The organism is Kribbella sp. NPDC051137 (assembly GCF_040682535.1).
GTDB lineage: Bacteria > Actinomycetota > Actinomycetes > Propionibacteriales > Kribbellaceae > Kribbella > Kribbella karoonensis.
On sequence record NZ_JBFBBI010000007.1, the window covers coordinates 1 to 54157 of the forward strand.

62 protein-coding genes and 1 pseudogene (1 of these 63 cut by a window edge) are annotated in these 54157 nt (G+C 70.3%); 45 read left to right on the top strand and 18 right to left on the bottom strand.

What is annotated here, in order from left to right; all coding sequences use genetic code 11:
- Nucleotides 1-496 precede the first annotated feature (496 nt).
- Nucleotides 497-946 carry a hypothetical protein gene (locus AB0M51_RS35265; protein ID WP_363752427.1) on the bottom strand — a complete coding sequence of 150 codons (450 nt, stop codon included), beginning with the start codon at nucleotides 944-946 and terminating at the stop codon, nucleotides 497-499.
- Nucleotides 947-1259: 313 nt separating this feature from the next.
- Here AB0M51_RS35265 and AB0M51_RS35270 point away from each other — a divergent pair, with 313 nt between their 5' ends.
- From AB0M51_RS35270 to AB0M51_RS35325, 12 genes are all read left to right on the top strand, one after another.
- Nucleotides 1260-1466 carry a hypothetical protein gene (locus AB0M51_RS35270; protein ID WP_363752430.1) on the top strand — a complete coding sequence of 69 codons (207 nt, stop codon included), beginning with the start codon at nucleotides 1260-1262 and terminating at the stop codon, nucleotides 1464-1466.
- Nucleotides 1467-1868: 402 nt separating this feature from the next.
- Nucleotides 1869-2099: a pentapeptide repeat-containing protein gene (locus AB0M51_RS35275; RefSeq protein WP_363752433.1), complete on the top strand. Its 231-nt coding sequence runs from the start codon at nucleotides 1869-1871 to the stop codon at nucleotides 2097-2099.
- Nucleotides 2100-2128: 29 nt separating this feature from the next.
- Nucleotides 2129-2965: a deoxyribose-phosphate aldolase gene (locus AB0M51_RS35280; RefSeq protein WP_363752436.1), complete on the top strand. Its 837-nt coding sequence runs from the start codon at nucleotides 2129-2131 to the stop codon at nucleotides 2963-2965.
- Nucleotides 2966-3008: 43 nt separating this feature from the next.
- Nucleotides 3009-3902 carry a 5-deoxy-glucuronate isomerase gene (gene iolB, locus AB0M51_RS35285; protein ID WP_344198726.1) on the top strand — a complete coding sequence of 298 codons (894 nt, stop codon included), beginning with the start codon at nucleotides 3009-3011 and terminating at the stop codon, nucleotides 3900-3902.
- Nucleotides 3899-5806, top strand: coding sequence for a 3D-(3,5/4)-trihydroxycyclohexane-1,2-dione acylhydrolase (decyclizing) (iolD, locus tag AB0M51_RS35290; RefSeq protein ID WP_363752440.1), 1908 nt, complete (start codon nucleotides 3899-3901; stop codon nucleotides 5804-5806). Before iolB ends, iolD begins: the two co-directional genes overlap by 4 nt.
- A 264-nt stretch (nucleotides 5807-6070) precedes the next feature.
- Complete coding sequence (locus AB0M51_RS35295) at nucleotides 6071-6328, top strand: hypothetical protein (protein WP_363752443.1); 258 nt, start codon at nucleotides 6071-6073, stop codon at nucleotides 6326-6328.
- A gap of 70 nt (nucleotides 6329-6398) precedes the next feature.
- On the top strand, nucleotides 6399-7394 hold the full coding sequence (locus AB0M51_RS35300) for a sugar ABC transporter substrate-binding protein (RefSeq protein WP_363752446.1): 996 nt from the start codon (nucleotides 6399-6401) through the stop codon (nucleotides 7392-7394).
- A 9-nt stretch (nucleotides 7395-7403) separates the two neighbouring features.
- Nucleotides 7404-8450, top strand: coding sequence for an ABC transporter permease (locus tag AB0M51_RS35305; protein WP_344198718.1), 1047 nt, complete (start codon nucleotides 7404-7406; stop codon nucleotides 8448-8450).
- Nucleotides 8447-9304, top strand: a complete 858-nt coding sequence (locus AB0M51_RS35310; RefSeq protein ID WP_344198716.1) for an ATP-binding cassette domain-containing protein — start codon at nucleotides 8447-8449, stop codon at nucleotides 9302-9304. The genes AB0M51_RS35305 and AB0M51_RS35310 overlap by 4 nt, the downstream gene beginning before the upstream one ends.
- Nucleotides 9297-10370 carry a Gfo/Idh/MocA family oxidoreductase gene (locus AB0M51_RS35315; RefSeq protein WP_344198714.1) on the top strand — a complete coding sequence of 358 codons (1074 nt, stop codon included), beginning with the start codon at nucleotides 9297-9299 and terminating at the stop codon, nucleotides 10368-10370. Before AB0M51_RS35310 ends, AB0M51_RS35315 begins: the two co-directional genes overlap by 8 nt.
- Nucleotides 10371-10393: 23 nt before the next feature.
- A complete protein-coding gene (locus AB0M51_RS35320) occupies nucleotides 10394-11896 on the top strand; it encodes a CoA-acylating methylmalonate-semialdehyde dehydrogenase (protein WP_344198712.1) in 1503 nt (500 codons plus the stop codon).
- A 155-nt stretch (nucleotides 11897-12051) separates the two neighbouring features.
- Entirely contained in the window at nucleotides 12052-13197 is a 1146-nt protein-coding gene (locus AB0M51_RS35325; protein ID WP_344198709.1) for an aminoglycoside phosphotransferase, read from the top strand.
- Between the two features lie 161 nt (nucleotides 13198-13358).
- Here AB0M51_RS35325 and AB0M51_RS35330 read toward each other — a convergent pair whose 3' ends face one another.
- Together AB0M51_RS35330 and AB0M51_RS35335 are read right to left on the bottom strand one after the other, a co-directional pair.
- The gene (locus AB0M51_RS35330) at nucleotides 13359-13772 is read right to left on the bottom strand and encodes a LysR substrate-binding domain-containing protein (RefSeq protein ID WP_344198706.1); all 414 of its coding nucleotides are present in this window, start codon (nucleotides 13770-13772) and stop codon (nucleotides 13359-13361) included.
- Complete coding sequence (locus tag AB0M51_RS35335) at nucleotides 13700-14062, bottom strand: LysR family transcriptional regulator (RefSeq protein ID WP_344198703.1); 363 nt, start codon at nucleotides 14060-14062, stop codon at nucleotides 13700-13702. The genes AB0M51_RS35330 and AB0M51_RS35335 overlap by 73 nt, the downstream gene beginning before the upstream one ends.
- A 76-nt stretch (nucleotides 14063-14138) precedes the next feature.
- Here AB0M51_RS35335 and AB0M51_RS35340 point away from each other — a divergent pair, with 76 nt between their 5' ends.
- Nucleotides 14139-14873, top strand: a complete 735-nt coding sequence (locus AB0M51_RS35340; RefSeq protein ID WP_344198701.1) for a hypothetical protein — start codon at nucleotides 14139-14141, stop codon at nucleotides 14871-14873.
- Here the strand turns inward: AB0M51_RS35340 and AB0M51_RS35345 are convergent.
- Nucleotides 14828-15829 carry a Gfo/Idh/MocA family oxidoreductase gene (locus AB0M51_RS35345; RefSeq protein WP_344198699.1) on the bottom strand — a complete coding sequence of 334 codons (1002 nt, stop codon included), beginning with the start codon at nucleotides 15827-15829 and terminating at the stop codon, nucleotides 14828-14830. The two genes, AB0M51_RS35340 and AB0M51_RS35345, sit on opposite strands and share 46 nt — an antisense overlap.
- A gap of 249 nt (nucleotides 15830-16078) precedes the next feature.
- Between AB0M51_RS35345 and AB0M51_RS35350 the strand changes: the two genes are divergently transcribed.
- From AB0M51_RS35350 to AB0M51_RS35360, 3 genes are all read left to right on the top strand, one after another.
- Entirely contained in the window at nucleotides 16079-16822 is a 744-nt protein-coding gene (locus AB0M51_RS35350; RefSeq protein ID WP_344198696.1) for a GntR family transcriptional regulator, read from the top strand.
- 248 nt (nucleotides 16823-17070) lie between these two features.
- Nucleotides 17071-18330 (top strand): ATPase, T2SS/T4P/T4SS family, encoded by a 1260-nt coding sequence (locus AB0M51_RS35355; protein ID WP_363752455.1) that lies wholly within the window; start codon nucleotides 17071-17073, stop codon nucleotides 18328-18330.
- Nucleotides 18331-18515: 185 nt separating this feature from the next.
- A complete protein-coding gene (locus tag AB0M51_RS35360) occupies nucleotides 18516-18878 on the top strand; it encodes a hypothetical protein (protein ID WP_363753407.1) in 363 nt (120 codons plus the stop codon).
- Nucleotides 18879-18970: 92 nt separating this feature from the next.
- On the opposite strand, the pseudogene AB0M51_RS35365 reads toward AB0M51_RS35360, so the two are convergent.
- Nucleotides 18971-19870 (bottom strand): annotated as a pseudogene (locus tag AB0M51_RS35365) (recombinase family protein); the annotation flags it as partial.
- A 127-nt stretch (nucleotides 19871-19997) separates the two neighbouring features.
- Entirely contained in the window at nucleotides 19998-20165 is a 168-nt protein-coding gene (locus AB0M51_RS35370; protein WP_363752458.1) for a hypothetical protein, read from the bottom strand.
- An 89-nt stretch (nucleotides 20166-20254) separates the two neighbouring features.
- Between AB0M51_RS35370 and AB0M51_RS35375 the strand changes: the two genes are divergently transcribed.
- The 10 genes from AB0M51_RS35375 (at nucleotide 20255) to AB0M51_RS35420 (ending at nucleotide 26826) form a co-directional block, all read left to right on the top strand.
- Nucleotides 20255-20581 carry a hypothetical protein gene (locus tag AB0M51_RS35375; RefSeq protein ID WP_363752461.1) on the top strand — a complete coding sequence of 109 codons (327 nt, stop codon included), beginning with the start codon at nucleotides 20255-20257 and terminating at the stop codon, nucleotides 20579-20581.
- A gap of 212 nt (nucleotides 20582-20793) precedes the next feature.
- A complete protein-coding gene (locus AB0M51_RS35380) occupies nucleotides 20794-21222 on the top strand; it encodes a helix-turn-helix transcriptional regulator (protein WP_363752464.1) in 429 nt (142 codons plus the stop codon).
- Nucleotides 21215-21496 carry a hypothetical protein gene (locus AB0M51_RS35385; RefSeq protein WP_363752467.1) on the top strand — a complete coding sequence of 94 codons (282 nt, stop codon included), beginning with the start codon at nucleotides 21215-21217 and terminating at the stop codon, nucleotides 21494-21496. Before AB0M51_RS35380 ends, AB0M51_RS35385 begins: the two co-directional genes overlap by 8 nt.
- Nucleotides 21493-21822 carry a hypothetical protein gene (locus AB0M51_RS35390; RefSeq protein ID WP_363752470.1) on the top strand — a complete coding sequence of 110 codons (330 nt, stop codon included), beginning with the start codon at nucleotides 21493-21495 and terminating at the stop codon, nucleotides 21820-21822. Before AB0M51_RS35385 ends, AB0M51_RS35390 begins: the two co-directional genes overlap by 4 nt.
- Nucleotides 21819-23042, top strand: a complete 1224-nt coding sequence (locus tag AB0M51_RS35395) for an AAA family ATPase (protein ID WP_363752473.1) — start codon at nucleotides 21819-21821, stop codon at nucleotides 23040-23042. The genes AB0M51_RS35390 and AB0M51_RS35395 overlap by 4 nt, the downstream gene beginning before the upstream one ends.
- 294 nt (nucleotides 23043-23336) lie before the next feature.
- Nucleotides 23337-24188 carry a hypothetical protein gene (locus AB0M51_RS35400; RefSeq protein WP_363752476.1) on the top strand — a complete coding sequence of 284 codons (852 nt, stop codon included), beginning with the start codon at nucleotides 23337-23339 and terminating at the stop codon, nucleotides 24186-24188.
- Nucleotides 24185-25729, top strand: a complete 1545-nt coding sequence (locus AB0M51_RS35405; RefSeq protein ID WP_363752479.1) for a terminase large subunit — start codon at nucleotides 24185-24187, stop codon at nucleotides 25727-25729. Before AB0M51_RS35400 ends, AB0M51_RS35405 begins: the two co-directional genes overlap by 4 nt.
- Before the next feature lie 53 nt (nucleotides 25730-25782).
- The gene (locus AB0M51_RS35410; protein WP_363752482.1) at nucleotides 25783-25977 is read left to right on the top strand and encodes a hypothetical protein; all 195 of its coding nucleotides are present in this window, start codon (nucleotides 25783-25785) and stop codon (nucleotides 25975-25977) included.
- Complete coding sequence (locus AB0M51_RS35415) at nucleotides 25974-26570, top strand: hypothetical protein (RefSeq protein ID WP_363752485.1); 597 nt, start codon at nucleotides 25974-25976, stop codon at nucleotides 26568-26570. The genes AB0M51_RS35410 and AB0M51_RS35415 overlap by 4 nt, the downstream gene beginning before the upstream one ends.
- Before the next feature lie 46 nt (nucleotides 26571-26616).
- Nucleotides 26617-26826: a hypothetical protein gene (locus AB0M51_RS35420; protein WP_363752488.1), complete on the top strand. Its 210-nt coding sequence runs from the start codon at nucleotides 26617-26619 to the stop codon at nucleotides 26824-26826.
- A gap of 61 nt (nucleotides 26827-26887) precedes the next feature.
- Here AB0M51_RS35420 and AB0M51_RS35425 read toward each other — a convergent pair whose 3' ends face one another.
- The 6 genes from AB0M51_RS35425 to AB0M51_RS35450 all read right to left on the bottom strand — a co-directional run bounded on the left by AB0M51_RS35425 (nucleotide 26888) and on the right by AB0M51_RS35450 (nucleotide 30858).
- Nucleotides 26888-27079, bottom strand: a complete 192-nt coding sequence (locus AB0M51_RS35425) for a hypothetical protein (protein WP_363752491.1) — start codon at nucleotides 27077-27079, stop codon at nucleotides 26888-26890.
- Nucleotides 27076-27540 carry a hypothetical protein gene (locus tag AB0M51_RS35430; RefSeq protein WP_363752494.1) on the bottom strand — a complete coding sequence of 155 codons (465 nt, stop codon included), beginning with the start codon at nucleotides 27538-27540 and terminating at the stop codon, nucleotides 27076-27078. Before AB0M51_RS35430 ends, AB0M51_RS35425 begins: the two co-directional genes overlap by 4 nt.
- 123 nt (nucleotides 27541-27663) lie before the next feature.
- Nucleotides 27664-28077 carry a very short patch repair endonuclease gene (locus tag AB0M51_RS35435; RefSeq protein WP_363752497.1) on the bottom strand — a complete coding sequence of 138 codons (414 nt, stop codon included), beginning with the start codon at nucleotides 28075-28077 and terminating at the stop codon, nucleotides 27664-27666.
- Between the two features lie 11 nt (nucleotides 28078-28088).
- Complete coding sequence (locus AB0M51_RS35440) at nucleotides 28089-28727, bottom strand: Eco29kI family restriction endonuclease (protein WP_363752500.1); 639 nt, start codon at nucleotides 28725-28727, stop codon at nucleotides 28089-28091.
- 37 nt (nucleotides 28728-28764) lie between these two features.
- A complete protein-coding gene (dcm, locus tag AB0M51_RS35445) occupies nucleotides 28765-29955 on the bottom strand; it encodes a DNA (cytosine-5-)-methyltransferase (RefSeq protein WP_363752503.1) in 1191 nt (396 codons plus the stop codon).
- A gap of 141 nt (nucleotides 29956-30096) precedes the next feature.
- Nucleotides 30097-30858 (bottom strand): GntR family transcriptional regulator, encoded by a 762-nt coding sequence (locus AB0M51_RS35450; protein ID WP_363752506.1) that lies wholly within the window; start codon nucleotides 30856-30858, stop codon nucleotides 30097-30099.
- Nucleotides 30859-31021: 163 nt separating this feature from the next.
- On the opposite strand from AB0M51_RS35450, the gene AB0M51_RS35455 reads away from it, so the two are divergent.
- The 8 genes from AB0M51_RS35455 (at nucleotide 31022) to AB0M51_RS35490 (ending at nucleotide 34970) form a co-directional block, all read left to right on the top strand.
- On the top strand, nucleotides 31022-31177 hold the full coding sequence (locus AB0M51_RS35455) for a hypothetical protein (RefSeq protein WP_363752509.1): 156 nt from the start codon (nucleotides 31022-31024) through the stop codon (nucleotides 31175-31177).
- Entirely contained in the window at nucleotides 31170-31412 is a 243-nt protein-coding gene (locus tag AB0M51_RS35460) for a hypothetical protein (protein WP_363752512.1), read from the top strand. The genes AB0M51_RS35455 and AB0M51_RS35460 overlap by 8 nt, the downstream gene beginning before the upstream one ends.
- Nucleotides 31413-31689: 277 nt before the next feature.
- On the top strand, nucleotides 31690-32550 hold the full coding sequence (locus tag AB0M51_RS35465; protein WP_344198691.1) for a type II secretion system F family protein: 861 nt from the start codon (nucleotides 31690-31692) through the stop codon (nucleotides 32548-32550).
- Nucleotides 32547-33485 (top strand): type II secretion system F family protein, encoded by a 939-nt coding sequence (locus AB0M51_RS35470; RefSeq protein WP_344198689.1) that lies wholly within the window; start codon nucleotides 32547-32549, stop codon nucleotides 33483-33485. Before AB0M51_RS35465 ends, AB0M51_RS35470 begins: the two co-directional genes overlap by 4 nt.
- Before the next feature lie 14 nt (nucleotides 33486-33499).
- Nucleotides 33500-33700, top strand: a complete 201-nt coding sequence (locus AB0M51_RS35475; protein WP_363752517.1) for a hypothetical protein — start codon at nucleotides 33500-33502, stop codon at nucleotides 33698-33700.
- Nucleotides 33701-33706: 6 nt separating this feature from the next.
- On the top strand, nucleotides 33707-34093 hold the full coding sequence (locus AB0M51_RS35480) for a TadE/TadG family type IV pilus assembly protein (RefSeq protein WP_344198685.1): 387 nt from the start codon (nucleotides 33707-33709) through the stop codon (nucleotides 34091-34093).
- Nucleotides 34090-34542, top strand: a complete 453-nt coding sequence (locus tag AB0M51_RS35485; protein WP_363752521.1) for a hypothetical protein — start codon at nucleotides 34090-34092, stop codon at nucleotides 34540-34542. Before AB0M51_RS35480 ends, AB0M51_RS35485 begins: the two co-directional genes overlap by 4 nt.
- A gap of 29 nt (nucleotides 34543-34571) precedes the next feature.
- Nucleotides 34572-34970 carry a pilus assembly protein TadG-related protein gene (locus AB0M51_RS35490; RefSeq protein WP_363752524.1) on the top strand — a complete coding sequence of 133 codons (399 nt, stop codon included), beginning with the start codon at nucleotides 34572-34574 and terminating at the stop codon, nucleotides 34968-34970.
- Here the strand turns inward: AB0M51_RS35490 and AB0M51_RS35495 are convergent.
- Nucleotides 34960-35763, bottom strand: coding sequence for an NAD(P)H-binding protein (locus AB0M51_RS35495; protein WP_344198678.1), 804 nt, complete (start codon nucleotides 35761-35763; stop codon nucleotides 34960-34962). The genes AB0M51_RS35490 and AB0M51_RS35495 overlap by 11 nt on opposite strands.
- Before the next feature lie 70 nt (nucleotides 35764-35833).
- Here AB0M51_RS35495 and AB0M51_RS35500 point away from each other — a divergent pair, with 70 nt between their 5' ends.
- The 3 genes from AB0M51_RS35500 to AB0M51_RS35510 are packed head-to-tail and all read left to right on the top strand — an operon-like array spanning nucleotide 35834 to nucleotide 38319.
- A complete protein-coding gene (locus tag AB0M51_RS35500; protein WP_344198676.1) occupies nucleotides 35834-36445 on the top strand; it encodes a helix-turn-helix domain-containing protein in 612 nt (203 codons plus the stop codon).
- A gap of 16 nt (nucleotides 36446-36461) precedes the next feature.
- Nucleotides 36462-37583, top strand: a complete 1122-nt coding sequence (gene prfB, locus AB0M51_RS35505; protein ID WP_363752529.1) for a peptide chain release factor 2 — start codon at nucleotides 36462-36464, stop codon at nucleotides 37581-37583.
- Nucleotides 37567-38319 carry a pentapeptide repeat-containing protein gene (locus tag AB0M51_RS35510; RefSeq protein ID WP_344198672.1) on the top strand — a complete coding sequence of 251 codons (753 nt, stop codon included), beginning with the start codon at nucleotides 37567-37569 and terminating at the stop codon, nucleotides 38317-38319. The genes prfB and AB0M51_RS35510 overlap by 17 nt, the downstream gene beginning before the upstream one ends.
- On the opposite strand, the gene AB0M51_RS35515 is transcribed toward AB0M51_RS35510, so the two are convergent.
- On the bottom strand, nucleotides 38282-39730 hold the full coding sequence (locus AB0M51_RS35515) for an MFS transporter (RefSeq protein WP_344198670.1): 1449 nt from the start codon (nucleotides 39728-39730) through the stop codon (nucleotides 38282-38284). The genes AB0M51_RS35510 and AB0M51_RS35515 overlap by 38 nt on opposite strands.
- Before the next feature lie 101 nt (nucleotides 39731-39831).
- On the opposite strand from AB0M51_RS35515, the gene AB0M51_RS35520 reads away from it, so the two are divergent.
- Nucleotides 39832-40761, top strand: a complete 930-nt coding sequence (locus AB0M51_RS35520) for a helix-turn-helix transcriptional regulator (protein ID WP_363752534.1) — start codon at nucleotides 39832-39834, stop codon at nucleotides 40759-40761.
- On the opposite strand, the gene AB0M51_RS35525 is transcribed toward AB0M51_RS35520, so the two are convergent.
- Nucleotides 40754-41689, bottom strand: coding sequence for a right-handed parallel beta-helix repeat-containing protein (locus AB0M51_RS35525; RefSeq protein ID WP_363752537.1), 936 nt, complete (start codon nucleotides 41687-41689; stop codon nucleotides 40754-40756). The genes AB0M51_RS35520 and AB0M51_RS35525 overlap by 8 nt on opposite strands.
- A 95-nt stretch (nucleotides 41690-41784) precedes the next feature.
- Entirely contained in the window at nucleotides 41785-42693 is a 909-nt protein-coding gene (locus AB0M51_RS35530) for a LysR substrate-binding domain-containing protein (protein ID WP_344198664.1), read from the bottom strand.
- Nucleotides 42694-42766: 73 nt separating this feature from the next.
- On the opposite strand from AB0M51_RS35530, the gene AB0M51_RS35535 reads away from it, so the two are divergent.
- From AB0M51_RS35535 to AB0M51_RS35545, 3 genes are all read left to right on the top strand, one after another.
- Complete coding sequence (locus AB0M51_RS35535; RefSeq protein ID WP_363752540.1) at nucleotides 42767-43666, top strand: EamA family transporter; 900 nt, start codon at nucleotides 42767-42769, stop codon at nucleotides 43664-43666.
- 102 nt (nucleotides 43667-43768) lie between these two features.
- Nucleotides 43769-44818, top strand: a complete 1050-nt coding sequence (locus AB0M51_RS35540; protein WP_363752543.1) for a serpin family protein — start codon at nucleotides 43769-43771, stop codon at nucleotides 44816-44818.
- Between the two features lie 30 nt (nucleotides 44819-44848).
- Nucleotides 44849-46018, top strand: coding sequence for a serpin family protein (locus AB0M51_RS35545; RefSeq protein WP_363752546.1), 1170 nt, complete (start codon nucleotides 44849-44851; stop codon nucleotides 46016-46018).
- Here the strand turns inward: AB0M51_RS35545 and AB0M51_RS35550 are convergent.
- A complete protein-coding gene (locus AB0M51_RS35550; RefSeq protein ID WP_363752549.1) occupies nucleotides 45999-46541 on the bottom strand; it encodes a helix-turn-helix domain-containing protein in 543 nt (180 codons plus the stop codon). The two genes, AB0M51_RS35545 and AB0M51_RS35550, sit on opposite strands and share 20 nt — an antisense overlap.
- Nucleotides 46516-46947, bottom strand: coding sequence for an SRPBCC family protein (locus AB0M51_RS35555; RefSeq protein ID WP_344198653.1), 432 nt, complete (start codon nucleotides 46945-46947; stop codon nucleotides 46516-46518). The genes AB0M51_RS35550 and AB0M51_RS35555 overlap by 26 nt, the downstream gene beginning before the upstream one ends.
- Nucleotides 46948-47031: 84 nt before the next feature.
- On the opposite strand from AB0M51_RS35555, the gene AB0M51_RS35560 reads away from it, so the two are divergent.
- From AB0M51_RS35560 to AB0M51_RS35575, 4 genes are all read left to right on the top strand, one after another.
- Nucleotides 47032-47226, top strand: coding sequence for a hypothetical protein (locus tag AB0M51_RS35560; RefSeq protein ID WP_363752553.1), 195 nt, complete (start codon nucleotides 47032-47034; stop codon nucleotides 47224-47226).
- Nucleotides 47227-47898: a PhzF family phenazine biosynthesis protein gene (locus tag AB0M51_RS35565; RefSeq protein ID WP_363752556.1), complete on the top strand. Its 672-nt coding sequence runs from the start codon at nucleotides 47227-47229 to the stop codon at nucleotides 47896-47898. It abuts the gene before it with no gap.
- Nucleotides 47899-48070: 172 nt separating this feature from the next.
- A complete protein-coding gene (locus AB0M51_RS35570) occupies nucleotides 48071-51532 on the top strand; it encodes a LamG-like jellyroll fold domain-containing protein (protein WP_363752559.1) in 3462 nt (1153 codons plus the stop codon).
- A gap of 11 nt (nucleotides 51533-51543) precedes the next feature.
- On the top strand, nucleotides 51544-54157 hold the start of the coding sequence (locus AB0M51_RS35575) for an RHS repeat-associated core domain-containing protein (RefSeq protein WP_363752562.1). It continues 3731 nt past the right edge of the window; only the first 2614 of its 6345 coding nucleotides appear in the window; the start codon lies at nucleotides 51544-51546; the stop codon falls past the right edge of the window.

Consider the following 54157-nt stretch of genomic DNA (forward strand, 5'->3'; position numbering starts at 1 on the left):
GAGCGACCCGACTGACCCGAATCTCCGCGCGAGCGACCCGACTGACCCGAATCTCCGCGCGAGCGACCCGACTGACCCGAATCTCCGCGCGAGCGGCCCGGCTGACCCGAATCTCCGCGCGAGCGGCCCGGCTGACCCGAATCTCCGCGCGAGCGGCCCGGCTGACCCGAATCTCCGCGCGAGCGAGCCGGCTGACCCGAATCTCCGCGCGAACGACCCGACCTCCGCGAACGTCGGTGCAAGCGAGCCGACCGCCGGAGTACGCCGTACCGACGCCCCGGGACCGAACGACGCGACAGTCTTGATGAGCGCGACCCCCGACGGTCAGACAACCGTCATAGGAAACCTGAACCTGCCTGTCGACCCGCCCGCCCCGAGCCCGGCCAGTCCGGGGCAGCCGGGCCGCGACCGAGTGGATGAGGGTGAGCGCTCGTCGGATCAGAAGGCAGCGCGCGGCGAGCAGCCGGTGGGTGATGTTCCGTCGACAGCGGAGGAGTCATCGTCGGGTGGTGGCCGATCGGGTACGCCGGGCGCTCCGCTCGGGCATCAGCTGAGCGGGCAGACCGTACGCGGTCCCCAGCAAGCAACCCTGTCCACGCGCCGCCCGACCCAAGCCACGCAACCCCAGGCAGAACAGCCCCCGGTCGAACGTCAACCGCCAACCGCCAAACCCCTGCCCGAGCATCCCCAAGCCCAACAACCGCAGCTCGATCAGGCCCACGCTGAACAGGTCCACGGCGAGCAGGTCCACGCTGAGCAGGTCCGCGACGAGCGGGTTCACGCTGAGCAGGTCCATGCCGAGCAGGTCCGCGACGAGGGGGTCCACGCTGAGCAGGTCCGCGACGAGCGGGTTCACGCTGAGCAGGTCCATGCCGAGCAGGTCCGCGACGAGGGGGTCCACGCTGAGCAGGTTCAGGCTGAGCAGGTCAGCGACGAGCGGGTTCACGCCGGGCCGGCTCAGGGGGAGAGTGCTGGGGGTGAGCGGTCGGCGGTGGCCGGTGAGCGGGAGGATGCGGCGGGTTTCGAGAGCGCTGGGGTGGCAGGTGACCGTGCAGATGTGCGGGTAGCTGGCGAGCGTTCGGGTGATGGGGATGAGCGGGCGGGCGGGGTCCGTGGGGGTGTTGGAGACGGCGCAGGTGCTGCGGGTGTTGTGAATGCGCGTGGTGGCGTGCGCGAGTCCGGTGGGGGTGAGGGCGCAGCTGCTGTGGGTATGTCGGGGGTGGAGACGGGCGGTTCGTCTGCGGGCGCGGGTGTAGGCGGTGCCGGAGGAGCTGCTGCGGGTGCTGTTTCGGGGGTCGTGGGTGGAGCCGGCACAGCCGCTGCAGGTGTTGCGGGTGTTGCAGGTGCTGTGGTCGCGGGTGGCGCGGCTGCTGGTGCGGCGGTTGCGGGTGCTGGTGTGGTTGGCCGGGCTGGGATTCCCCCTGCTGGCTCGACGAACGCTGCGTCCGCGGAGGGCCAGGAACTAGGAGCTGCGGATGCTGAGTCCGCGGGCACGGAGCCTACGGTCGCGGAGGCTGCTGTCACGGAGCCTGCGGGCGTGGAGCCTGCGGTTGCGGGAGTGGTCGGGGCCGGGGCGGCGGGCGTTGAGCAGGTCGGCGTGGGGGCTCTGGAGGGTGAGTCGGAGGTTGCCGAGGCTGTTGGTGGTGAGTCGGCTGGGGTGGCCCGTGCGGGTGTCGAGGGGAGTGCGGAGCCTGCTGGAGCAGGGGTTTCGGGCGCAGAGCATGTAGGTGCGGAGGCTACGGGCGCGGCGGTAGAGCGTACGGGCGCTGCGGGGGTTGGGGGTGTGGAGACCGAAGCGGTGGGGGCCGTGGCAGCGGTGAGCACGCACCCGGCTACTGGCGACGGACCTTCGGGTGCGGAGAGCGCGGGTGCGGGGAGCTCGGGTGTCGCGAGCGCGGCTGTGGGGAGCTCGGGTGTCGCGAGCGCGGCTGTGGGGAGCTCGGATGTTGCGAGCGCGGTTGCGGGGAGTTCGGGTGTGGAGCGCGCGGCTGCTGAGGGCGCGGGTGTGGCGGGGGCGGGGGCTGGGCTTGTGGCTGCGCGTGTGGGCGGCGGGCGTGGGGACGGGTGGGTTGAGGTTGCTGGGCGGGTGGGGGAGCTGACGGAGGTTCGGGTTCGGGAGCCGGGGCGGGTGGCTGAGGGGTGGTTGCGGCGGCGGACGCGGGCGCTGGTGGGGGATGACGGCCGGCTGTTGATCGTGGCGGCGGATCATCCGGCTCGGGGGGCTCTGGGGGTCCGCGGCGAGCGGATGGCTATGGGGAGCCGGGTGGAACTGGTGGCCCGGTTGGTGGTGGCGTTGCAGCGGCCGGGGGTCGACGGCGTGCTGGCTACGCCTGATGTGCTCGAGGATTTGTTGTTGCTCGGGGCGTTGGAGGGCAAGGTCGTCATCGGGTCGATGAACCGGGGCGGACTGCAGGGGTCGGCGTTCGAGTTGGACGACCGGTTCACGGCGTACCGCAGTGCCGAGGAGATCGCGGCGCGGCGGCTCGACGGTGGGAAGATGCTGACCCGGATCGATCTCGCGGATGCGGGGACCGTGGCGACGTTGGAGAGCAGTGCCGCGGCGGTGACCGGGCTGGCCGAGCACAAGCTGATGGCGATGGTCGAACCGTTCTGGTCGACGCGTGGCGAGGACGGGCGGGTGACGAACCTGCTCGACCCGGACTCGGTGATCAGGTCGATCCAGATCGCGTCCGGTCTCGGGGCGACGAGTGCGTACACCTGGCTCAAGCTGCCGGTCGTCGACGAACTCGAGCGGGTGATGGAGGCAACGACCTTGCCGACGTTGCTGCTCGGCGGCGATCCGATCGCGGCGCCGGAGGCGACGTACGCCTCGTGGGGCAGGGCGCTCGAACTGCCGTCGGTCCGTGGACTCGTGGTGGGGCGTGCGTTGCTGTTCCCGCCGGACGGTGACGTGGCCGCGGCGGTCGACCACGCGGCGGCGCTGGTGCACGGCAACAACACATGACCGGCCCCCGGGCGCTCGGGGAATCTGGCGAAGGGCGATTGGGATGACTGAATGGGTTCGGCCGGCAGGTACTGCGGCGGATGACGGGTTCGAGGTCGCGGTGCGGCCCGGTGAGCCGGACTGGCACCACAGCGGCCTGCTGGTACGCACGCTGCGGCCCGGCCAGTCGGTGGAGATCGACACCGGCGACTGCGAGTACGTCGTCCTCCCGTTGAGCGGGTCGGCGGAGGTGATCGTGGACGGCGAGTCGGTCCCGCTCGGCGGTCGCGCGGACGTGTTCGCCGGTGCGACGGATCTCGCGTACGTACCGCGCAACTCGACCTTCGCGGTGGTCAGCGCCGGAGGTGCGCGGATCGCCTTCCCGCACGCGAAGGCGGCCGCGGACCACCCGTTCCGGCGGATCGCCGCCGATGAGGTGGAGACCGAACTGCGCGGTGCCGGTGTCGCCTCCCGGCAGGTCCGGAACTTCGGGACGCCGGGAGTGCTCGACGCGGACTCGATCATCGCCTGCGAGGTGATCACGCCCGCCGGTAACTGGTCGTCCTACCCGCCGCACAAGCACGACGAGCACCGGCCGGGGAAGGAGAGCGAGCTCGAGGAGATCTACTACTTCGAGTTGCAGCTGTCCGACGACGTACCGGAAGGTGTCAAGGGCAACGATCCGATCGGGTACCAGCGGGTGTACGGCACCGAGGAGCGCCCGATCGACGTACTCGCCGAGGTGCGCGGCGGGGACGTCGTACTGGTCCCGCACGGATGGCACGGCCCGGCGATGGCGCCGCCCGGTTACGACATGTACTACCTGAACGTGATGGCGGGCCCCGGCACCGAACGCCAGTGGCTGATCACCGACGACCCGCAGCATGCGTGGGTCCGTGAGTTGTGGAGTTCGCAACATATCGATCCTCGGCTGCCTTTTGGAGGGAAAGACTCATGACGGTGCGTCTCACGGTCGCGCAGGCGCTGGTGCGATTCCTGAGCGTTCAGTACTCGGAGCGGGACGGGATACGGCAGCGGCTGATCGCCGGGAGCCTGGGGATTTTCGGCCACGGCAACGTGGCCGGCGTCGGCCAGGCGTTGCTGCAGTCCGAGCTCGCGGACCCGAAGGCGTTGCCGTACATCCTGGCTCGCAATGAGCAGGCGATGGTGCATACGGCGGCGGCCTTCGCCCGGACCCGTGACCGGCTCCAAACCTACGCCTGCACGGCAAGCGTCGGTCCGGGGTCGACCAACATGGTGACCGGAGCGGCCCTGGCGACGATCAACCGGCTGCCCGTGCTGATCCTCCCTTCGGACGTGTTCGCGACACGGGTGGCGACACCCGTGCTGCAGGAGCTGGAGAGCTTCGGCGCCGGTGACGTCTCCGTCAACGACGCGTTCCGCCCGGTGTCGAAGTACTTCGACCGGGTCTGGCGGCCGGAGCAGTTGCCGTCGGCATTGATGAACGCGATGCGCGTGCTGACCGACCCGGTCGAGACCGGAGCGGTGACGCTGGCGCTGCCGCAGGACGTCCAGGCAGAGGCCTACAACTGGCCGGACGAGCTCTTCGCGGAGCGCACCTGGTACGTCGCACGGCCCTTGCCGGAGGCGTCAATTGTCGACAAGGCGGTAGATCTCCTTCGATCTGCGCAGCGTCCGCTGATCGTGGCCGGCGGCGGCGTGCACTACTCGGGCGCCGAGGACGCACTACGTGAGTTCGCCGAGCGGACCGGGATCCCGGTGTCGGAAACCCAAGCAGGTAAGGGATCGCTGAGCTACGATCACCCGCAGTCGGTGGGCGCGGTGGGGTCGACCGGGACCACGGCAGCCAACGCGCTGGCACGGGACGCCGACCTGGTGATCGGGATCGGCACCCGCTACAGCGACTTCACGTCGGCGTCGCGGACCGCGTTCCAGAACCCGCAGGTCAAGTTCCTGAACATCAACGTGGCGCGTTTCGACAGCACTAAGCATGCCGGCCTCCCGGTGGTGGCCGATGCGCGGGAAGCCCTTGTTTCGTTGGGATCCGCGCTCGGCGAGTGGTCTGTTGACGCCAAGTACACCTCGGAGTCCCAGGAACTCACCAGGAACTGGAACGGAACTGTTGACGCAGTTTTCCGGCCCTCCGCCGAGCGGCAGGCGGCCGAAGGGCTGCTCACCCAGGGCGAGGTGATCGGCACCGTCAACGAATTGTCGGCGGCGTCTGATGTGGTTGTCTGCGCGGCCGGGTCGATGCCCGGCGACCTCCACAAACTGTGGCGGACGCGCGATCCGAAGGGATACCACGTCGAATATGGCTACTCCTGCATGGGTTACGAGATCGCCGGCGGCCTCGGTGTCCGGCTCGGCGCGCCCGATCGCGACGTGTTCGTGCTGGTCGGCGACGGGTCGTACCTGATGATGTCCAGCGAGCTGGCCACCGCGGTCCAGGAGAACATCAAGATCATCGTGGTCCTGGTGCAGAACCACGGGTTCGCGTCGATCGGCGCGCTGTCGGAGTCGCTCGGCTCGCAGCGGTTCGGTACGGCGTACCGCAAGCGCACCGGTGACGGGCGGCTGGACGGCGACTACCTGCCGGTCGACCTGGCGGCGAACGTGCGCAGCTTCGGCGTCGACGTGATCGACGTGCACAGCCGATCCGGCCTGGAGCAGGCGATCCGGACCGCGAAGGCGGCCACCGGGCCGATCGCGATCCACGTCACCACCGATCCGTTGATCGGCGGGCCGGACAGCGACTCCTGGTGGGACGTCCCGGTCAGCGAGGTCTCGGAGCTGCAGAGCACCCAGGCCGCGGCGGCGTCGTACGAGGAGAGCAAGAAGGCGCAGCGTCCGTACCTGTCCCCGGCAGAGGGGGACAGCTGATGGTCGGCATCGGTGCGGCGCCGGACTCGTGCGGAGTCTGGTTCGCCGACGACCCGCGGCAGACGCCTTGGGAGCGGTTCCTCGACGAGGTCGTTGCCGCCGGCTACACGCGGATCGAGCTCGGCCCGTACGGATACCTCCCGACCGACCCGGTCCGGTTGATGGACGAACTGGACCGACGCGGCCTGACGATGACCGCGGGGCGACAACCTCGAGCTGATCCGGAAGTATCCGGACCGGATCGGCTACGTCCATCTCAAGCAAGTGGATCCGGCGGTCCTCGCCGAGGTGGAGGTCGAGGGCCTGAGCGTCGACGAGGCGGTACGTCGGGGCGTGTTCCGCGAGCCGCCGCACGGCGTACCGGAGCTGCCGCCGGTGCTGGAAGCGCTTGCCGGGCTGGACACCGAAGTGTTCGCGATCGTCGAGCAGGACATGTATCCGTGTGCGCCCGACGTGCCGCTGCCGATCGCGCAGCGCACGCTCGCGTATCTGAACTCACAGGTGGGTGGCGAATCGAACTGAAGGCCGCGGGAGTGTGACACTCTCGGGTCCCAAGCAACTCCGTGGAACACCCGAAAGGCGGGTAGCAGTCATGGTTCGGTGGCAGAAGAAGGCGGTGGCCGCGGTCGCGGCCGTCGCACTTGCCGCGGCGCTGGCCGCGTGCAGCTCCTCCGGCGGCAAGCAGAAGGAGCAGAGCTCCGGCAGCAGCGGCGGCAACGTCGCGGACACGCCGCGGATGAAGGTTGCCCTGATCACCCATTCGGGCCCCGGCGACACCTTCTGGGACATCGTCCGGCGCGGCGCCGAGGCGGCCGCGAAGAAGGACAACATCGAGCTGCAGTACTCCGCCGACCCGGACGGCGCGGCCCAGGCGAACCTGGTGCAGACCGCGATCGACTCCAAGGTCGACGGCATCGCGGTCACGCTGAACAAGCCCGACGCGGTGATCCCGAACGTCAAGAAGGCGATCGCGGCCGGCATCCCGGTGACGATCCTGAACGGCGGCCTCGACCAGTGGAAGACCACCGGCGCGCTCGGGTACTTCGGCCAGGACGAGCGGATCGCCGGCCAGGCGACCGGTGAGAAGCTCAAGGAGCTCGGCGCGAAGAAGGTGCTCTGTGTCATCCACGAGCAGGGCAACGTCAGCCTGGAGGCGCGCTGCCAGGGCATCAAGGACAAGTTCGGCAACGTCGAGAACGTGAACGTCAACGGCACCGACCAGCCCGGCACGCAGGCGACCCTGACCTCGAAGCTGCAGGCTGACAAGTCCGTCGACTACGTGGTCGCGCTGAACGCCGGCATCGCGCTGACCGCGGTCCAGGCGGTCAAGGACTCCGGCTCGTCGGCGAAGGTCGGCAGCTTCGACATGAGCAAGGAGATGGCCAAGGCGGTCCAGGACGGCACCGTGCAGTTCGCCGTCGACCAGCAGCCGTACCTGCAGGGCTACCTCGCGATCGACGCGATCTGGCTCTACAAGACCAACGGCAACACCATCGGCGGCGGGCAGGCGACGCTGACCGGCCCGGCGTTCATCGACAAGTCGAACATCGCGTCGGTGCTGAAGTTCGCCGAAGCCGGGACGCGCTGAGGTAGCGCCATGGCATCGACCATCACCTCACCCGCATCGGCGGACGACCGCGTCTCCGCCCGGTCTCTCGGCGCCCGGCTGCTCAGCCGGCCCGAGATCGGGTCGCTGGTCGGCGCGGCCGTGATCCTGGTGTTCTTCCTGATCGCGGCGCCGCCGTTCCGCAACATCGACAACACCGGCACGATCCTGTACCAGGCCGCGCTGATCGGGGTGATGGCGGTGCCGGTCTCGCTGCTGATGATCGGCGGCGAGTTCGACCTGTCGGCAGGGGTCGCGGTGACGACGTCCGGTCTGACCGCGGGCATCTTCTCGTACCAGTTCAGCCTGAACGTGTGGGTCGGCGTCGTCGTCGCGCTGGTGTTCTCGCTGGCGATCGGTGCGTTCAACGGCTGGCTGCTGATGCGGACCGGACTGCCCAGTTTCCTGGTGTCGCTGGGGACGTTCTTCATCCTGCAGGGCCTGAACATCGCGGTCACCCGGATCACGTCCGGCGCCGTCGCGTCGAACTCGATCAGCGACATGGACGGGTTCGGCGCGGCGAAGGCCATCTTCGCCTCGGAGTTCAAGCTCGGCGGCATCACGGTCAAGATCATCATCGTCTGGTGGATCGTGTTCGTGGCGATCGCCGCGTGGGTGCTGCTGAAGACGCAGATCGGCAACTGGATCTTCGCGGCCGGCGGTGACGCGGCGGCCGCGCGGGCGGTCGGCGTACCGGTGAAGAAGGTGAAGATCGGGCTGTTCATGGCGGTCGGGTTCTTCGCCTGGTTCACCGGGATGCAGTTGCTGTTCAACTCCAACGGCGTCGTGCAGTCCGGCGAGGGTGTCGGCAAGGAGTTCCTGTACATCATCGCCGCGGTCGTCGGCGGCTGTTTGCTGACCGGCGGCTACGGCTCGGTCGTCGGCGGCGCGGTCGGTGCGCTGATCTTCGGCATGGTCCAGCTCGGTGTGGTGTACGCCGGCTGGAACCCGGACTGGTTCAAGGCGTTCCTCGGCGTGATGTTGCTGCTGGCCACGATCGTGAACCTGGTCGTCAAGAACAGGGCGGAGGCGAGATGACCACCACGGAGTCGTTCGCGGACGAGGCGGCGGCCGGCCCGAACACACCGATCGTGCTGCTCGAGGACGTCGGCAAGAGCTACGGCAACATCAACGCGTTGCGCGGGGTGTCGCTGGCGGTCCGGCAGGGCGAGATCACCTGTGTGCTCGGTGACAACGGTGCGGGTAAGTCGACGCTGATCAAGATCATCGCCGGCCTGCACGACTACACGTCCGGCCGGATGTCGGTGAACGGCGAGGAGCGGCACTTCTCCTCGCCGCGCGAGTCGCTGGACAGCGGGATCGCGACCGTCTACCAGGACCTCGCGCTGGCGCCGCTGATGTCGGTCTGGCGGAACTTCTTCCTCGGCAACGAGATCACCAAGGGCCCGTTCCGGCAGCTCGACGCGGCGAGAATGAAACGGATCGCGCAGGACGAGCTGACCAAGATGGGGATCTCGATCCCGGATCTCGAGCAGCCGGTCGGGAAGCTGTCCGGCGGCCAGCGGCAGTGCGTCGCGATCGCGCGGGCGATCCACTTCGGTGCCAAGGTACTGATCCTCGACGAGCCGACCGCCGCGCTCGGCGTGAACCAGTCCGGCGTGGTGCTGAAGTACATCGTGAAGGCGCGCGACGCCGGGATCGGGGTCATCTTCATCACCCACAACCCTCACCACGCGTACCTGGTCGGCAACCACTTCGTCGTACTGAAGCTCGGCCGGGTGGCGCTGGACACGCACCGGTCGGAGATCACGCTGGAACAACTGACCACGGAGATGGCCGGCGGTTCCGAGCTGGAGGCCTTGAGCCACGAGCTCCGGGCGATCGATCCTGGAGTGGTCGTGGACGAGCCACAGGGGAGGGACGATGAGTGACCTGCGGGTCGGTGTCGTAGGCGTCGGTGTGATGGGCGCGGACCATGCCGAGCGCGTCGCGCGGAAGACGTCGGGCGCCCGGCTGGTCGCGGTGTCCGACGCCGACCAGGGCCGGGCCGAAACGCTCGCGGCCCGGTTGTCCGAGAGGCTTGGCGCCGAGCCCGGGAGTACGGCGCGGCACTCGGGCGGCATGGCGTACGGCGACGGAGTCCGGGTGGTGGAGGATCCGCTGGAGCTGATCGCGGCCGACGATGTCGATGCGGTGATCCTGGCATCGCCCGGATCCGCGCACGCCGAGCAGCTGTTCGCCTGCCTTGACCACGGGAAGCCGGTGCTCTGTGAGAAGCCGTTGACGATGGACGCGGCCTCGTCGCTGCAGGTGGTGGAGGCCGAACACAAGCTCGGCCGGCAGCTGATCCAGGTCGGGTTCATGCGCCGGTTCGATCCGGAGTACGCCGCCCTGAAGCAGCTGCTCGACTCGGGCGAGCTCGGGCGGACGCTGGTGCTGCACAACGTGCACCGGAACAAGACCGCCGCGCCGTCGTTCCGCAGCGAGATGATCGTCCGGGACTCGATGGTGCACGAGGTGGACGTCGCCCGCTGGCTGTTCGGCGCGGAGATCACCCGGATCACCGTGCACACCCCGAAGCCGACGAGCCTGGTCGCGGACGGCGTCCGCGATCCGCAGCTGGCCGTGTTCGAGCTGGCGAACGGCGCGATCGCCGACGTCGAGGTGTTCGTGAACTTCCAGGTCGGGTACGAGGTCCGGTGCGAGGCGGTCGCCGAGCGGGGCAGCGCGACGATCGGGCTCGGCTCCGGCGTGTTCACCCGCGCGGGCGAGCACTGGGGCGGCACGATGCCGGCCGACTTCCGGATCCGGTTCGAGCAGGCGTACGACATCGAGGTGCAGCGCTGGGTCGACGCCACCAGGCGCGGCGAGATCGACGGGCCGAGCGCCTGGGACGGGTACGCCGCGGCGGCCGTCTGCGAGGCCGGGCTCGAGTCGTTGAGCAGCGGCACACCGGTCGACGTCGCGCTCGCCGACCGCGGCAAGGTCCTCGGATGACACAGGAAAGATGAGGAAGCATCGTGAGTACTGAGAGCAAGCGCATCACCCACCTCGTCGGCGGCAGCCCGTGGACCGGGGTGTCCGAGCGGACGAGCAAGGTCTACAACCCGGCGACCGGTCAGGTCACCGGCGAGCTGGACCTCGCCTCGGCGGCAACCGTCGACGAGGTCGTCAAGGTCGCTCACGACGCCTCGAAGGGCTGGGCGCAGACCTCGCTCACGAAGCGTGCCCAGATCCTGTTCGGGTACCGCGAGCTCGTCAGCCGGAACAAGGAGCGCATCGCGGCGCTGATCACCGCCGAGCACGGCAAGGTGCTGTCCGACGCGGTCGGCGAGGTGACCCGCGGGCTCGAGGTGATCGAGTTCGCGTGCGGCATCCCGCACCTGCTCAAGGGCGGGTACAGCGAGGGCGTGTCGACCAAGGTCGACGTGTACTCGATCCGCCAGCCGCTCGGCGTCTGCGCGGTGATCTCGCCGTTCAACTTCCCGGCGATGGTGCCGATGTGGTTCGTCCCGATCGCGGTTGCCTGCGGCAACAGTGTGGTGATCAAGCCGTCCGAGAAGGACCCGTCGGCGGCGAACGCGATGGCCGAGCTGTGGAAGGAGGCCGGGCTGCCGGACGGCGTGGTGAACGTCGTGCACGGCGACAAGGAGTCCGTCGACCGGCTGCTCGAGCACCCGGACGTGAAGTCGGTGTCGTTCGTCGGGTCGACGCCGATCGCGAAGTACGTCTACGAGACCGCCACCCGGAACGGCAAGCGCGTGCAGGCGCTCGGCGGCGCGAAGAACCACATGATCGTGCTGCCGGACGCGGATCTGGACCTGGCCGCGGACGCGGCCGTGAACGCCGGCTTCGGATCGGCGGGCGAGCGCTGCATGGCGATCTCCGCGCTGGTCGCGGTCGAGCCGATCGCGGACGAGCTGATCGGCAAGATCAAGGAGCGGATGGGCGAGCTCAAGACCGGCGACGGGACCCGCGGGTGCGACATGGGCCCGCTGGTCACCGGCGAACACCGGGACAAGGTCGCCGGGTACGTCGCGGCCGGGGTCGAGTCCGGCGCGGAGCTGGTGGTCGACGGGCGCGAGGGCGACTTCGACGGCGGCGACGACGGCTTCTGGCTGGGGCCGACACTGTTCGACAAGGTCACGCCGGAGATGTCGATCTACACCGACGAGATCTTCGGGCCGGTGCTGTCGGTGCTGCGGACGCCGTCGTACGACGCGGCGCTGGAGCTGGTGAACTCGAACCCGTACGGGAACGGGACCGCGATCTTCACGAACGACGGCGGCGCGGCGCGGCGGTTCCAGAACGAGGTCGAAGTCGGGATGGTCGGGATCAACGTGCCGATCCCGGTGCCGATGGCCTACTACTCGTTCGGCGGCTGGAAGAACTCGCTGTTCGGCGACACCCATGCGCACGGGACCGAGGGCGTGCACTTCTTCACCCGCGGCAAGGTGGTGACGTCACGCTGGCTGGATCCCTCGCACGGCGGGATCAACCTGGGCTTCCCGACACACGACTGATTGACCTTCAGCGCGCTTGTTGGGTAGCGTCGAAAGGCGCGTGAGGGCGCGTCGAGACTCGCCGGAAGGCTGGAAGCCACCTCAATCCAACTATCGAGGCGGTTTGCCCACGCTCTCTTGAGGCCCGTGCGAGTCCGGGCGCGAGAGGACGCGTTGTGAGACTGCTGCCGGATCGGCCGAGTATCGAGTTCCTGCGCAAGGAAGCCAAGGATCTGCTGGCTGTGCTGCGGGAATCCAAGCCGGATACATCGCTCGCGGAGGCGCAGCGGGTGCTGGCCGGGGAGTACGGCGAACGGGACTGGCCGGCGTTGAAGGCCGAGGTCGAGCGGCGGGTTGCTGATGCGCCCGCCGCGCCGGCGGGGCTGGCTGAGGAACTGGCCGCCGCGTTCGGCCTCGGGAAGGTGACCGCACCGGCGCGACCGGTGACGTTCACCGCGATGGGACGCTGCTGGGACATCACGACGGACCACGGGCGGTGGCTTGCGGTCACCGTCTACCAGTGGATCACCAACGAGCAGGCCGAGCTAGGCGCTCGGCTGCGGGACGCGGCGGTTGCGGCGGGTCTGAGTGCACCGGTGCCTGCGCGGAGCCCGAACGGGCGGTTGATCGAGAGTGTGCGGGGCGAGAGCTGGCGGGTGCACGAGTGGCTGGAGGTCGGGCCGTCGCCGATGCTGGCCGTGTCGGCGGAGCTGGCCCGTCGTGCCGGGGCCCTGTTCGCGACGCTGCACGGACTCGCGATACCCAGCGAAGAACCGATCCATTGGTACTTGACGCGCCGCCGCTCGTACGACGAGTGGCAGGAGCTGCTCGGGCGGGCGCGTGCCGCAGACAAGCCCTGGGCTGAAAAGCTCGACGCGTTGCTGCCGACGATCTGGGAGCTGCAGGAGATCGAGCTGGAAGCTCCTGACCAGTTGGTGCTCTGCAATCGGAATCTGATTCCCACGCACGTTCGCCAGGGACGTGACGGTGAGCTCGTAGCGATGGAATGGGACTTCGCCGGGTCGTTGACGCCGGAGCTGGAGATCGGCTCGGCGTTGACGCAATGGGTGCTGCGTCCGGACCTGAACGTCAAGGCACTCCAGGCGTTCCGGGACGGTTACGGCGCTGTGCGGGCGTGGCCGCGGTTGGACATGCGGTCGTTCGCGGTGGGGATCTCGGGGTGGCTCAACTGGTCGTACAACGCCGTCTGCGAGGCGATCAACCCGGGCAGCGCCGAGCTTGCGGTCTTTGCCGAGCGGGAGGCGGTCGGCGTGCTGGACCGGCCGATGACGTGTAAAGGGCTTGAGCAGCTACTGGTTTGAGAGTGCTGCAGCCAGGGCTACGGCGGCTGTGTGGGGGAGATGGCCATGCAGGAGCTCGGTGCGGTGGACCAGGCGGGGGCTGGTGAGTGGCGCTGTGGCTACGGCTTGAGTGATTGCTGTGCGGGGGAGCACCGCCAGACCGTGGCCGGCCGCGATCAAGGTCAGGAGGGTCTGAAGGTCGGTGCCGTCGTAGGTGAAGGCGGGGCGGAGTGTGTCCGAGCCTCGGCGGCACGGAGAGCCGGGAGCGGCGCGGCGAGGTCGGGGGCGTCGATCCAGCGCGCGTCGACGAGGCCGTCGAGCGCCAAACCATCGGCCGAGCCTGCCAACGGGTGGTTGTGCGGAACGGCCACGACCAGCTCGGTGTGGCTGATCGGGGTGGTGTGAAGCTGTACGGCGTTCGAGAGGTGAAGCGGGTCCGTGGGAGCGGCCACGCCGTCGGTGAGGCCGAGGGTGAAAGTGCCGGCGGCTACGCCTTCCACGACCTGCGCACGGCCGCAGACGGTCAGGGTGATCGCGGTACCCGGATGAGTACGGCGCACCTCGCGGAGCGCGGCCGGGAGCGATGCCGCCGCCAACGGTGAGGCGGCCAGCGTGAGCGTGCCGGGCGGGACACCAACTGCCCGTCGTACGTCAGCCCGCGCGGCTTCCAGGCGGAGAGCAGCGGGCCGGCGTGTTCGAGCAGGCGCTCACCTGACGGCGTCGGTACGACGGGCCGCCGGTGGAGCAGCGGCGTACCGAGGTCGCTCTCCAACGCGGCGATGTGTTGCGAGACGGCGGACTGGGTGTACCCGAGCTGCTCGGCCGCCGCGGAGAACGAGCCGCACGAGGCGACCGCGACGAACGTCCGCAGCAGATGGGGATCCACGAGTATCAGTATCTCTGATCGACCGTGCAGAGATCATCGTTGGCGCTGATCCATGTCCAGCGCCCAGGATGAAGACATGAACGCCTACTCCGGACGCCTCGCCCTGGTCGGTGACCGCTCACCGCATGTCCGTTCGCACGCCCGGATCCCCGGCCTGCTCCGGCAACTCGAGGAGCGCGACCACCTGGACCTCGACGTCTACTGGGTCCCCACTGACCAGCCGGTCGACGGCTTCGACGGGGTCTGGCTGTTGCCGGGCAGCCCGTACAAGAGCGAGACGGGCGCGATCCGGGCAGTACGGACGGCCCGCGAGCAGGGCATCCCGTTCCTCGGGACGTGCGGCGGCTTCCAGCACGCCATGCTCGAGTACGCGCGCAACGTCTGCGGTGCGACCGGCGTACAGCACGCGGAGAGTACGCCGGACGCCGACGACCTGCTGATCGTGCCGCTCCAGTGTTCGCTCGACGGCCACGAGGGCGCCGTACAGGTGACCGCGGGCACGCGTGCGGCCGAGCTACTGGGAGTAGAGCGGTCGACGGAGCGGTACCACTGTTCTTATGGGCTCGACAGCGGCAGGCTGGACCTGCTCCGGGACAACGGCATGGTGTTCAGCGGGCACGACGACGCGGGCGAACCGCGGATCGCCGAGCTGCCCGGTCACCCGTTCTACCTGGCCACGCTCTTCCAGCCGGAGCTGGCCGGCGACGGCACGCGTCCGCACCCGTTCGTCCAGGCGTTCGCGCATGCCGTTGCCGGCCGCAACGATCAGATCGACGAGGACGGCCGCGGCGTCATCCCGGCCGCGACGTAGCACTCGTCGATGAGCTGCATCGTGGCCAGTGCGTCGTCCGCGTCCGTGAGCAGAGGAGCACCGTTGCGGATCGCCCCGGCGAAGGCCTCCAGTTGGTACGTGTACGACGTACGGGTGCCGAGGTGTTCGACCCAGGTGTCTTCGTTGGTCGTGACGATCACGCGGTCGTCGTTCTGCGGCAGGACGTAGAACGGGGCGAATGCCTCGCCACGGCTGCCGACGACCTTCAGGCTGAACTCGACGGCTTCGGCCGCCATGCTGGTCCGGACAGTTCCGGTCGCTCCGCTCGGGAACTCCAGGTCCGCGTTCAGCCATTCGTCCACGCCAGGGACCCGCTTACGCTCGCCCGCGCGTGCGTTGAGCAGCTTCGGCGCACCACCGGCGTACTGCGCGAACATCCGCTGCGCGTGCAGCGCATAGCAGCCGACGTCCATCACGGCACCGCCGGCCAGCGGCAGCGACCAGCGCGGGTCGTCGTCAGCCGGCGGGGGCATCACCATGGTCGCCTCGACCTGCTGGAGGTCGCCCAGCTCACCCTTGGCGACCAGCTCCTGCAGCCGCCGCATCACCGGGTGGTAGGCGTAGTGGAAGGCCTCCATGAACACCAGGCCGGACGAGTGCACCGCGTCCCGCACCTCCAGCGCTTCGGCGGCGTTGCTGGCCGACGGCTTCTCGGTCAGCACATGTTTGCCGGCCGCAAGTGCCCGCAGGTTCCACGGGCCGTGCAGGCCGTTGGCCAGCGGGTTGTAGATCGCTTCGATCTCGGGATCGTCGAGCAGTTCCTGGTACGACGCATGGACCCGTTCGACCCCGTGTTCGGTCGCGAACGCCGCGGCCCGGTCGGCGTCGCGTGCAGCGACCGCGACCAGCCGGGCTCCGGTCAGCTTGGCCGGCTCGACGATGGCCCGGCCGGCGATCCGGGCGGCACCGAGGATGCCGATCCGCAGCGGTTCCATGCCTTCTCCTTCGAGGGTCGGCCGGACCGGGGAGATCCGGTACGGCGGTTCGTCCAAGGGGCGCGTTCCGCCGGTAAGGGTAGTCCCCTGACCCGGCAGCGAACGCGCCATCCTGCCTGACGGGCGCGTTCGCGGGACACCGGCTGCCCGGGATCCGGACTCGGTTCACCGAACGTTCACCGCTGAGTATGTCTGATCAAATCCTCTTGGCGCCTCGACGGAATCCGGTCCAGCCCTCAGGATGAGCCCATGAGTACCGTCCAGGTCCAGGTCGATCGGAACAGCCGTACGCCGCTGCACGTGCAGCTGGCGCAGCAGCTGGAGGCGGCCATCCAGGACGGCGAGCTGCCCGTCGGCTCCCGGCTGAGCAACGAGGTCGACCTGGCGGAGGCGTACGGGCTGAGCCGCCCGACCGTGCGGCAGGCGATCGCCCGGCTGGTGGACCAGGGCCTGCTGGTCCGCAAGCGCGGCGTCGGCACCCAGGTGGTCGGCAGCTCCGGACAGGTACGCCGTTCGCTCGAGCTGACCAGTCTGTACGACGACCTGGCCGCGGCCCACCGCAAGCCGGAGACGGACGTACTGCGCTTCGGGATCTCGCCGGCAACGCCAGAGGTCGCGGCGGCGTTGCAGTGTGAACAGGACGACCGTGTACTCCGGCTGGAGCGGCTCCGGCGTGCTGACGGCGAACCACTCGCGCTGATGCGCAACTGGCTGCCGCCCGAGATCCTGGAGACAGACCCGGCCACGCTGGCCGAGCGCGGCCTCTATGAACTGTTGCGTGCCGAGGGCGTCCGGCTGAAGGTCGCGCACCAGACGATCTCGGCCATCCCCGCAACGGTCGAGCAGGCGCGCCTGCTGTCCGAGGAACCGGGCGCACCGCTCCTGGCGACGACAAGGATCACGTACGACGACCACGGGCAGCCGGTCGAGTACGGCTCCCACCTCTACCGCGCCAGCCGCTACTCGTTCGAGCACACGCTCGTACACCGCTGATCCACTCGCTGGTCGGCATCGCACCTTGCCGCGACGGATGCCGCGGGCAACAAGCTCCGCGGATTGCAACAAGCTGCAAAATTCTGGACCTGCCGTGAGCCCGTCGATACGGTGAGTGAGCCATCGGCGTGTCACGGTTATCCACAGGACGGCCGAACGCGAGTGGCGTCGGGTGCCCCGCGGTTGCAAGGATGGTCGCGAACGGTGACCGAGCGTGGTCGCCGGACGGGACTCACACGGGGAGATCGATGACAGCGGACAGGCTCGACGCGCACCGCTCCAGCTGGAACGGTGCCATTGAGCTGATCGACGCCCAGGTGCGCGACCTGGTCCGGCGCGAAGGCATCGACCCGCTCCGCGACCCGGGCGCGGTGAACACCATCGTCGCGACCGTGGTCCGGGAGTACGACGAGCGCAGCCTGACCGGCGTGGTGCCGCCGATCGGAGACCTGCAGGCGGTCAGCCGGGAGGTGCACGACCGGGTCGCGGGCTTCGGGCCGCTGCAGCGCTACCTGGACGACCCGGCGGTCGAGGAGATCTGGATCAACGAGCCGAGCCGGGTGTTCATCGCCCGCGAGGGCCGGCACGAGCTGACCACGACCGTGCTGACCGAGGAAGAGGTCGGCGATCTGGTCGAGCGGATGCTGAAGACCACCGGCCGCCGGATCGACGTCTCGCAGCCGTTCACCGACGCCCGACTCCCGGACGGCAGCCGGGTGCACATCGTGCTCGGCGGCATCACCCAGCGGTACGCCGCGATCAACATCCGCAAGTTCACCGTGCGCGCGACCCGGCTGACCGACCTGGTGCAGCTCGGCTCGCTGACGCCGCACGCGGCGGCGGTGCTGGAGGCATCGGTTGCCGCGGGCCTCAATGTGCTGGTCTCCGGCGGCACCCAGGCCGGCAAGACCACGATGCTGAACGCCCTGGCCGGTTCGATCCCGGGCAGCGAGCGGGTGATCAGCTGCGAGGAGGTCTTCGAGATCAAGCTGCCGATCCCCGACTGGGTGTCGATGCAGACCCGGCAGGCCGGGCTCGAGGGCACCGGCGAGGTGCGGCTGCGCGACCTGGTGAAGGAGTCGCTGCGGATGCGGCCGTCCCGGGTGATCGTCGGCGAGGTGCGCGGCGAGGAGTGCCTCGACCTGCTGCTCGCGCTGAACAGCGGCCTCCCCGGGATGTGCACGATCCACGCCAACTCGGCCCGTGAGGCCCTGACCAAGATGTGCACGCTGCCGTTGCTGGCCGGGGAGAACATCGGGTCCCGGTTCGTGCTGCCGACCGTGGCCGGCTGCGTCGACATCGTCGTCCACCTCGGTATCGCGGCGGACGGGCGCCGCCGGGTGCGGGAGATCGTCGCGGTGACCGGCCGGGTCGAGGAACAGGCGATCGAGACTGATCGGGCAGGAGTTGCCGGGCGATGTCGGCGTGCGGGGCGTGCCCGCGGACCGCGAGCTCGACGGGCGTCCCGCGCTTCCTCTTCTCGGCGGTGCCGAGCACCTGCGCCCTGATCCCCATCAGTCCGAAGAGGCTCGCCTGCTGCTCCAGGCCCATCCGCTCGAGCTGGCGCCGGCCCTTCTGGGCAAGCTGCTGGAGCCGCCCTACCGCTTCCCCGCGGGAGGCCGCCTCGGCCGTCTGGGCCGCGACCTGGGCCCTGTGGGCGCGCACCTGGTCGAGCTCGGCCTGCAGGTCCCGCATGACTGACTTCATTACCGACGGGTCGACGCCCGCCGCGATCGCGGACTTCATGCCGGCGGCGAGGTCGCGCTCCTTCTCGGCGACCAGGCGGTCCAGCGACTCGACCGTCTCGCCCGCGCCGGCGGGCTGCGAGCCCTGCCCCTTGAGCCACGCGGCGGCCAGCTCCTCCAGCCGCTCGGGCGAGGCGAGCACGTCGATCACCGCGTCCAGGACGACGGCCTCGGCGTCGAGCGCGCGGATGCGGGGGCAGTGGCACCTGGGGGTCAGCGTGGCCGGCGTCTTCCGCGAGTTGACGCACCAGTACTCTCGGACCCCCTCGTCCTGGCCGGCGCCCTCCCGGTCCCGCCGGAACGCGCCGTAGTACCAGGCGCCGCAGGGGCTGACCAGCACCCCGCGCGACAGCGGGTAGGTGTGGTTGGCCCTGCGCGGCCCGAGCCGCCGCGAGGCGAGGACGGCCTTCAGCTGCTCGATTTCGTCGTCGGAGAGAAGGGGCTCCAGCTGGATCTCGATCGCCCCGCCGCGCCTGCCGGTCGCGCGCCGGTGCCCGTGCCGGTTGACCGGCGCCGCCCAGACGAGCCGGCCGGCCTGGCCCTCGTGGTGCTCCAGCACGAGGCGGACACTGGCGTGCGACCAGGGGTTGCCCTTCCGCGTCGTGACGCCGAGGCCGTTCAGCCGCGCCGCGACCTCGGCCGTGGTGAGCCCCTCCTCGACGGTCCACGACCACATGCGCCTGAGGGTGTCGCACTCGCCGGTGCCGTCCTCCCGGAGGTCGGGCCGGGCGAGCCGGCCGGCCCGGGTGTTGCGCGGGTCGACCGGGAGGGTCGCGTACCCCCAGCACGGGCGGCCGGCGCCCCACTTCGGCAGGGTCAGGCCGTCGGGGAGCGTGACGGTCTCCGTGAAGCGGTCGCGCTGGCCGCGCGCCATCGCGGAGACGAGGCTCTCCTTCGCGGCCTGCGCGACGGACCCCTTGATGTTGGCCAGCAGCTCGTCGGACTTCGACGTGACCAGGTTCCCGTCCTCGACGGAGAAGGTCGCGACGCCGAGGTCCTGGAACCGGCGGCGGATCGCGAGCGAGGCCATCAGGTCGCGGGCGAGGCGGTCGTACCGGTCGACGACCAGCACGTCGAACTCGCCCCGCTCGGCCATCGCGAAGACCTTCTCCAGGTCGGGCCGCTCCGCGGTGTCCCCGCTGATCGCGTCGTGGAAGTGGCCGGCGTGGTTCCAGCCGTGCTGCGCGATCGCGCCGACGCTGGCGGCCTCCTGGGCGGCCGGGCTCGTGCCCGAGTCCTGGCGCTTGGTGCTCACCCGGCTCAGCGACACGGCGCGGAGCGGTCGGTCGGGCGTACTGTTCATGGGTTGGGTCCCTCCTCGGAAAGGGGCTCGACGTTTGCGGGGCCGCCCGGCAAGGCGGCCCCGCTCAGTTATGCCGCGCCCCGGCGCGGCCCGTACACCCGGGCCGATCGCTCCTGTTGCCGGAGCGTCAGCCGGCGCTGGGCTCGCCGGCGGCCGGGGGGTTGTCGCGCAGCCAGTCGGCCGCCTCCTCCCGGTACCGCCGCACGGCGTCCCGCCTGACGCCCTCGGGTGTGAACCGCCAGGACTCGCTCATCTCGTCGCCGGTGACCTCGTCGCCATCCACGTACTCCTCCATCGCCAGCTCCATTTCTTCGCATCGCTGTAGTTTCTGCAGTCAGTGTGCTGAAGCTGGCCGGGTTGTCAAGTCGCCTGTATCCTCCCTGCATGGAGTCAGCAGCGGAGCGGGAGATAGAGGGCCGGATAGCCGAGCTGGAGGCCGAGCGGGAGCGCATCGGCCGGCAGGTCGAGGCTCTGCGGGCCGGCCTCGCGGCGCTCCGCGGCGAGGACCCGCCGGCGCCGGCGCGGCCACGGATGAAGACGGCCGCGATCGTCGAGTCGCTCGCGGAGGGCCCGCTTACCAGGCACGAGCTGGCCGACCGGCTCGGCCTTGGCGACGGCCAGCTCGACGCGGTCTCCAGCTCGCTCGCCCACCTGCGCAGGACTGGGCGGGTCCGCCGCCTCGGGGACGGACGCTGGGCCCTGCCGGGCTAGTGTCGACCCTGGTTGCGGTGACCTTCTCCTCCTCGCAGTTGCATTGACCGACAAGCCCCGTCGGCACTCTCCCCGGTGCCGGCGGGGCTTCGTCGTTCCCGGCGGCGGCAGTACTTCCAAGCCACCGCGGATGCGGTCAAAACGGGCTACGGTCAACCTGTCAATGTCACGGGGAGTTGCCAGGACGCGCCCTCCCCGCCGAGGAGGGACCAATGGGCTCGAACCCACTACTGACGGCCGCCAAGGCGGCCGGACTCACCCTGACGGAAGTGGCCGAGAGGCTGGGCACGTCGGTCTCGTACGTGTCCCGGCTGGCGAGCGGCGAGCGGGTCATATCGGCCCGCCACGCCGAGACCGTGGCCGAGATGCTGGGCATAGCGCCCGCCGAGGTGCGGGCGATGTGCCGGCAGCGGCGCCCGATCTACGCAGGCGTCCTGAACGCCCGGCAGGGCCGGTCCGCGCGAGGGCTGGCCAAGGAGATGGGCGTCAGCTTCGGGATCCTCTACGACGTGCTGTCCGGCCGGCGGCCTGCGCACCAGAAACTCCGCGACGAGCTGCTCGCGTTCTTCCCGGGAGTCCCGGCCGAGATCCTCTTCGCGCCCGTCGCGCCGGACGACGAGGCGGGGTCCGACGATGCCTGAGACGACGACGCACAGCCGCTGGTTCTCCTGCTGGCTGACGGTGGCCGGGTTCGGGCCGTTCCCCTGCGGGCTGGGCCTGACCGAGATGAAGCGCCTCTGCGAGGGGGACCCGCGCCACGGCGACCTGCTCGACGACCTCGACTGCATCCACGCGGCCTTCTGCCACGACACCGGCCTGCCGCGCGTGAGCTCGGCCGAGTGGAGCCCGATCAGTCCGGCCGCACTGGGGCCGCTCGCCGGCCTGCTCTTCGGCGGCCAGGGGGCCGAGTCGTGAGCGCCGACGCCTACGCCCGCCCCGTGCCCTACTCCGAGCCGGAGTGGATGAGGGCCGAGCGGGAGAAGGGCCAGCGGTACCAGGCCGCGAAGAGGCAGGCCGTCGTGTGGCTCACGTCGCCCCACGGCCGGCGGGTCGCGGACCCGGGCCGGCAGGCGGACCACCTCCGCGAGGCCCTGCCCGAGCTGGGCCCGTCGGACGTGGCCGACCTGGTCGACCGGTACGGGTTCCGCGTCGGACGGGGCGGCGGCGCGGCCATCGGCGTGACCTGCCCGAACTGCGAGCACGCCTTCTCCGTCGAGCTCACCGGCGAGGTGCTCGGGTGAGCATCTTCGGGGCCGAGGACCGGCAGCGCCCCATGCCGAGCCCGTTCGACGACGAGGCACAGGCGCGGCTGTTCGGCCAGCCCGCGGCACGCAACGGCGCCGGGCCGAGGCCCGCCGGCAGGGGCCCCGCGCCCCTCGCGGCCGGGCCGAGGCAGACCTTCCGCGTGCTCACGCGCGACGAGGTCCGGACGCTGCCCGAGCCGGAGTGGCTGGTGCGCGGCCTCATCCCGCGGGTCGGGACCGGCCAGCTCTACGGCCCGTCCAACCTCGGCAAGACCTTCGTCGCGCTGGACCTCGTCCTGTCCATTTCCAGCGCGCGGGAGTACTGGCACGGATACGAGGTCCGGGTGCCCGAGCCGGTGCCGGTCGTGTACGTCGCCCTGGAGGACGAGGGCGACTGGAAGGCCCGCACCGAGGCGTGGGACCTGGCCAACCCCGGCTACGACAGCTCGCTCGCCCTGTCGGCCTTCCCCGAGGGGCTGGTCGACCTGTCCGACCCGGCCGCAGCCGCCGACTGGGTCGCCGCGTTCGCGCAGTACAGGCCGGCGGTGGTCGTGGTCGACACCCAGGCTCAGGCCTCCGGCGGGGCGGAGGAGAACTCCAACACCGAGATGGGCCGGGTGATGTCGAACCTGCGGCGGATCTCCAACAGGCTGCAGTGCTTCGTGATGACCGTCCACCACACCGGGACGACGGGCCGCAGGGCGCGCGGCGCCTCCGCGCAGATCGGCGCGCTCGACGTGGTCATCTCGGTCCTGCCCCCGTCCAACTCGGGGTCGGAGAACGCCAGCAGCGCCGCGCAGGCCGACTTCGTCGAGCAGCCGGTCACCGGCGTCATCGCGGTCGAGAAGAACCGGCGGGCGAGGAAGTCCGCGCCGACCGGCTTCAGGCTGGAGCCGCGCGGCGACTCGGTCTGGGCGAGGCCGGTCGCCCGCCGGGACTCCGTGGCCATCAGCGCGGCCGAGGCCGCCGGCCAGCGCAACCAGATCGCCCGGGCGCTGGTTCGGCTCCAGGGCGTCGCCGGCTCGGTGGCCGCCATCAAGAAGGAGATCGCCGACCACAACGAGGAGCTCGCCGCGTCGACCCGCGGCTTCAAGCGGGCGCTGGACGAGATGTGCGCGGACGGGACGGTCCGGAGGGACGAGGGCCAGGGCAACAACGGCGGGGCGCGGTTCACGCTGGCCGACGGCCGGGACCTCGGCGGGGAGGCCGCCCCGTGACCGGCCGGGCCCAGCCGGAGTGGAACGCGGGGGCGCCCCACTCGGGGGGAGTGGAGCGGGGGGCCGTTCCACTCCCGGGGCCGTTCCACTCGCGTTCCACTCACCAGGGCCGGAGGGGCGAAAAGTGCCCCTGACCTTAGGAAACGCGGCCGGCGGGACTGGAACGCACGGGCGTTCCACTCGCGTTCCACTCGCCCCACTGAGCAAGTGGAACGGGCGGAGGGGGGCACGTAGTGCCCCCGCCCGTACCGCTCCCAGAACCAACGACGAAGAACTGACGAAGGAGACGGCCGAATGACCGAGCACGAGGAGGGGCGGGAGGGCCTCGCCCGCGGCGGACAGGCGGGGCGGGGCGAGAGCGCCGCTCTCCCGTCCGGCGGGGATACGCCCGCACCTGCGCTAACGGTGCGGCTGGCCGACGGCACCATCGCCGAGCTCAGGCCCGGCCGCAACGACCAGCCCGACGGGTCGTGCCTGTACCTGCGCAAGGACGGGACGGTCAGCGTCACCACCGCGGCCAGGCCCGAGAACGCCAAGGAAAGCGGCAACAGCCCGATCGACCAAGACGGGCACCGGCAACAGGCCAGCCCGTACCACTGGGGCCACGCCCTCAGCACCCGGCACGGCGCCCACTCGCAGCGCAGGGTCGACCCGCTGGCGGACGAGCTGATCGCGGCCACGGTCGAGTCCGCGCCGTTCCTGGCCGAGCCGAGCTTCGGGCCGGCGCTGCGGGCGTGGGCGCGGGCCGAGGCCCGGTGCGCGCTGCTGGACGAGTACCTGACCGAGCACGGCCTGCTCGACGGTGACGGCGAGCCGAGGCCGGCGGCCGACCTGATGACGAAGATGGAGAACCTGGCGCTCAAGCACCGGACCCGGCTCGGCCTCGACGCGGCCAGCCGCGCCGGCATCGAGGCGTCCCTGACCTCGACGGCGGCCAGCCAGGCGGGCCTCGAGGCGGCCCTCGTGGCCGGCGCCGAGGCGCTCAGGCGCCGCCGGTCCGGGGCGGACGGGGGCACGGGCGCCGGCCAGGAGCCCAGGACGGCGCCCCCGGGCTCCGAACCGGCCGGGGCCTTGCCCTCGCCAGGGCCCGGCCTCCCGGCTGCCCAGGGGACGACCGGCCGATCCGGCGAGGGGGCGGCCCGGTGAGCGGCCAGGACCCGACGGGCGAGAGGGCGCTCGCGCTGTACTCGACCCTCGTCATGGAGGACGGCCGGACGGTCGGCGAGGCGGCCCTCGACGCCCAGATCGAGGACGCGGCGGCGGTGCTGGACCTGACCGGCCCGCGCCGGCACTGGCTCGGCCGCGGCCGGGGCGGGTCGAAGTCGACCGACGGCTCGGCGATGGCCCTCTGCGCGATGGTGACCCAGGCGCCCGTCGGGGCGAACCTGTACATCGGCGCGAACGACCGGGACCAGGCGGCCATCATCCACGACGCGGCGCGCGGCTGGATCCGGCGCAGCCCCCACCTCGCGGGCCTGTTCGACCCGAGGGCCGACAGGATCGAGCTCCCCGGCAAGGCGGCGACGCTGACGGTCCTGCCGGCCGACGGCGCCGGGTCGTGGGGCCTGCTGCCCTGGTGGGTGTTCCTCGACGAGCTGGCGCAGGCGAAGAGCACGGCGAACGCGCGGGAGTTCGTCGAGGCGCTCCTGACCGCCCTGCCGAAGGTCGCCCAGTCCCGCCTCGTGGTGATGACCACCGCCGGGAGCCCGCTGCACTGGAGCTACCCCGTCTACCAGGCGGCCCGCGGGTCGGCGCGCTGGCGGGTGTCGGACTGGACCGAGGCCAACGGCCTCGCGCCGACGCCGTGGCAGGACCCGGAGGAGCTGGAGGAGGCGCGGCGGTCCCTGCCGGCGGCCAGCTTCGAGCGGCTGTTCCACAACGTGTGGACCTCGGCCGACGAGGCGGTCTGGTCGGAGGAGGCGATCGCCGAGCTGGTCCGCCCGACGGCGGAGCCGCTGCCGTACTCCCGCCGGCACGCCTACGCGGTCGGCCTCGACGTCGGACTGACGGGGGACCGGACGGCGGTCAGCGTCTCCCACCTGGAGGACCACTCGCACCGCGACCACGCCACGGGGCGGGACGTGCACGACGGGCGCGCGGTGGTCGTGGACGCGCTCCGGTACTTCGAGGGGACGAGGGCCGACCCGGTCCGCCTCGCGACGGTCGAGGAGGAGGTCGTCTCACTGGCCCGCCGGTACGGCGGGGCGCCGGTGGTCTACGACCCGTACCAGGCCGTCGGCCTGTCCCAGCGGATCAGGGACCGGGGGTTCCGCGTCGAGCCGTTCAACTTCTCGGCGGCCAGCAAGCAGCGGCTCGCCTCGACGGCCATAGGGCTGGTCAGGGACGCGGCGTGGTCGCTCCCCGGCGACCCGGTCCTGGTCGAGGAGCTGCGCGGCCTCCGGGTCGCGGAGACGCCCTCGGGCCAGTTCCGCGTCGACCACCCCGCCGGCGGCCACGACGACGGGTTCACGGCGTGCGTCCTCGGCGCCCACCACCTGCTGGAGGCCGCGCCGGTGGTCCTTAGGTCGTCGGCGTATTCCGACGGGCGCCTGGCGGGCAGGGCCATCCAGCGCGACGACGCGGACGACGCCTACTGGGCCGAGGGCGGCGAGCGCGCCTTCATCAGGGGCAGGCTCGACCGGCTCGCGTCCGGCGGCGGGCAGGACTGGAGGGCCCGCGGGCGATGACTGCACGAGCGAACGAACGACACGGCAATCTACACACAACGAAGGAGAACGGCATGACCGACTACGCAGACAGGACGCCGGAGGAGGCGCGGGCCGCCTACGGCAGGGGCGCCGCCAGGGCGGCCGCCCGGTACCCGCAGGACCGGCCAGCCGGTCGCGCCGGCCTCGCCCCGCTCCCCGCCGAGGTCATCGCCGAGGCGATCGCGGAGGCGACCGGCCGCGCCGGCGCCGGGGAGGCCGGCAAGTGAGGCGGCTGCACGAGGCCGTCGCCGGCCACAGGCACTACAAGGCGTTCCGGGAGCAGTTCGACGAGATCGACGCCGCCGAGGCGAGGGCCAAGGCCCGCGAGGCGCGGGTGCTCGCCGAGCTGCGGGACCAGCAGGCGGCCCTCGACGAGTACAACCGGCACTGCGACGAGGCCGCGCTCGCCGGAGAGGAGCCGACGCTCAGCTACCCCGGCCCCGTCGAGACGCCGGAGAGCCGCGGGGTCCGCAACTCGACGGCGCTGTTCCACGAGCGCCGCATCGACATGGAGGAGCGGTTCCGGCAGTGGCTCGGGCGCAACGCCGACGAGTTCAGGCCGCGGGTCGCGGCCGAGCAGTCGAGGCTGGACGCCGAGGCCGCCGAGCTGGTCGCGCGGCTCCGGGCGGTGGCCTCGGAGATGGACCTCCTGCGGGACACCCTCGACCTCGTCAACGCCTGCACCGGCGCCGCGCGGGTGGTCGGCCCCCGGCCCTCCGCCGAGGCCATCGTCGCCGGCGGGCGGGGCCTGGCCACGGGCCTCCTCCCGCTCGGCGCCGCCGTCCTGCCGATGAACCTGGACGGCGTCGACATCGAGTGAGCCGGCGCCCCGGCCCGGCACGATGCGACTGAGAGGAGGTACCACGATGACGACACTCCCGCAGGGCTACCAGCTCCCGCCGGTCCAGGCCCCGGCCCCGTCGGCGGCCATGATCGCCTGGATGGCGACGATCCCGGCGCAGGCCGTGCTGACGAATGACGAGCGCGCCCGGATCACGAAGATCCAGCAGGGCTCGACGGACGCCCGGGTCACCAACCGCGCGACGCAGCTCCTCAACGGCACCGTCTTCAGCTGACGGCGCCGCAAAGGCGGAAGGGCCGGCCCAATCCTCCGGGGCCGGCCCTTCGTCGCGTTCACTAGTCCCGGGGGTCGTGGACCGACCCGTCAGGGTACTCGTCGGGCAGCTCGATCACGCCCTGGCGCCGGCGGTCGAAGTCCCGCAGCTCGAACAGGACGCGGACGCGGTTGCCCGTCATGCAGTCGTTGTTGCCGTCGGCAAGGATCTTCGCGACCATCCGGACCATGTACTCGTCGGAGTAGGTGGTCACTGCTCGGCACCGGCCTTGGCCAGCTGCTTGGCCTCGCGCACCTTCGCGGCGTAGCGGGCGCTCGCCTCGCGGGCGCGGTCCTGGGCGCCGGGGACGTTGGCGCGGTACCAGGCGGTGTGGTGCTTGGAGCACAGGCCGCGGGCGCGGGCGTCCGAGTCGCAGTCGGGCTTGCCGTCCTCGCCGACGTGCACGCAGGTCTCGCCCTTGTTCCTGGTCCGCGTCGACTCCTTGGCCGGCTTCTTCGCGGCGGCCCTCTTCCTCGCGGGCTTCTCGGCCGGCGTCTCGGCCTCGGCCTCGGCCGGCGGCTCGGTGGCCCTCGGCTCGTCGAGGACCCACTCGGGCCGGGGGCGCTTGACCTTCTTCTCCTTGGCGAAGGCGGCCAGCTCGGCGAAGGCCTCGGGGGCCAGCTTGGTGCCAGCCTCGCCGGCGGCCATCAGGGCGTTGTACTCGGCGCGGTTCATGTCGTCTCCCCATGTCTCGCATTCGAACTGGTGTTCGAAGCACTGATGAGAAACATGTCGCTGGGGAGCCGCCCCCGTAAGCGCCCTGGGGCAACAACATGGCAACTGTCCGACGTGGAGGGGCTAGCCGGCTGGGCCGCCGGCCGGGCCTCTGACGGCGGCCTCGACCACGTCCGCCGCCGCGCCGGGGTCACGCCGGACCTGGCTCTCCAGGACCCGCACGACCCGCCAGCCGAGGGATGAGAGCTCGGCGCCGACCTCGGCGTCCCGCTCGACGTTGCGGCGGATCTTTGCGACCCAGAAGGCCGGGTCGCGGTGGTTGGCGAACTGCTCCTCCATCGACGAGAACCCGCGCTCCCGCCAGCCGTGGCCGTGCCACATGTCGCCGTCGACGAACACGGCGACCCTGGCGCTCACGAAGGTCACGTCGGGCTTGCCGGGGAGCTGGTACCCGAGGCGGTACCTGAGCCCGCGCCGGTGGAGCTCCCGGCGGAGGAGGAGCTCGGGGACCGTGTCCCGGCTCCGCACCCGGGACATGATCCTCGACGTTACCCGAGGGTCGCGCGGTGCCATGGGAGGTAGTCGTACTCGGCGACCTGGCGCTGAATGGCGTACTGGGCCTCCGTGACCAGCGCCGCCAGGTCGTGCTTCTCGTCGCCGTAGGTCCTCGACCGGCCGGGGTGGACGGTGTCCCACTTCGTCCGCGCGCTGCTCCTCGTCGCCGAGCCCTGCTCGTGGCTGCCGAAGCCCGTCAGGATCGAGTTCCACACCGGCTGGTAGCCGACGCGGAGGCCATTCTCGCCCATGTCGATGTGGACGTCGGGCATGCACAGGAGCCTGACAGAGAACTCATCGAGATACAGGCCGCCACCGTCGATCGAGACACGGTGCTGCTTGATCCGGCTGTGCAGGGGTCGGAGTGACCTCGCCGTCCGGCCGGTCGCACTGTTGTGGGACCGGGCCTGCCCGACGTAGACGGGGATTGCGAGGTCGGCCAGCGGCTTGTAGAGCTCCTCCGAATCGCCGTGATAGTAGATCGCGTACAGGCCAGACCCCTCGAAGAGCGGCACCTCGTAGGTCAGGCCTATCGGCTCCTGCTCCTCGAACTCACGGCAGATGATGCGCGTCAGCGCCTCCGTGGAGAGAGGGTCGAAGAACTCGGGCCTGTAGTCGTGCTCGTCCGGCATACCCGCAGGCTAGACGACGACGCCGACAAGGCGGGACTCAGATCGAAAGCACAGCCCTCAGGCGCTCGCCGACCTGGCGGGCGACCCCTACTGCGACCGCGTTGCCGATGTGCCGCATCGCCGTCGAGCGCGCACCGGTGAACTGGTAGTCGTCGGGGAAGCCCTGCACCCGGGCGCTCTCGCGGACGCTGAGGTACCGGAGGGAGTCGTCCCGAAAGCGGATCATCGCCTCGCCCCCGCAGACGCCGTGGACGCCGGCCTTGATCGTCTTCGCCGGCAGGTCGATCGGGCTGCCGGTGTGGCCCGGGTACGACCGGGCGCCGGGGATGCCGACGTGGTTCGGGATCTCAGGGTGGGGGACGCCGTCGACTGGCGTCGGCAGGACCGTCGGCTCGCGGAGCATGTCGCGGACCGTGCGCCAGCGCTCGGACGTTGGCCGGCCCTTCAGCTTGAGCCGCTGGACCACGTCGTCGGTGAACTTGTCCGGGCGCTCCGGCTCCGGGATGTCGTGCTCCTCCCAGTAGACCGGCTCGACCCACTGGTCGTAGGCGAGCGCGGCCTCGGAGTGCGTCGGCTCGAAGGCGTCCCAGTCCCACTCGAGGCCGAGGTCCTCGCGGACCGCGACCATGAACACCCGCCGGCGGCCCTGCGGGATGCCGTAGTCGGCCGCGTTGATGATGCGGGGCTCCTGGACCACGTAGCTGAGCGACCTCGCCCCCCGCCGGGGCTTGGCGAGCCGGGCGGCGTGCTCGGTCCATGTCTCGTCGCGCCTGTGCGTCACCGACGGCTCGCGGAGCTGCGCGACGATGTAGTCGAAGTACGGCTTGAAGGAGGCGCGGGTCAGGCCGGGGACGTTCTCGAAGATGACCGCCTTCGGGCTGAACTTCCGGACCACGTCGAGCGCGGCGGGGAACATGTTCCGCGCGTCGGTGTCGCCGTTGTGCAGGCCGCCGAGCGAGAAGGGCTGGCAGGGCGGCCCGCCGGCGACCACGTCGACCTCGCCCACGTCCTCGGCGCTCGTCGACTTGAGCCACTCCCGGACGTCGCCGTCCCAGACCTCCGCGGAGGGCCACCGACCCTCGCTGTTGAGCCGGAGCGTGTCGCAGGCCTTGGAGTCCCACTCGACCAGGGACGAGTGCTCGAATCCTGCCTGGTGGAGGCCGAGGGCCATCCCCCCGCCCCCCGCGAAGAGCTCGATGCTTCTGGGGGTTTCGCTCTGCTTGGCCACGCCTCATCCTGGCACGGGCCTACCCCCAATTTTCGGACGGTCCCCGGTGCGCCGTGGGCATAGCGTCGGAAATACGGACGGTAGCAGCTCGACCCGCAACGGTGGGGCAACGAATCACCTAGGCCGGCACGTGCCCGAGCGTCACGCCCGCGGCGGCATCTCGAGCCGGTACGAGAGCACGTACCGCGCCGACGACACAACGATGTCGGCAGTCTCCACCGGGCGGTCCTCGACGAAATAGGTGCGCTCGATCACCAGCACCGGCACGCCCTGCGGGACGCCGAGCACCTCGGCCTCGTAGGGCCTGGCCGCGCGGCCCATCACGTCCTCCTTGACGTGCGTGATGTGCAGCCCGATCGAGTCGAACCGGGGCACCACGCCGGTGACAGGCCCGGACTCTGGCTGTTCGATCGGGGTGCCGCCTGTGATCGCGAGCGCCTCGAACGAGGTCGACAGCATGACCGGCTCGTCGTCCGCGAGGAAGCGGTACGACGTGCGCATCACCGGGGCTCCCGGCTCAATGCCGAGGCGCTCCGCGATGACCTTGGACGCCGTCGTCTTGCGGCTCTGGTAGTCCCACTCCGGGCGCTGCCCGCCGGCGGTGGCGACCGCCGCGAACGGTGAGCCGGTGGGGCGCTCGTTGTAGAGCTGCCCCAGTACGCGGCGGGTCGGCGGCGTCAGGGCGCGGACATACGACCCGCGCCCCTGCTGCTTGACGATCAGCCCCTCGGTGCGCAGCACGTCGAGGGCCTGCCGCACGACGATCCGCGAGACGCCGTAGTCCTCCATGAGCGCTGGCTCCGAGGGCAGCTTGTCGTCGGCCTGGAGCGCGCCCTCAAGGATCTGCGACCGCAGGTCGTCAGCGATCTGCAGGTAGGCAGGGCGACCAGAGAACGTGCTCACCCATGCCTCCTCGCGCCTGACTACTCGGTATGACGAGTTTCCCAGACGCGGGTGCATGAAATCGCCTCACGCGCCGGATGTCTGGCACGTGAGAACTTGTCTACTCATCATACCCGTTATAAACTGTTGCGCCTAGTCAGGGACCAGTGTCCGGGAGTGACAGATGACGACGGAACCCACCGGGTGGCCCGAGCTGCGGGCCGCCGACCCCGACCCGTGCGACAGCTCGAACCCGAGCACCGACCGGCCGTGCGTGCTGGGCTACCACAACGGATACCACCGAGACATGACCGGAGCGGAGTGGCTGGACGATGAGTAGGACGCGCAACGTCCGCGACCGCCGGCGCCGGCGCTGGGCCCTCCGCGCCTGGGCGATCGACCGCCGGAACGGCATCGAGCCCGACGGCTGGGACCCCCGCCGCGTTGGCCGCCTGCTGCCCTGGTGCGTCGAGGCCTACCTGGTGCGCGGCCCTGTCACGCCGAGGATGACGACACGCCAGTACCGCCGCGAGGAGTGGCGAGCCGTCGCCGGCCACCGGCGGCAGGCCCCCTGATGCCGGCGGGGCGGGCGTGCCGGCCCCTGCGCCCGCGCCCGCCCCGCCCTTCCACGCGGTTGGCCGGCCTCAGGCTGGGATCCGCGTCGTCAGCTCGAACGGGACGCCCACTGACGAAGGCAACTCCGCCCCGATCGGTTGAGACCGAGACCCTGTTCACCACGTACGACGGGTACCTGCGTCGCGCCGAGGGGCAGTTGCCGCACCCGGAGCGGTTCCAGCAGGCGGGGTACAACGTGGCCGGTCTGCTCACCGAGCTGCCACGAGGTGCGGGCTGATGGGGTTGCTGATCGGCCTGTTCTTCGGGGTCGGGCTGCTGCTGATCATCGCGGCGTTCGTGGCGCCGGCGGAGGCGGCGCCGGGTGCGGACGGACGGCTGCGTGGCCGGAGCCGGGACCTGCTCGCGAGCGCGGGCGTCGAGGGCGTGACCCCGGGCGCGTTCATCGGTGCTTGCGCGGTGATGGCAGTGTTCGCGTTCCTGCTGATGTTCGTGGTGTCCAAGACGCTGCCGGTCGCGCTGGTGTTCGCGGTGATGGCGGGCTGGCTGCCGATCGCCCTGGTGCGGGCGCGAGCGCGGAAGCGGCTGGCCGAGTTCCGCGAGCTCTGGCCGGACGTGGTCGACAACGTCGCGTCGGCCGTGCGGGCCGGGTTGTCGTTGTCGGAGGCGCTGGCCCAGGTCGGCGAACGGGGGCCGGTGCAGTTGCGTGAGCCGTTCCGGCGGTTCGGTGCGGACTACGCCTCGACCGGGCGGTTCGCCGAGTCGCTGGACCGGTTGAAGGCGCGGCTGGCCGACCCGGTGGGCGACCGGGTGGTGGAGGCGCTGCGGATCGCACGGGAGGTCGGCGGCGGCGACCTCGGCCGGCTGCTGCGTTCGCTGTCGTCGTTCCTGCGCGAGGACGCCCGCACCCGGTCCGAGCTCGAGTCCCGGCAGTCGTGGTCGGTCAACGGTGCCCGCGTCGCGGTCGCCGCGCCCTGGCTGGTGCTGCTGTTGCTGTCCTTCCAGGGCGACGTCATCCAGCGGTACAACTCGCCCGTCGGCGCCGCGATCATCGCCGTCGGCGCCGTCATCTGCGTGATCGCGTACCGGGTGATGCTGCGGATCGGCCGGCTGCCCGAGCCCGAGCGGGTGCTGCGATGAACCCGGTCCTGCTCGGTGGCTTCCTCGGCGCGGTGCTCGGCGCCGGCCTGCTGATCGTCGTACTGCGGTTGCCGTTCCTGCGCAAACCGACCGTGGACGAGCGGATCTCGCCGTACCTGCGGGACCTCGGGGCGCCTGACGTGTTCGTCGGGGTGATCGACTCGCGGTCCCCGTTCTACGCGATCCTGCGGCTGTTCGGTCCGTCGCTGCGGTCGGCGGCCGCCCGGCTGGAGCGGATCCTCGGCGGTGCGCACACGATCCGCCGGCGGCTGCAGCGGGCCGGGATGGAGCGGACGGTCGAGGAGTTCCGGATCGAGCAGCTGCTCTGGGGTGCGATCGCGTTCGGCGCCGGGCTGGTGATCTCGATCGTCGCGGTCGCGGTCGGTCTCGGGGACCCGGTCGCGCTGCTGGTGTTCTGCCTGGTGCTCGGGATCACCGGCGTCCTCGGTCGCGACACGTACCTGACGTCCCAGGTGCGGCGGCGGGAGCGCCGGCTGCTGGCGGAGCTGCCGACCGTGGCCGAACTGCTGGCGTTGTCGGTCGCCGCCGGTGAAGGGCCGGCCGCCGCGCTGGACCGGGTCGCGCGGGCGTCCCGCGGCGAGCTGGCGAACGAACTGAAACGCGTCCTGGCGGAGACCAGGGCGGGAGAGTCGCTGGTCCGCGCGCTCGATGCGCTCGCGGACCGGACCGGGTTGCTGGCGTTGTCGCGCTTCGCGGACGGGCTGGCGGTCGCGCTCGAGCGCGGCACCCCGCTGGCCGACGTGCTGCGTGCGCAGGCCGGCGACATCCGGGAAGCCGGGCGCCGCGAGCTGATCGAGTCCGGCGCGCGTCGCGAGGTCGCCATGATGGTCCCGGTGATCTTCCTGGTCCTGCCGGTGACCATCGCATTCGCCTTCTACCCGGGCGCTGTCGGAATCCGGCTGATCGCCGGATGAACTGAGGAGAGGTCATGTCCCTGTACCTGACGAGGCTGTTCCTGACGCTGGCGCTGAAGCCACGTCCGGCCCGGACCGAACGCGGCGACGTCCCCGGCTGGGTGCTGATCACCGTGATGACGGCCGGCCTGGTCGTCGCGATCTGGAAACTGGCCGGCAAGCAGCTCGCCGAGATGCTCCAGGCGGCGCTCTCGTCGGTTGCCAACAACAACTAGCGGGTGATGCCGCGAACCCGCGGCGAGCGGGGATCGGCCGTCGTCGACTTCGTTCTGGTCTCGACGATCCTGGTGCCGTTGTTCCTCGGCATCCTCCAGGTCGGTCTGTTCCTGTACGTCCGCAACACCGTCACCGCTGCCGCCTCCGAAGGCGCCCACTACGCGGCCGTGCTCAACCGGGCACCGGCCGATGGTGCGACGCGTACCGAGGAGTTGATCAACGGCGTGGTGGCGGACAACCTGATCGACTCGGTGTCGGGCGACGCGACCGACATCGACGGGCAGCCGGGCGTCGTGGTGTCGGTGCGTGCCCACATGCCGCCGCTCGGGCTGTGGGGGCCCGGGATCTCGTTCACCGTCCAGGGACACGCGGTGAAGGAGACCGGCGAGTGAAGGCCCGCAGGCGGGACGAGCGGGGCAGCGCGGTCGTCGAGTTCTCCTGGCTGGCGATCCTGCTGATGGTGCCGCTGGTCTACATGATGCTCGGCGTGTTCGACGTGCAGCGGGCGTCGTACGGCGCGACGGCGGCGACGCGGGCCGCGGGGCGGGCGTTCGTGATCGTTCCGGACGGGGTGTCCGAGGACGAGGCGCGGGCGCGCGCGTTCGCGGCCGCGCAACTGGCGATGAAGGACCAGGGGATGGAGCTGTCCGCCGACGAGCTCCGGATCAGCTGCGACCCGGCCTGTCTGCAGCCGGGCTCGACCGTCACGGTTACGCTGCAGACCAAGGTCCGGCTGCCGCTGATCCCGGACGCGCTCGGCGGTGAGCCGCCGGCGATCCGGATCAGCGCCTCGCACACCGAGGCGTTCGGCGACTACCGCGAAGCCAAGGGCGACGGATGACCCGGCGCAAACGGGGCGAGGACGGGCAGATGACCATGCTGATCGTCGGGTTCGCCGTGGTGATCCTGCTGATGGTGGTCGTGGTCACCGACATCTCCAAGGCCTTCCTGGTCCGCCGCGACCTGGACGCCACCGCTGACGGCGCCGTACTCGCGGCAGCGAACGGGCTGGCCGCGGTGTACGCGCAGCCGAGTGCGGGCGGGAACGCGGCGATCGACCCGGACCAGGCCCGGCGGCTGACCGCGGAGTACCTCGATGACGTTGCTGCAGGCAACAGGTTCGGCAACCTCGACTGGTCGGTGGACGTCGAGGGTACGACGGTGACGGTCCGGCTCACGTCCACCACGGAGCTCCCGTTCCGCCCGCCGGGCTTCCCCGGCTCCGCGGACGTCGCCTCCGAATCCTCCGCGATCGTCCCTATCCGTTGAACAGGCCCGGGTTGTCGGCGAGCCAGGTCGTGAAGGACCGGGCGGTGTGGCCGGTGAGAAGTTCGACGCCGGGCTCGATGGGGGCCGGGCTGCCGACGCGGGACGCCCAGTAGGCCAGCAGCGTTTCGCGTTGGCCTTCGTCGCGCATGCCCATCTCGGCGCGGGCCTGGTCCGGGGTGAGGTCGACGGCCTCGATCGGTACGCCGGTGACCGCCGTGACGAGCTCGATCTGGTGCCGGCGCGTCATCGACTCCGGGCCGGTCATCGGGTACCCGCGGCCGTCGTGCGCGTTGCCCGGGCCGTCGAGCAGCACCCGGACCGCGGCGTCCGCGATGTCGCGCTCGTGGATCGGCGCCTCCTCGGCGTCCAGGTACGGCAGCCGGATCTGGCCGGTCGCGCGGACCTGGTGTGCCCAGTACTTCGCGTTGCTCATGAACGCGCCGGGCTGCAGGCGGGTGGTCGCGTACGAGCCGGAGGCGATCACCTGCTCGGTCTTCGCGTGCGGGTCCTCGGGGCCGTCCAGCGACGACAGCGACGAGAGCAGGACGACCTGCTTGACGCCGGCGGCTTCGGCCGCGGCCACGAAAGCGGGTGCCGTCGACGGGTCGGAGTACAGGAAGACCTGGCTGATGCCGTGCAGGGCGGGCGCAGGGTCCGCGGCGTCGTACGCCACCGCGGAGGCGAGGGCGGACGGCTCGCGGCTGGCGACGCGGACGTCCTGCCCGGCCTCGGTCAGCAGCGCGGTGACGGCGCGGGCGATCGCGCCGCGACCGCCGGTGACGAGGATCGTCATTGGATGTGCTCCAAAGATGTAGTGACTACAAGAATGGATTCAGTAAAACAGATCCACTACAGTGAGCGCAATGGAGCTCGGGCGGCGGGAACGCAAGAAGCAGCAGACTCGGCAGGCCATCTCGGACGTGGCCACCGGTCTGTTCCTCGAGCGCGGCTTCGACGCGGTCACGGTGGCCGAGGTGGCGCGGGCCGCGGACGTCGCCGTACAGACGGTGTTCAACCACTTCCCGGCCAAGGAGGACCTGTTCTTCGACGAGGCCGGCTGGTGGCGGGGCCCGGCGCGGGCGGTCCGTGCGGCGCCGCCGGACGCGGATCCGATCAGCGTCCTGGAAACGCAGTACGTGCAGGGGACGCGGGAGCGGCTGGCGGTCGGGCACCTGGCCACCTGGAAGCAGTTCGTGCGCACGATCGAGGCCAGTCCCGCGCTGCTCGCACGCCGCCGGCTCACCGCCGAGGAGCTGGAGAGGTCGCTCACCGAAGCGCTCGACGAGCGTTCGCCGGATCACCTCAAGAACCGGCTGACCGCGGCCCTGTACGCCGCCGCGCAGAAGGTGCTGGAGGAGAAGCTGATGGCCGTCCTGCCCGACGACGCGTCACCCGATGAGCTCGCGCAGGCACAGCAGGAGCTGGAGCAGGCCATCGCCGAAGTCTTCGCCGTTCTTCGTCGGGGTCTTGGCTGAGCTAAGCTGCTTGGTTGTGGCTGGACTGGATTTTGACGCGGAGCTGAAGCAGCTCGACGCGACGATGACCTCGATCGAGAAAGTGCTCGATCTCCCTGCGCTGCGCAAGGAGATCGACGAGCTCGGCGAGCAGGTCGCTGCGCCCGACCTCTGGGACGACCAGGCGAACGCGCAGAAGGTGACGTCGCGGCTGTCCAGCCTGCAGGCGGACGTGGAGCGGGTGACCGGGCTGCGCAGCCGGGTCGACGATCTCGGTGTTCTGGTCGAGCTCGGCCGCGAGGAGAACGACGCGGACAGCATCGCCGAGGCGGAGAAGGAGCTCGGCTCGCTGGCCAAGGCGATCCAGTCGCTCGAGGTCCGCACGCTGCTGTCCGGCGAGTACGACGAGCGCGAGGCGCTGGTGACGATCCGTTCCGGCGCGGGCGGTGTGGACGCGGCGGACTTCGCCGAGATGCTGCAGCGGATGTACCTGCGCTGGGCCGAGCGCCACGGCTACCCGACCGAGGTCTACGACACGTCGTACGCCGAAGAGGCCGGGCTCAAGTCGACCACGTTCGGAGTCAAGGCGCCGTACGCGTACGGCACGCTGTCCGTCGAGTCCGGGACGCACCGGCTGGTGCGGATCTCGCCGTTCGACAACCAGGGCCGCCGGCAGACGTCGTTCGCCGCGGTCGAGGTGGTGCCGGTGCTCGAGCAGACCGACGAGATCGACGTACCGGAAGAAGAGCTGCGGATCGACGTGTACCGCTCGTCCGGCCCGGGTGGGCAGAGCGTCAACACGACCGACTCCGCGGTCCGGATCACGCACCTCCCGACCGGCACAGTGGTCTCCTGCCAGAACGAGAAGTCGCAGCTGCAGAACAAGGCCAGTGCGATGGTCATCCTGAAGGCGAAGCTGCTCGCGCTGAAGAAGGCCGAGGAGCGGGCGCAGCTGGATGCGCTGCGCGGCGACGTTGCCGGTTCGTGGGGCGACCAGATGCGGTCGTACGTCCTGCACCCGTACCAGATGGTCAAGGACCTGCGGACGCAGTACGAGTCCGGGAACACGTCCGGTGTGTTCGACGGCGAGATCGACGAGTTCATCGAGGCCGGCATCCGCTGGCGCCGGACCGGCCAGACGGTTGCCGACCAGAACTGACCTGCAGGCCGACTGCGGCAAGTGCTTCGGCCTCTGCTGCGTCGTACTGACGTTCGCGAAGTCGGCGGACTTCGCGATCGACAAGCCTGCGGGTGAGCCCTGCCCGAACCTGAGCGACGACCATCGCTGCACGATCCACAGTCAGCTCCGCGGCAAGGGTTTCCCGGGCTGCACCGTGTACGACTGTTTCGGCGCCGGCCAGGAACTCTCGAAGCGTGGTCCGGAGATGTTCGCCGCACTCCCGATCCTGCGCCAGCTGCACGAACTGCTCTGGTACCTGACCGAAGCCCTCGAGCACAACGCCGACGCGCAACCCGCGATCGACCGGGTGGAACGCGTCAGCCGTACGCCGAACCTCGCGGACGTCGACGTGGTCGCCGAGCGGGCCGCCGTGAACGAGATCCTGCTGGCGACCAGCCGGGCCGTCCGCGGCAAGCAACCGAAGAAGAAGGAACGCCGCGGCGCCGACCTGATCGGTGCACGCCTCGGTCAGGCGGACCTGTCGAAGGCTAACCTCCGCGGCGCCTATCTGATCGGCGCCGACCTCCGCCAGGCCGACCTACGGCAGGCGGACCTGATCGGCGCCGATCTCCGCGACGCAGACCTGAGCGGCGCCGACCTGACGGGCGCACTGTTCGTCACCCAGTCCCAGCTCAACGCCGCCCGCGGCGACCGCACCACCAAGCTCCCGAACGCCCTTACACGCCCTTCCCACTGGACCGCAGCTGGTGCGTGACCGGGATCATCAGCAGCGAGATGACCGTGATTGCCAGTGATACCGCGGCGAGTGCGCCGCCCTGGCCCCAGTTGGTGCCGGCCATCGAGAGGTACGCCGTACCGACCGTTGCGGCTCCCAGGGCCAGGCAGGTTTGCTGGCTGGTGAGGAGGATGCCGCTGCCGAGGCCTGCCTGCGTGGCGGGAACCTGGCTGAGGACTACGCCGATCAGGGGCACCATGACGAGACCGGAGCCGAAGCCGGCGACGAGCATGGGAACAGCGAGGCGCCACGGATCGACGTGTGGCCACAGGGTCAGCGCCACGACCGCGAGAAGCGCGTAGCCGACCGCCTGGATGAGCCAGCCGCGGAGGATGAGACCGGCGCCGTACCGGACCTGCAGCCGCGGCCCGTAGATCGACGTGATCAGGAATCCGACTGCCAAGGGCAGCAGGCTCAGACCGCCTTCCAACGGAGACATGTGCGCCTCGCCCTGCGTTGCGAGCGCGAACACGAACATGAAGCCACCGAACGTCGTGAAGAACGCCACCGCCAGCAGCAGGCCGATCCGCATCGCCCGCAACCGCAGCACCGTCGGCGGGATCAGCGGGGCCTGGCCGGAACGCTCGGACCGGTGCTGGTGCAGGCCGAGTACAGCTACCGCCGGTACGGTCGCCGCGAGGCAGAGCCACGTCCAGAGCGGCCAGCCGAGCGGACGGCCTTCGGTGAGTGGCAGGAGCAGCAGTACGAGCGTCAGCGCGAGCAGTGCGGCGCCTACCAGGTCGAGCCGTTGCGCCCGGTCCGCCTTGGTCTCCGGCAGCAGTCGGAGCGCGGCAACGACGGCCACCAGGCCGACCGGGACGTTGACCAGGAACACGGCCCGCCAGCCGAGGCCGAATACGTTGGCCTCGATCAGTACGCCGCCGAGGATCTGCCCCAGCGCTGCCGCGGCCCCGCCGGCGACGCCGAACATGGCCATCGCGCGGGCGCGGTGCGCACCGGTCAGCAGTGCCGAGATCGACGCGAGCACCTGCGGTGTCATGGCAGCTGCCGTCGCGCCCTGGACGACCCGGGCAGCGAGGAGTACGCCGACCGTCGGGGCGATCGCGCAGATCAGCGACATCACGGTGAAGCCGGTCAGGCCGACCATGAACAGCCGTTTCCGGCCGAACCCGTCGCCGAGCCGGCCGCCGAGCACCAGGAGGGTGGCGTTGGCGATGCCGTAGCTGCCGACGACCAGCTGGAGCTCACCGGAGCTCGCGTGCAGGTCCGAACCGATCGCGGGCAGTGCGACGTTGAGGATGAAGAAGGAGAGCATCGGCAGGAAGGCGCCGAACAGCAAAGTGGTCAGCGCCACCGGACCGAGCGGCGATGCGCCGGCCCGCGACCGGGCAACGGCCGGGGCGGTGGCGGCTTGGAGCTGGTCTGTCATGCTCCCAGCCTGCGGGCCGCGGCATCCGGGTACTAAGAGCCTGTTTATCCTGGTATTCACACTACCTGGAACCAGGCTGCACCTCCGGTCATGATGGTGCCATGACCACTGTTCCAGCCGCCACCGACAGAACCACCGTCGACCGCGGACAGCGGCGTCACGAGCTCGGGATGTTCCTGCGGAGCCGGCGCGAACGCATCCGGCCGGACGAGGTGGGCTTCGCCCCGGGCGGCCGCCGCCGTACGCCGGGCCTGCGGCGCGAAGAGGTCGCGCTGCTCGCCGGCGTGGGTGTCACCTGGTACACGTGGCTGGAGCAGGGGCGTGACATCAACGTCTCGGCGCAGGTGCTCGAGGCGGTCGCGGACACCCTGCGGCTCGATCGGCAGGAGCGCAACCACCTCTTCACGCTCGCCGGTGTGCAGGTCGGGCCGTCCCGGACCGAGTGCGCGGTGTTGCCGTCCTCGGTGCAGAAGACGCTCGACGCGGTCGCGCCGTACCCGGCGCTGGTGCTGAACGCGCGGTACGACATCCTCGCGTTCAACGAGGCGTACTGCCGGGTGGTGCTGGACCTGCGGGAGATTCCGGTCGAGGAGCGCAACATGCTCTGGGTGACGTTCGTGTCGCGCGAGTGGCGCTGCAGCTTCGTCGAGTCCGAGTCGATGAAGCTGCACATGGTCGCCGGGTTCCGGGCGGCGATGGCGGATCATGTGGGGGAGCCGGCCTGGCAGGACCTGGTCGAGCGGTTGCGCGCCGGTTCGCCGTTGTTCGCGGAGCTCTGGGAACGGTACGAGGTCGCCGCGCCGAGCACCCGGATCAAGTTGCTGGAGAACGCGACGGCCGGCGTACTGCGGATCGAGCCGGTCAACCTGTGGTTGTCGCAGCTCGGCCAGTTGCGGGCGACCGTCTACACGGCGGCCGACGAGGAGACCGAGGAGAAGTTGCGGGTGCTTGCCGGCCCGGCTGCCGGGGCGGGTCAGCCGGGCCGGGCCCCGGCCGCCGGGCAGGACGGCCGGGGAGTCTTCGTCAGCTGACCGGGATGCCCGGATTCGTGAGGGCCCTGCCGCCGGTCATCGTGTTGCTGCGGGCAACCGTCACCGTGCAGCCGGCCGCGTCGTAGTTGGTGATGTTGAACGCGTACCGCCCGCTCCCGGTCGCGCCGGTGAGGTCGGACCTGTTGTCGCGGAACACCGTCCCGCAACCCCACCCGGACTGCTGGCTGTGTGTCTCGTACCCGTTGTTCGTGGTGTTCTTGCCGGTGTTGTTCTCGATCACGTAGTCGTTGCCTTTGACATCGACCCAGCTGTCGTCGAAGTTCGCGCCGGTCAGGCCCTTGCCGTCGAAGCTGTTCCCGGACACCAGGCCGCCGGTCGTCCCCTCCTTCAGGTCGACCGCCTCGCCGCCGACGTCCGGGCCGATCGTGTTGCCGACGATCTGCACGTGGTCGGACCTGTCCGACGTACCGCCCGCGCTGCCGACGTACACGCCTTCGCCCATCCCGCGACCGTCGTTGCCGGTGTCGTAGATGCGCGAGTTCTTGATCACGCCGTACGTCGAGCTGTTCCGGAAGTGCACGCCCTCCATGTCGAGGCCGTGCACGGTCACGCCGTCGATCGTGACGTGCGCGGCGCCGTCGACCATGATGCCTTTCTGGCCGCCGGTGACCGTGATGCCGCGGACGTTCCAGTACGACGCGCCGTTCAGGTGCAGGCCGTAGCCGCCGCTCGCGGTCAGGACCGCGCCGGCGGAACCGGTCATCGTGATCGGGTTTCCGGACTTTCCGGAAACCGTTGCCTTGAAGTTTCCGGTATAGGTGCCGTCGGCAAGCTTGATGGTGTCGCCGGGCTTGGCGTTCGCCAGCGCGGCCTTGAGTTCGGCGGACGTGCTGACGTCCGAGGCGGCCTGGGGAGGCAGGACGGTCGAGACGGCCAGTAACGCGCCGGCGATCAGGGTAGGGAGCATGAACTTCCTCCGAGGGGCGTCGGGGGAGAATGATTAGGAAGGTTTCCTAACAGTTCAAGTGAACCTAGAGGTTGTCGCGGAGTGTTGTCAATGGCTCACGCCGTGTCGCGGTCCGGCCAGGCGGCCTTCAGGGTGTCGAGCGCGACCGTGATCGCGGGGCGGCGGGACGTGGTGGTCCGCCAGACGGCGTACAGCCGCCGGCTCGGGGCGGGTTGCAGTGGCACGACGACCACGCCGTCCGGGACCGGGCCGCGGCCGAGCCGGGGGAGCAGGCCGACGCCGAGCCCGCGGGCGAGCATCGCGAGCTGGGTCTGGTACTCCGCGACCGAGTACGCGACCTCCGGCTCGACGCCCGCGCGGCGCATCGTCCGGATCAGCCACTCGTGGCAGATCGAGCCGGCCGGCTGGCAGATCCAGCGCTCGCCGACCAGGTCCTCCGCACGGACGAACTCCTTGCCGGCCAGGCGATGCGAGGCCGGTACGAGCACGTCGGCCGGGTCGGCGCCGAGCTTCGTCCGCGACAATCCGTCGGGCAGACCGAGCGGGGTGTTGTGCCAGTCGTGCACGATCGCGATGTCGAGCTCGCCGCGGTTCACCGCCGCGACACCCTCGAACGGGTCCGTCTCCAGGACTCGGACGTCCAGACCGGGATGATCGTGGACCAGCCGGGCCAGCGCCGCCGGCAGCAGCCCGCGCGCTGCCGTCGGGAACGCGGCGATGCTCAACGTCCCGATCGCCTGCCCGCGCTGCTCCTCCAGGGTCAGCTCCGCGTCTTCGACCAGTTCGAGAATGCGTCCGGCCGTCGTCGCCAGCTGGCGCGCCGCGTCCGTCAGTACGATCCCGCGCCCCTGCCGCTCGACCAGCGTCGTCCGTGTCTCCCGCTCCAGCTTCGCGAGCTGCTGCGACACCGCGGAGGGCGTGTACCCGAGCACCTCGGCCGCACGATTGACCGATCCGTACAGCGCGACGGCGTGCAGGGCGCGCAACCGGCCGAGATCGATCATGTAGCGCTCCTACAGTGATGACGGTAGCAATCGGTGCTGGTTCTTAAGTGTACTCCCGCCGACACTGGACCGTATGAAGCCTCGTGACCTGCTCCTCGCGCTCGCTGTCGTCGTTGTCTGGGGCATCAACTTCGTCGTCATCGAGGTCGGCCTGGAAGGCGTCCCGCCGTTGCTGTTGTCCGCGCTGCGGTTCTTCTTCGCGGCCGTTCCGGCGATCTTCCTGCTCGGCAAGCCGCGTGTCCCCTGGCGGTACGTCGTGGGCGTCGGGCTGGCGCTCGGCGTCGCCAAGTTCGGGTTGCTGTTCATCGCGATGGACCACGGCGTACCGGCCGGTCTGTCCTCGCTGGTGCTGCAGAGCCAGGTGATCTTCACGGTGCTGTTCGCGATCGCCGTGCTGCGGGAACGTCCGCGGCCCGCGCAGATCGTCGGCATCGCGGTCGCGTGCGCCGGGATCGTGCTGATCGTGCTCGACAAGAAGCTGTCGGCGCCGGTCGGAGCCATCGCGCTGGTGATCGTCGCGGCCGGTTTCTGGGGTGTGTCGAACACGATCACCCGATACGCGAAGCCACCGGACACGCTGCGCTTCATGGTGTGGGTCAGCGCGGTCGCCGTCGTACCGCTGCTGCTGCTCTCACTGCTCACGGAGGGCGCGCACGTCGACGTCGACGCCATTCGAGGGCTGAAGGCGAGCGGGATCGGAGCGATCGCGTACCTCGCGTTCGCGGCGACGCTGTTCGGGTTCGGAGTCTGGGGTTACCTGCTGCGGCAGTACGACGCGAGCACGGTCGCGCCGTTCTCGTTGCTGGTGCCGGTCGTCGGGATGTCCGCGGCCTGGGTACTGCGCGGCGAGGCGGTCGGGCCGCAGCAGGCGATCGCGGCGGTGCTGGTGATCGGCGGGATGGCGTGCACGATCGTGCGGCGGCGGACGCCGCGCACGGCGGAGTCCGGCGAGCTCGTTTCAGACACCCTCTGACACCCCCCATCGGCGGCATCTGCCGGCCGCGGACCGGCGTACCGGCTTGGGCTCGAACGTTCGCTTCATGCGGGTTCAACGCGGATGCGCGAGGATGTGTGAGTGGATGCTCAGCAGATCGGCCGACTGACCGCGCACTGGATCGCCGAGCTGCCCGGCGAGGACAGCACCGTGATCTCCGGGCTCGGTGTGCAGCCGCTGCTCGCGATGCTTGCCGAGGTCGCGGACGAGCCGGCCCACACCGAGCTGGCGCAGGCGGCCGGCGAGCGGTACGGCGGTCTGCTCGAGGCACCCGGCCTGCGGATGGCGCTCGGGCTGTGGACGCGGCCGGAGATCGAGTTGCAGGCCGGCGTCGACCGGTTCCTGCCGCCCGAGGTCCGCGGGACGCTGACCGATCAGGCCGCGCTCGACGCGTGGGTCGCGGAGCAGACGGACGGGCTGCTGCAGCGGATGCCGGTCCAGGTGACACCCGACGTACTGCTGGTGCTGGCGTCCGCGCTGGCGTTGAGGACCGACTGGGAGCTGCCGTTCCAGGAGTATCCGCGCGGCGACCGGCGCTGGTTGAGCCGGTCCGACGACGACCTGGACAGCCTGCAGGTGCACGACAGCGCGGCGGGTCCGCTGACCGTCGTCACGGTGCGGGGCGCCGGCGAGTTCGACGTACGCCTGGTGGTCGGAGACGGCGGACGGGCTCCGGTGCTGGCCGCGGCGCTGACGCTGGACGACGACGGGACGCCCGGTGCCGAGGTGCTTGCGTCGGAGCGGTCCGCGCCCGGGATCGAGGTGATCGAGGCGATGCGGCCGGCGGTGATCCTCTCGATGCCGTACTTCGAGATCGACGCGGAGCACGACCTGCTGGCGCATCCGGCCGTGTTCGGGCTGACGGCGGCGTCCGACAAGACCCGCGGGCACTTTCCCGGGCTGAGTCCGCAGCCGCTGGCGATCGACCAGGCGCGGCAGGTCGTGATGGCGCGCTTCTCCGCGACCGGGTTCGAGGCGGCGGCCGTGTCGGCGATGGCGATGGCGGCCGGTGCTGCGCCGACATTCGACGCGAAGGCGCTGTACGTGAACCTGGAACGGCCGTTCGGCTTCGTCGCGGTGCACCGGCCGACGGGCGTGCCTGTGGTCGCGGGCTGGGTGAATTTCTCGTAAGAGGGTGTCCGGGCGTGGCAGGGTGGATGTATGGATGCCGACGTGGTGCGTGCAGTCAACGAGCTCACCAGCCGCTGGGCGCGGGTGCTGCCCGCCGGGAACACCGTGGTCGCCGGGCTCGGGGTCTGGCCGCTGATCGCGATGCTGGCGACCGGGGCGGACGAGCCGGGGCGTACGGAGTTGGCGACCGCCGCCGGAGTGGACCCGTCGACCGGCGCGACGGACGCGATCCGGTTGATCGAGGCGATCGAGCGATCCTCCGACCTGTACGCGGCGCTCGGTGTGTGGGTCGACGAGCAGCTGAAGCTCGCGGAGAGCTTCGACAGCGTGGTGCCCGCGCCGCTGGTCGGCATGCTGACCGGCAAGCCCGCCGTCGACAAGCCGAAGCTGGACGCCTGGGCGGCCGAGCACACGGACGACCTGATCCGGGAGATGCCGGTCGACCTGAACGGCGGCGTCGAACTCCTGCTGGCGTCCGCGATCCTGCTGCGGACGAACTGGGTCAGCCCGTTCACGGAACACACCCGCCGGATCCCCGACGGTCCGTGGGCAGGCTCCTGGCGCTGGCTCGAGCGCTCCGCGACCGACCTCGAGTCGGTCCGCCGGTACGACGACCTCACGGTCGTCACGGTCGCCGGTGACGCGGACGTCGACGTACTGCTGGGGATCGGTCAGCCGGAGACGGCGCAGTCCGACGTACTGGCAGGTCTGCTGGACGCCGCGTCCGATCCCGACGGCGGACAGTCCGGTGCTGAGCTGATCGACCAGGGCGACGTCGGCTCGCAGGCTGCGCCCGGAGTGCGGATCGGGGAGACGACGGCGTCGCGGCAACAGGTACAGGTCTCGTTGCCGGCGTTCAGCATCGACGTGCGGCACGACCTGATGGAGTCGCGGGAGATCTTCGGGCTGACGACCGTGTCGTCGGATCCCGGCGCGCAGGGGCATTTCAGCGCGCTCAGCCCGACGCCGCTGCGGATCGACCAGGCGCAGCAGCGGGTGCTCGCCCGGTTCTTCGCGACCGGGTTCGAGGCGGCGGCGGTGACCGCGATGGCGATGACCCGGGCCGCGATGGTGACCGGCAGGCAGCGGCGGCTCGAGGTCGCGTTCGACCGGCCGTTCGCGTTCGTCGCCGTACTGCGGGACTCGCGGCTGCCGATCGTCGCCGGCCGGGTCGACGTACCTACCGAAGCTGGAGCGTGAACAGCCGGTTGAGCAGCGCGGACGCCTCGTCGACGCCCGCGCGGTCACCGGTCAGCAGCAGGTCGAACAGCAGGCCGCGGGACGCCGCCAGACCGAGTCGCGCGTACGCCGGTGCCTGATCGGCGGGGAGGCCGGCCCGGATGCACAGCTCCGTGAGCGGCGGCAACCAGACGTTGATCAGGTCGGCCTTGAGCGGCTCGGTGTGCGGCAGGTCCTGCATCGCGTGCGCGCTCAACTCGAAGAACAGCGGGCCGTAGACCAGGGCGGCCTCGGTCACCCGCCGCCAGAACTGCTCGGCCTGCTCCTCGATCGGCAGGTCCGACAGGTCGGCGAGCAGGTCGCGTTGTTGCTGCTCGACGGTGCGGACCACTTCGGCCAGCAGGCCCTCGCGGGAGCCGAAGTGGTAGATCAGCATCCGGTGACTCGTGCCGATCGAGGTCGCGATCGCGCGCAGGCTCGCGTCGCCGATCCCGTTCTTCGCGAAGTGCTCGACCGCCTCAGCCAGCAGCGTTGCCCGACTCACTGATCTCTTTCAGCTTGGCGGTCTCGGTCTCGATGTAGCTCTTGGTCAGACCGGCGTACAGCTTGCCGAACAGCCAGCCGAGCGGGCCTTCCTGGACGATCGTCGCGGTCGCGACGGTGCCCTCCGGCGTACTGATCACGCGGTGGCCGCCGGTGGTCTTGATGCCGGGAGCCTTCGAGACCCATTCGAAGTACTCGCCTTCTTTGAGCTCGGTGATCTCCCAGACGGCCACCGGGAGCTTGGGCTGGCGGATCCGGGTGCGGGCGCCGACGTGGATCCGGCCCGCGTCCAGCCGCTCGACGGACTCGACGGTCGGGGTCCAGTCGGGCCACCGCTCGACGTCGCTGAAGACCTCCCAGACCCGCTCGGGGGCGGCCTGGATCGTGGTGGAGTGATCGAAGCGCATGTACCAAATGGTACATCAGGTCTGCGTGAGGTCTCGGCGGGCGGGCTGCCGGCCGGGTACCCGGGGCAGGTAGGGTCTTGGGCCATGGCTGACCAGAACGTCCCGCAGAACGTGGAGAACGAGCAGGACCCGGGCGCGAGCACGCAGATGTTCCGCGCCTTCGTCAACGAGGGCCAGACCGAGGCGAAGAGCGAACCGAAGATCAACGGCCGGGTGCTGGCCGTCGTCGGTGCCGCGGTGATCCTGATCGCCGTCGTCGCCGCGATCGCCGTTCTCTAGTTGACGAACCTGCACGTCGAGGTCGTCCGGGTCTTCACCGACCCCGACGGCCGGTTCGGCAACCCTCTGGGCATCGTCGACGGCTCGCTCGTCCCCGAGTCCGACCGGCAGGCCGTCGCCGCGACCCTCGGTTACAGCGAGACCGTGTACGTCGACGACGCCGCCACCGGCACGCTCCGTATCTACTCAGCTACCGGGGAAATGCCCTCCGCCGGCCACCCCACCGTCGGCGCCGCCGCCTACCTCCACACCCACGGCCACCCGGTCCACGCCCTCCACGTCCCCGCCGGCTCCATCCAAGTTACCCGCACCGGCGACGTCTACGCCGTACGAGCCGACACCACCTGGGGCTCATCCTGGGACTGGCACCAACTGTCGACCCCCGACGAGGTCCTCGCCGCCGACCCGGCGTCCTACGCAGCCGGCCACACCTTCCTCTGGTCCTGGCAGAACGAGCCCGCCGGCATCATCCGCGCCCGCGCCTTCGCCCCCGCGATGAACGTCGAAGAAGACGAAGCCACCGGCTCGGCGGTCACCCAACTGACCGCCCACCTAGCCCGCGACCTCCACATCATCCAGGGCGCCGGCTCCCACCTCCACACCACCTGGCACCCCCCAACCCACGCAACCGTAGGCGGCCGAGTCGTCGCAGAGCCTCCGCGAACCCTCTGACGGAGCACGTTTCCGTCATCGGCACCAGACCTACCGGCGATCTCTGTCACTTGCTGCAAGTTTCTTGACCCGCTGAGTGGCCGTCAGTCATCCTCAGCAAGCCCTCAGGTTCCTGAGCGGCGCACCTCGGGGGTGCTGGCAGTTCTGCTGTTGTCACTTCAGGGGTGGGGTTATGACGTCACATAGGTGGACTCTGCGCGCGCTCACGCGGCAGATCGGTGTCCTGTCGGTCCTGGCGGTTACTGCTGCCGGTCTGGTCGCGGTGCCCGCGAGTCACGCGGCCAAGCCGTCCGGTCCGCCGAAGTCCGCGAAGACGGTCGCCGAGGCGACTCGGCTCGCGGTGCAGTACCGGACCGCGATCGAGGTCGAGGAGAAGACCACGGAGTACTCGCGGACCGTGGCGACACCCAACGGCACTTTGAGCGCGGAGCTCTCGAACCGGCCGGTGCGGGTGCACAAGGACTCCGGATGGGTGCCGATCGACACCACGCTGGCGGCGCGTCCGGACGGCATGTTCGTCCCCCGCGCGTCGGTCTCCGACGTGGCGTTCTCCGGCGGCGGTTCCGGTGTCCTCGCTCGCTTCCGCGAGGGCGACGCGGTGTTCGAGCTCAGGTCGCCCTGGTCGTTGCCGGCGCCCACGATCAGCGGCTCGAAGGCGACGTACGGCGAGGTCCTGACGGGCGTCGACCTGGTCGTCGACGCCGCCGAGGAGGGTTTCAGCTACAACCTCGTCGTCAAGAACCGGGCCGCCGCGTTGAACCCGGCGCTACGAAGCCTCATGTTTCCGGTCGCGACGCAGAACCTCGAGCTGCGGACAGGTCAGCCCGGCCGGCCGGCGTACGTCGATGCCTCCGGAAAGCAGGTGTTCAGCGTCGGCGAGGCGTTGATGTGGGACTCGACCGGGTCGGTTGCGAGCAAGGCGAGGTCGACCGCCGCGGCTGTCGCCGACGGGCCGGGCGCGCGGGCGAAGCGTGCCCTGATGGACCTCGACGGCAGCCGGGACGGCCTCACCGTCGTCCCGGACCGGGCACTGCTGACCGATCCGGCCACGGTCTTCCCCGTCGTACTGGACCCGATGATCAAGGAGGTGAACCGCAACGGCTGGACGGCGGCTTGGGAGCTCTACCCGACCACGTCGTTCTGGTTGACCAGCCACACCCTGGGCGTCGGGTACGAAGGGTTCGAACAGAACAAGATCGTCCGCTCGTTCTTCCAGTTCGACGTCTCGCCGTACACGAACAAGAAGATCATCAGCGCGTCGCTGAAGACCTTCGAGGTCCATTCCGCGAGCTGCAGCGCGCGATCGGTCACCGTTTCCCGCACCGGTCCGATCTCGTCGGCGACGACCTGGAACAAGCAACCCGCCAGCCAGGCCGATGTCGCAACCTACAACGGCGCCAACGGGTACAGCTCCTCGTGCCCGGCCGCCGGAGTCGAGTTCGACGTCACGAATTCGGTCCAGTACACCTCCACGGCCAACGGCCGGACCGCGACCTTCCGGTTGCGGGCGACCAACGAGGCCGATGAGATCGCCTGGAAGCAGTTCGACAGCACCGGCAAGCTCATCATCGAGTACGTCGCGTACCCGCTGCCGGCGTACGAGCTGGGCTCCGCGACACAGACCGATGTGCCCGGCCCGTGCTCGACGTCGAGCAACCCGATGGTTGTTGCCTCGTTGCGGCCGCAGCTCTCCGGCAAGGGACTGGTCGGCGCCGGTGACAGCAGTGCCGCGATCGTCGTCCAGTTCCAGATCATCAGCCAGTCCCAGCAGATCTGGTACACGCAGAGCACGACTGTCTCGCCCGGTGTGCTGGTCAAGTTGCTCGCACCGACCGGCCTGTCCACCGGCGCGCTCTACACCTACCGCGCCAGGACCCTCTATGCCATTCAAGGTGGGACTCTGGCATCGGCCTGGTCCGGCACGTGCTACTTCAAGATAGACACCACACCTCCGCCGCCACCGACCATCACGGCCAGCTACAACGGCACAGCGTTGACCGACTGCCTGCACAGCACCACCCCGGACGTGTGCCCGGAGAGCGTCCCGTTCGGTGCGAAGGTGACCTACACGATCTCGTCGACCAGTACCGATGTCGTTGCCTTGAGCTACGGGTTCAACGGGCAGTTGACAAAGGTCAACGGGCGGTCTGTGACGGTGTCGCTGGTGACACCTGCGCAGGGGTACATGACACTCGACGCGATCAGCCACGACGCTGTGGCCCACGCCAGCTCGACCCGGCAGTTCCGGATCAACGTCGGCGCCGGCCTGCCGCCGATCGCGGCATGGTCGTTCGACGAAGGTTCCGGTACGTCGGCCGCCGACTCGTCCGGGAACAACCACCCGCTGACCGTCGCGGGTGCTCAGTTCGACGACGCCGGCCGCGTCGGTGGATCGCTGGTCTTCAACGGGCAGGACACCGGCGACAACCGAGCGAGCGTCGCCGGCCAGGTCGCGGACACGTCGGGCAGCTTCAGTATCTCGGCGTGGGTGCGGCCCACCGCCGTGAACGACTCCGGGATCGTCGCGATCACGGGCAGCGCCGCCTACGGCGGGGTGCTGAGGTACGCCGCGTCGGCCAATCGCTGGACGTTCTTCCAGAACGTCTCGGACTCCTGGACCGCCGCACAGGCCCGGGTGGACTCGATCGCTCCGCCGGTCATGTACGGCTGGACGCACCTGCTCGGCGTCGTCGACGCAGGCAACAAGACCATCCAGCTCTACGTCAACGGCCGCCTGCAAGGTACTGCGTCCTTCACCCACACGCCGTGGAAGGCCGCCGGAACGGTCGAGGTCGGCTCGTACCGGGTCGGCACCGCCAAGGGCGTCTTCGCCGGAGGTATCGACGACGTGAAGATCTATCCACGGGTCCTGTCCGCGGCCGAGGCACACGCCGCCGCCGACCCGCGTACCGGTCCGTCCGGTGCCGATGAGCCCGTCGCCGGCCTGACGGCGTATTACCCGTTCGACAACGTCTCGGCCGGCTCCGACGGGGTCTGGCGGACCGGTGACTCCGTGTATGGCTCGAACATGATCGTCTCCGGCTTCGGAGACACGACCGACCAAAGTTCGGCCGTCGTGGAGGATCTCGAACGCGGGCGGGTGCTGGCCACCACCGGGAAGAGCACGGAGGCCGTTTCGCTGGCCCGGCCGGTGGTCGACGCATCGGCAAGCTTCACGGTGACGGCCTGGGTGAAGATCACGGACCCGTCCAAACCGCAGGTGATCGTCCACCAGGCAGGGACGGTGAAGGATTCCTGGCGGCTGGAGTACCGCCCGACCGTCGACGACGCGGGCCTGTGGGTCTTCTCCCGCTCCTCCGCCGACTCGTCGACCGGAACGGTCACCGAGGTGACCCAGCCGACCAATCAGTTCACGGCCGACGACTGGAACGCGCTGGTCGCGAAGTACGACGCTGCCAGCGGCCAGATCGTCCTCCAGGTTGCCGACAGATCCGGTGACGGCGGGATCGACAGCTTCGCCGCTCCGTTCACGAGCGGGAAGACGGTGGTCGGCGGCCAGGCGCCGGGGCTCAGCCCGTACGCCGGTCTCGTCGACGACCTGCGGATCTACTCGGGCGTCGTACCGCAACGCCAGCTCTGCACCGACCTCGGCAACGAATCGAGCTGTTCCTGATGAGGCCAACCATGCGTGTACTTCGTTCCCGGTTCCTGCCGGTGCTCGTCAGCCTGTCGCTCGCCACCACCGTGGCGGTCTCCGGACCGGTGGCCTGGGCCGAGGCACGGTCCTCCGGTGGGAGCCCCGGCCTGCCGAAGCCGGTGGCGCCACACGACGCGGATGTCCAACCGGTCGGGCCCGCCGCCGCTCCGCACGAGTCCGCGGACCTCAAGAGCGCGGTCGGCAAGACGATCGCCGCGGCCAGCCGGCCAGTCAGTTGGCCGACACCGGGACACCGCAGCGTGGTGGTCGAACCGGCCGGAGCCCGGGCCGGCGGACCGGTTTCCGCCCGATCACTCAACGGCGGCCGGACGACCACGGTCGACGTCGAGTTCCTCGACCAGGCAGCGAGCGCCCGGGCCGGCGTCAGCGGTGTCCTGGTGAAGGCCACCGCGTCGGCAGCGCGATCCGACGTACAGCTGTCCTTCGACTACTCCGGTTTCGCCAACGCGTTCGGCGCGGATTGGGCTGCGCGCCTCACGGTCGTAGCACTGCCCGCCTGCATCCTGACGACGCCGAACGTGCCTGCGTGCTCGACGAGCACGCCGCTGAAGACGACGAACGACACAGACCTGCAGACAGTCTCGGCGACGACACCTGTCGCGGCCCAGCCTTCGGTGTTCGCTCTGACGGCCGGCTCGGACTCGAGCACGGGCGACTATGCGGCGACGCAGCTCTCCTCCGCGTCCAGCTGGTCCGGCGGCGGGTCCAGCGGAGACTTCACCTGGTCGTATCCGCTCAGGATGCCGCCGGCGGCCGCCGGGCCGACGCCGAGCCTGGCGTTCCAGTACTCCGCGCAGTCGGTCGACGGCCGGACCTCGGCGACGAACAACCAGGTGTCGTGGGTCGGCGAGGGCTTCGACCTGACCGAGTCGTTCATCGAGCGCAAGTACACCAGTTGCGACGAGGACGGGAACGCCGGCAAGTACGACCAGTGCTGGAAGTACGACAACGCGACGATCACCCTGAACGGGAAGTCGAACGAGCTGGTCCGGGCAACCGGTGACGTGACCGGTGCGAGCACCTGGAAGCTCAAGAACGACGACGGCTCCCGGGTCGAGAAGCTGATCGGCACGGTCGCCAACGGTGACGCCCGCAAGGAGTACTGGCGGGTGACGACGACCGACGGCACGCAGTACTACTTCGGCAAGCATCAGCTGAACTCGGCGATGACGACGTACACGAACTCGGTCTACACCGTGCCGGTAGCGGGTGACGACGCGGGCGAGCCGTGTCACGCGTCGACGTTCGCGGCCTCGTTCTGCGACCTGGCCTGGCGCTGGAATCTGGACTACGTCGTCGACCTGCACGGCAACGCGATGTCGTACTGGTACACGAAGGAGACGAACAACTACGCGAAGAACGGGGTCGCGTCCCCGGGTACGCCGTACGTTCGCGGCGGCTACCTGAACCGGATCGACTACGGCCTCCGGGACGCCACGATCGCGACCGCGAAGGCGCCGCAGCAGGTCGTCTTCACCACTGCGGAGCGCTGCCTCGCGAACTGCTCGGTGCTCAGCAGCACGACGAAGGGCAACTGGCCGGACGTGCCGTTCGACCAGGTGTGCGAGGGCACGACCGCGTGCACCAACAAGGTGTCGCCGACGTTCTTCACCCGCAAGCGTCTGTACCAGATCCAGACCCAGGTACTGAACGGCACGACGTACCAGGCGGTCGACTTCTGGCAGACCAACTTGACCTTCCCGTCGCCGGGCGACGGCAGCACCGGCGCTCCGATGTGGCTGGCCGGAATCTCCCACAGCGGCAAGGCCGGTACGGCGTTGAGCGTGCCGAACGTGACGTTCAGCCCGATCGGGATGGCGAACCGGGTCGACTCCACCACCGACGGCCTCGACGGGCTGGTCCGCTATCGCATCCACGAGATCACCACCGAGACCGGTGCCAAGGTGACGGTGAACTACGCGGGCAAGGAGTGCATGTCCGGGGAGCGGCCGGCCAAGGACACCAACACCAAGCGCTGCTACCCGGTCAAGTGGACACCGCCGCGTGAGGTGGAGCGGGAGGACTGGTTCCACAAGTACGTGCTGGACAACGTCGTGACCTCGGATCCGACCGGCAACGGCGCCCTGATGATGACCCAGTACGTCTACTCGGGTGGCGCTGCCTGGCACTACGACGAGTCGGCGATGCTGAAGGACAACGACAAGACGTGGTCCGACTGGCGCGGCTACAGCACGGTCACGACGTACACCGGTGATCCTGCGGATCCGGCGCCGCGCAGCCGCTCGGTGACGAAGTACTTCCGCGGTATGGACGGCGACAAGCTCGAGGGTACGACGACGCCGAAGAACGTCGACGTCGTCGACACCACGGGAACCGTGCGGCCGGACCTGCCCGCGCTGGCGGGCAGCCCGCGCGAGCAGATCACCTACCAGAACGAGACCTCGAACACCGAGGTCTCCGGCGTCATCACCGACTACGTCGTCACCCAGAAGGCCGCGCAGGCAGTGCCCGGGGGAACGAAGCTGTCGAACTTCACCGGTGCGTCGGCAACCCAGAGCCGCGTGCACCGCGACGGTGGCCGGCCGGACCTGATCCGGACCGTCGCCACGACGTACGACC

What these genes read in the sequence shown, in the direction of transcription:
- iolB (WP_344198726.1), top strand. Translation starts at nt 3,009, where the DNA reads ATGACTGAATGGGTTCGGCCGGCAGGTACTGCGGCGGATGACGGGTTC.
- iolD (WP_363752440.1), top strand. Translation starts at nt 3,899, where the DNA reads ATGACGGTGCGTCTCACGGTCGCGCAGGCGCTGGTGCGATTCCTGAGC.
- AB0M51_RS35300 (WP_363752446.1), top strand. Translation starts at nt 6,399, where the DNA reads ATGGTTCGGTGGCAGAAGAAGGCGGTGGCCGCGGTCGCGGCCGTCGCA.
- AB0M51_RS35305 (WP_344198718.1), top strand. Translation starts at nt 7,404, where the DNA reads ATGGCATCGACCATCACCTCACCCGCATCGGCGGACGACCGCGTCTCC.
- AB0M51_RS35310 (WP_344198716.1), top strand. Translation starts at nt 8,447, where the DNA reads ATGACCACCACGGAGTCGTTCGCGGACGAGGCGGCGGCCGGCCCGAAC.
- AB0M51_RS35315 (WP_344198714.1), top strand. Translation starts at nt 9,297, where the DNA reads ATGAGTGACCTGCGGGTCGGTGTCGTAGGCGTCGGTGTGATGGGCGCG.
- AB0M51_RS35340 (WP_344198701.1), top strand. Translation starts at nt 14,139, where the DNA reads ATGAACGCCTACTCCGGACGCCTCGCCCTGGTCGGTGACCGCTCACCG.
- AB0M51_RS35345 (WP_344198699.1), bottom strand. Translation starts at nt 15,829, where the DNA reads ATGGAACCGCTGCGGATCGGCATCCTCGGTGCCGCCCGGATCGCCGGC.
- AB0M51_RS35350 (WP_344198696.1), top strand. Translation starts at nt 16,079, where the DNA reads ATGAGTACCGTCCAGGTCCAGGTCGATCGGAACAGCCGTACGCCGCTG.
- AB0M51_RS35355 (WP_363752455.1), top strand. Translation starts at nt 17,071, where the DNA reads ATGACAGCGGACAGGCTCGACGCGCACCGCTCCAGCTGGAACGGTGCC.
- AB0M51_RS35360 (WP_363753407.1), top strand. Translation starts at nt 18,516, where the DNA reads ATGACTGACTTCATTACCGACGGGTCGACGCCCGCCGCGATCGCGGAC.
- AB0M51_RS35370 (WP_363752458.1), bottom strand. Translation starts at nt 20,165, where the DNA reads ATGGAGGAGTACGTGGATGGCGACGAGGTCACCGGCGACGAGATGAGC.
- AB0M51_RS35375 (WP_363752461.1), top strand. Translation starts at nt 20,255, where the DNA reads ATGGAGTCAGCAGCGGAGCGGGAGATAGAGGGCCGGATAGCCGAGCTG.
- AB0M51_RS35380 (WP_363752464.1), top strand. Translation starts at nt 20,794, where the DNA reads ATGGGCTCGAACCCACTACTGACGGCCGCCAAGGCGGCCGGACTCACC.
- AB0M51_RS35385 (WP_363752467.1), top strand. Translation starts at nt 21,215, where the DNA reads ATGCCTGAGACGACGACGCACAGCCGCTGGTTCTCCTGCTGGCTGACG.
- AB0M51_RS35400 (WP_363752476.1), top strand. Translation starts at nt 23,337, where the DNA reads ATGACCGAGCACGAGGAGGGGCGGGAGGGCCTCGCCCGCGGCGGACAG.
- AB0M51_RS35410 (WP_363752482.1), top strand. Translation starts at nt 25,783, where the DNA reads ATGACCGACTACGCAGACAGGACGCCGGAGGAGGCGCGGGCCGCCTAC.
- AB0M51_RS35420 (WP_363752488.1), top strand. Translation starts at nt 26,617, where the DNA reads ATGACGACACTCCCGCAGGGCTACCAGCTCCCGCCGGTCCAGGCCCCG.
- AB0M51_RS35430 (WP_363752494.1), bottom strand. Translation starts at nt 27,540, where the DNA reads ATGAACCGCGCCGAGTACAACGCCCTGATGGCCGCCGGCGAGGCTGGC.
- AB0M51_RS35435 (WP_363752497.1), bottom strand. Translation starts at nt 28,077, where the DNA reads ATGTCCCGGGTGCGGAGCCGGGACACGGTCCCCGAGCTCCTCCTCCGC.
- AB0M51_RS35440 (WP_363752500.1), bottom strand. Translation starts at nt 28,727, where the DNA reads ATGCCGGACGAGCACGACTACAGGCCCGAGTTCTTCGACCCTCTCTCC.
- AB0M51_RS35455 (WP_363752509.1), top strand. Translation starts at nt 31,022, where the DNA reads ATGACGACGGAACCCACCGGGTGGCCCGAGCTGCGGGCCGCCGACCCC.
- AB0M51_RS35460 (WP_363752512.1), top strand. Translation starts at nt 31,170, where the DNA reads ATGAGTAGGACGCGCAACGTCCGCGACCGCCGGCGCCGGCGCTGGGCC.
- AB0M51_RS35465 (WP_344198691.1), top strand. Translation starts at nt 31,690, where the DNA reads ATGGGGTTGCTGATCGGCCTGTTCTTCGGGGTCGGGCTGCTGCTGATC.
- AB0M51_RS35470 (WP_344198689.1), top strand. Translation starts at nt 32,547, where the DNA reads ATGAACCCGGTCCTGCTCGGTGGCTTCCTCGGCGCGGTGCTCGGCGCC.
- AB0M51_RS35475 (WP_363752517.1), top strand. Translation starts at nt 33,500, where the DNA reads ATGTCCCTGTACCTGACGAGGCTGTTCCTGACGCTGGCGCTGAAGCCA.
- AB0M51_RS35480 (WP_344198685.1), top strand. Translation starts at nt 33,707, where the DNA reads ATGCCGCGAACCCGCGGCGAGCGGGGATCGGCCGTCGTCGACTTCGTT.
- AB0M51_RS35490 (WP_363752524.1), top strand. Translation starts at nt 34,572, where the DNA reads ATGACCATGCTGATCGTCGGGTTCGCCGTGGTGATCCTGCTGATGGTG.
- AB0M51_RS35495 (WP_344198678.1), bottom strand. Translation starts at nt 35,763, where the DNA reads ATGACGATCCTCGTCACCGGCGGTCGCGGCGCGATCGCCCGCGCCGTC.
- AB0M51_RS35500 (WP_344198676.1), top strand. Translation starts at nt 35,834, where the DNA reads ATGGAGCTCGGGCGGCGGGAACGCAAGAAGCAGCAGACTCGGCAGGCC.
- AB0M51_RS35515 (WP_344198670.1), bottom strand. Translation starts at nt 39,730, where the DNA reads ATGACAGACCAGCTCCAAGCCGCCACCGCCCCGGCCGTTGCCCGGTCG.
- AB0M51_RS35520 (WP_363752534.1), top strand. Translation starts at nt 39,832, where the DNA reads ATGACCACTGTTCCAGCCGCCACCGACAGAACCACCGTCGACCGCGGA.
- AB0M51_RS35525 (WP_363752537.1), bottom strand. Translation starts at nt 41,689, where the DNA reads ATGCTCCCTACCCTGATCGCCGGCGCGTTACTGGCCGTCTCGACCGTC.
- AB0M51_RS35530 (WP_344198664.1), bottom strand. Translation starts at nt 42,693, where the DNA reads ATGATCGATCTCGGCCGGTTGCGCGCCCTGCACGCCGTCGCGCTGTAC.
- AB0M51_RS35535 (WP_363752540.1), top strand. Translation starts at nt 42,767, where the DNA reads ATGAAGCCTCGTGACCTGCTCCTCGCGCTCGCTGTCGTCGTTGTCTGG.
- AB0M51_RS35545 (WP_363752546.1), top strand. Translation starts at nt 44,849, where the DNA reads ATGGATGCCGACGTGGTGCGTGCAGTCAACGAGCTCACCAGCCGCTGG.
- AB0M51_RS35555 (WP_344198653.1), bottom strand. Translation starts at nt 46,947, where the DNA reads ATGCGCTTCGATCACTCCACCACGATCCAGGCCGCCCCCGAGCGGGTC.
- AB0M51_RS35560 (WP_363752553.1), top strand. Translation starts at nt 47,032, where the DNA reads ATGGCTGACCAGAACGTCCCGCAGAACGTGGAGAACGAGCAGGACCCG.
- AB0M51_RS35570 (WP_363752559.1), top strand. Translation starts at nt 48,071, where the DNA reads ATGACGTCACATAGGTGGACTCTGCGCGCGCTCACGCGGCAGATCGGT.